This is a genomic window from Vibrio sp. dhg, assembly GCF_003443775.1.
GTDB lineage: Bacteria > Pseudomonadota > Gammaproteobacteria > Enterobacterales > Vibrionaceae > Vibrio > Vibrio natriegens.
The window spans coordinates 57672-115342 of the sequence record NZ_CP028943.1; the positions used below are offsets into that span (position 1 = coordinate 57672).

Consider the following 57671-nt stretch of genomic DNA (forward strand, 5'->3'; position numbering starts at 1 on the left):
GGCTATGTAATGAATGATGAAACTACTGAAGTGTTGGTTAAACAGGCGTTGTCTCACGCAGAAGCGGGTGCTGATATTGTTGCGCCATCAGACATGATGGATGGACGTATTGGTAAAATCCGTGAAGCGCTAGAAGAAGCAGGCCATATTCATACTCAAATCATGGCTTACTCTGCGAAATACGCTTCGAACTACTACGGGCCATTCCGTGATGCGGTCGGTTCTTCGTCTAACCTTAAAGGTGGCAACAAGAAAAACTACCAAATGGATCCGGCGAATATTGATGAGGCGATTCACGAAGTCGCGCTGGATATCAATGAAGGTGCTGATTCTGTAATGGTTAAGCCGGGAATGCCTTATCTGGATGTGGTACGCCGTGTAAAGACTGAGTTGCAGGTGCCGACATTTGCTTACCAAGTGTCGGGTGAGTACTCGATGCATAAAGCGGCGATTCTCAACGGTTGGTTAAAAGAGCGTGAAACGGTGATGGAATCATTGCTATGTTTCAAACGTGCGGGCGCTGATGGCATCCTGACTTACTTTGCCAAAGATGTGGCGGAGTGGTTAGCGGAAGAAAACGCTCAAGCGGCTCAATATCTAAATATGTCTCAGGAAGCGACAGAAGAGTAATTATCGCTTAGTGAGAAAAACCAGACCGACAATAGTTGTTCGTCTGTATATACCCAAGTAACCTCTGGCGGATCAAATATGGCTTATTTACATAGCAGCAGTCCAAGGTGCTTGGGTATTAAATTTCTGGGGAGAGAACAATGACAATGCTGATTCGTGAAGGCACGTTGGAAGAGGCACTTCAGGTGGTAACTCACGTAAAAGAGTTTGCCAATGGAGAAACAATGGAGTCTATGGCACAGCGTCTCGGCGATAAAAACAGCTTAATTCTAGTGGCTGAGAAGAACGGTTCGATTTTAGGCTTCAAAATTGGTTATGAATTGGATGATGATACTTTTTACAGCTGGTTTGGTGGCGTAGCTCCTCAGGCTCGTAATGAAGGGGTTGCACAAATGCTGTTAGAGGCCCAAGAAGAGTGGGTGGCTGAGCAAGGTTATAAAACCCTTAAAGTGAAGTCTCGTAACCAATTCCCAGCTATGCTTAGATTGTTATTGCGAAATGGTTATCTTATTGAAAAGTTTGATGAAAACGTTAATCTTCGCGAATCTAGAGTACACTTCATTAAAGCAATGTGAAATTAAATGAGATTTTTTCTCATTTAATTGTTGACAGTTAAATGAGAATCATTATTATTAATCCTGTCTTAGGGAATGAGGAATGGTTCACAAGGACGTTGATTTACTTATTAATAGTTGTTGATTAACAGAAGTTGATTAACTGGTGTTGAGAAGGTGATGAAACAGTTTCCAAGAACTTGCACGAACTCTTTTTGACACGACATTGCTCACATTGCTTCCAGTGTAATTTATAGCTTCTTGGTTAAGCAGCTTGATAAAAAATTGCTTTACCACTTCTGCTAGGCGACCCAATTGGGTCGCTTTTTTCTTTTCTACGATTTCATTTGACGCCACGATTCATAACTTTTCCACATTTGATGATCATTTTCAGATCGTTGATCTTTTCATCTTAAAATAAAATTATTTAATATTATTAGTAACTTAACTTGGTTATTTTCTTTGTTTTATAATCTTGTATAACCAGTGGATAAATAATATAAACAGAGTTATCCACAGGAGGGGTTGAGTTTTAGTGTATCAGCTCGAAATATTTACGCGATCTGGATCGAGCGAACAAGATAGATTCGGATCAGTAGTCATGGCATCCTAAGCAGATCTATTAAGTACTGACTTGGATACAGACAATTATGGCAAGTATTCCTGAAAATCCGCTGATTCTTATCGACGGTTCTTCTTATCTATATCGCGCTTTTCACGCCTACCCAGGCACAATGAGTAATGGTGAAATACCAACTAATGCCGTCTACGGTGTCGTAAACATGCTACGCAGTATGATGCGTCAGTTTGCGTCTGATCGTATTGCAGTGGTTTTTGACGCGAAGGGTAAAACCTTCCGTGACGATATGTATCCAGAATACAAAGCGAATCGTCCGCCAATGCCGGATGATCTTCGTTGCCAAATCGAGCCGTTACATAATGTGATTCGCGCGATGGGCTTGCCATTAATTTGTGTTCCTGGCGTAGAAGCGGATGACGTCATTGGTACTTTGGCTTATCAGGCATCACAAAAAGGCATGCCAGTATTGATCAGTACTGGTGATAAAGACATGGCGCAGTTGGTGGATGACAATATCACCCTGATCAACACCATGACCAATGTTGTGATGGATCGTGAAGGTGTGATTGAAAAGTTCGGTATTCCACCGGAGTTGATCATCGATTACCTGGCGTTAATGGGCGATAAAGTCGACAACATTCCGGGTGTACCGGGCGTGGGTGATAAAACTGCAACTGCGTTGTTGCAAGGTATCGGCGGCCTGACGAAGCTTTACGAAAACTTAGATGATATTGCTCCACTGGGTTTCCGTGGTTCAAAAACCATGGCGAAGAAGCTAGTCGACAACAAAGAAAATGCAATGTTGTCGTACGAACTCGCCACTATTAAGCTCGATGTTGAACTGGAAGAAACGCCGGAATCACTGCTCAAAGCAGAACCAAGCAAAGACGAGCTGATCAAGTTATATGGTCAACTGACGTTTAAGTCTTGGCTCAATGAGCTGTTAGAAGGCGGCTCAGGCGCTGTAGAAGCGGTCGAAATGGCTGGGTCTGCACGCGCATCATCAGCTTCTTCTCATGCTGAGATGGAAACGTCAGCAGTGACGATTGATCGCAGTCAGTACGAAACCATTTTAGACGAAGCGTCTTTTAATGCTTGGTTAGAAAAACTAAAAGCCTCTGAATTGTTTGCTTTCGATACGGAAACGGACAGCCTCGACTACATGGTAGCGAATCTGGTTGGTCTCTCGTTTGCGGTAGACGAAGGCATCGCAGCTTATGTCCCTGTTGCTCATGACTACCTTGATGCACCGCAGCAGCTAGACCGCGACTGGGTGTTAGAGCAGTTAAAACCTATCTTAGAAGATGAGTCGCAAGCGAAAGTCGGCCAGAACCTGAAATATGATGCATCTGTTTTAGCTCGCTACGGCATTGAGATGAAAGGTATTAAGCACGATACCATGCTGGCTTCTTACGTATACAACAGCGTAGGCGGCAAACATGATATGGACAGCTTAGCGCTACGTTTCCTTCAGCATAGCTGCATCTCCTTTGAGCAAGTTGCAGGTAAAGGTAAAAAGCAGCTTACTTTTAATCAAATTGAACTCGATCAAGCGTCCCCATACGCAGCAGAAGATGCAGATGTCACTCTTCGTCTGCACAATCGTCTGTTTGCCAATATTGAACAAGACGAAAAGCTGAAATCGGTGTACGAAGATATCGAAATGCCGCTTGTTCCTGTGCTTTCTCGTATCGAGCGCACTGGGGTATTGATTGATGACATGAAGCTGAGCGCTCAGTCGGTAGAAATCGCCGCTCGCCTTGAAGAGCTTGAGAAAAAAGCTTACGAAATTGCAGAGCAAGAGTTCAACATGAACTCACCAAAGCAGTTACAAGCTATCCTGTTTGAGAAAATGGGTTTACCGGTAGTGAAAAAGACACCATCTGGCACGCCTTCGACCAACGAAGAAGTCCTGCAAGAATTGGCTCTAGACTACCCATTACCAAAACTGATTCTTGAATACCGTGGTCTGGCAAAGCTTAAATCGACTTACACCGATAAGCTGCCGAAGATGATTAATCCAACCACAGGACGCGTACATACCTCTTACCATCAAGCGGTAACGGCGACTGGTCGTTTGTCATCAACCGATCCAAACCTGCAAAATATCCCAATTCGTAATGAAGAGGGACGCCGCATTCGCCAGGCATTTGTTGCACCTACGGGTTACAAAATCCTGGCGGTCGACTATTCACAAATCGAACTGCGCATTATGGCTCACCTTTCTGGCGACCAGGCTCTGCTTGATGCATTCCGCGATGGTAAAGACATTCACGCAGCCACTGCCGCTGAAATCATGGGCGTGGGTATTGATCAAGTCTCTAGTGAACAGCGTCGCCGAGCGAAAGCGGTTAACTTCGGTCTTATCTATGGTATGAGTGCCTTCGGCTTAGCGAAACAGTTAGGTATCCCACGTGGAGAAGCACAAACCTACATGGATAAGTACTTCGAGCGTTACCCTGGTGTGATGCAGTATATGGAAGACACGCGCAGTGCTGCAGCCGATCAAGGTTATGTTGAAACCATCTTTGGTCGTCGTTTACACCTACCAGAGATTAAATCTCGTAACGGGATGCGTCGTAAAGCAGCAGAACGTGCGGCGATCAATGCTCCAATGCAAGGTACAGCGGCAGACATCATCAAGAAAGCGATGTTACTTGTTGACCAATGGATTCAGGCTGAAGGTGACGGTCGAGTGAAACTTTTGATGCAAGTACACGATGAACTGGTATTTGAGGTTGAAGAGTCATCATTGTCCGAAATTGAAAGTAAAGTACAGAAATTGATGGAATCTGCAGCAGAGCTGAAAGTGCCTCTTGTTGCTGAAGCTGGTCATGGTGACAACTGGGATCAGGCTCACTAGTCATTTTTAAATCGATTTGTCTAATTTATTATGAGCCAGCGCACAAACGCTGGCTTTTTTTTACGATTAAAAAAGACATGGCAGTCTTAGGTTTGCTGTCATTTAATAAAACTTTAATGAAAAAAAACTACAAAAATTCTTTGCAATTCTGACCAATTGTTGTACATTAATACTCGTAGGGTACAGAGGTAAGATGTTCTATCTTTCAGACCTTTTGTTTCACGTTATTGGATTAGGCTGATTCAGCCGCCCCAGTCAGTTTTTGACTGGGGCGTTTTTTATTGGGCCAAAGAAAAATATTTTAAAGAACAATTGCTTATAGTTTTTGGGCTTTTCATCAACCTTCCCCTTTCTTTAACTCCTTACAAAACCTCACTTTTTTCTGCATTTAGCCGTTCTCTACTTCCTGTAAATTTACGCCAGTCACATTCTGATTTTTTCTCCACAGAAACTAAGTCGTTAATAATCACAGTTGTATTTATTTTAAGTTTTTGAATTTTATCATTTTTATCGTGATTGAATATGGCAGGGAGACTATAGTGGGGAAATTTGAAGGCTTTTTATGCTATTGAAATCATTTGATAGTTCAGTAATGCTTTACAGCATAATAACAACTACCAAGTTTTCTCTCCCGTTATCCCTGCCAGGAAGGTGGGGATTTTTATTTCTGTCATTTCCTTTCTTATTCGTTAGATAAACAAAAGCCCCACCAACGGGTTGGCAGGGCTATCGCAAAAATTTAACAAGAATTGTTAATTATTCTTCATTGCTCTCTGGCGTTTCTAATTCGTCTTCTTCAATCAGATGTGCCAGTGCAGGCGCAAACCAGGTGTCCAGTTTGGCACGCAGCTGATCAACACCTAAACCTTTCAGAGACGAAAATACGTCCACGTCTACATCACCACCGAAAGTTTCAACTTGCTTACGAATTTTCAGTAGCGTCTGTTTACGGGCACCGCTTTTCAGTTTGTCTGCTTTGGTCAGCAGCACTTGCACTGGAATACGGCTGTCGATAGCCCAGAAAATCATTTGCTGGTCGAGATCTTTCATTGGGTGACGGATGTCCATCAGAACCACTAAGCCTTTTAGACACTCGCGTTTCTGAAGGTATTCGCCCAAAGATTTCTGCCATTTGTTCTTCATCTCAACTGGGACTTGAGCAAAGCCGTATCCCGGTAGATCGACGATATGACAACCTTCTTCTACCTTGAAAAGGTTGATCAACTGGGTACGACCAGGTGTCTTTGATGTCTTGGCTAAGCTTTTTTGGTTAGTCAGACGGTTGAGTGCACTCGATTTACCAGCGTTTGAGCGTCCTGCAAACGCAATCTCTACACCTTCGTCCTCCGGCAAGTGGCGAATATCGGGTGCGCTGGTGATGAAATGCGTATTTTGGTAATGAATTTTTACGCTCACTGTTAACTCCATCTCGACTTTGTGTAGTCGATTGATTACTTTTTTGTGAAATTGTGTAAAATAACCGTGCTCGGCATGAGGTCGCCTATTGTACCATGAGTGTACACGGTATGTTCACATTCCGTGGTACTGGAAGCTTGATAATTATAATGGAATGTCATGAAGAAATTAGCGCTAATTTTGAGTGTTTTAGCCAGCTGCTCAGTATGGGCCCAAGGTAGTATTGAGGCTGGTAAAGCAAAATCACAAACCTGTGTCGCCTGTCATGGTGCAGATGGCAACAGTGCAATCGCAATGTACCCTAAACTCGCTGGTCAACACGCTAAGTATCTTGAAAAACAGTTGCAAGATCTTAAGTTAGGTATGACAAGCGGTGGTAAGCAAGGTCGTTACGATCCAGTCATGAGTGGTATGGCAATGCCGCTAAGTGATGAAGACATCGCAGATCTATCCGCATACTTTGCGTCTCTGCCAACGTCAGAGAACTCAACACCTGAAAACGTTGTTGAGAAAGGCAAAGTGCTCTACACCGCTGGTGATGCTGAGCGTGGTCTAACGGCATGTATTGCATGTCACGGTGCTCGTGGTAACGGTACTGAGCTTTCAGGTTTCCCTAAAATTTCTGGTCAGCATGCTGACTACATCAAAGCTCAGCTTACTAAATTCCGTGATGGTAGCCGTGGTAACGATATGAATGCCATGATGCGCGATATCGCGAAGAAGATGACAGATGAAGATATTGAAGTTCTGTCGCAATATGTTGGCGGTCTGCACTGATAACTGATAACCCTACATAGTTCGAGCAATGTTATTCAAAAATGCCCCGGCGAATTCGTCGGGGCATTTTTGTTGGTGACTTAGCTCACACCAGAGGTAAGCAGCTAAATAGATATCTAGCTCGGTAGCTTGTAAGACATTTGCCATACTTGTTGTTGCCTTTTTCTCTTTGGTTAACCCTAACGTTATGATTATTAATACATTTTGTCGGTAGCAGGAAAAATGCTGTAGTTTTTTTCTGTGCTCGGCTTGTCGCAAGGTTCGATCGGCGTAAAGTAGAAGCTGTTCACAGGGGGGTGAACAAAGGGAAGTTTAGACCAAGGTTTCGGTCTCAGGGATTCAAGCTAGGGATGCTTGGTTGTTGCAAAAGGACTTGGGTAGGCAGGGAGCCTGCCGGATAAGGATGGTCATCTCGTCTGACGGTTAAGACAGTGAAAAGGATCAGGCACAGGAAGTCGCCCAGAAGACAGGAAGTTAATGGATAGCCAAAATTCATCAGGAAGATGAAAAACAACACTTTTTGGCAAGGAAAGCTCGAAAAACAAAAGGATTATTGGTGCACTCAATGCGTGCAACACAGTTTCGCCACATAAGATGGCATTAGGAAGCGGCAGTTTAACTGCCGCTTTTTTTATTTCTTTCACAATAAATTCGACGTCGAAATTCTCTCAGGAGATGATGTCGCATCAGAATCAGAGTTTTTTAGTAAAAACTGCTGAAAAAATGCTCAGTAACACTCCAATCTGAGTTCAGTTTCTGGTATGTTTCGCATCCCTGTTTGAGGAAGTCAGCATGCATACCTGTCCTTTATGCCACAATCAGCACACTCACCATTATTTTGAAGATAAGCGTCGCGAGTATCTTCAATGTGAACAGTGCCGTTTGGTGTTTGTAAATCCAGACCAACGTTTGGATGCAGATACCGAAAAAGCTCACTATGATTTGCATGAGAACAATCCCGAAGATATGGGATACAGACGCTTTTTGTCGCGAATAGCTGATCCAATGACAGAGCGAATTTCTCCACAATCGAACGGAATCGACTTTGGTTGTGGTCCGGGCCCGACACTTTCTCTGATGTTAGAAGAAACGGGCCACAGCATGGCGTTATATGACCTTTATTACCACCCTGATACATCGGTGCTAGAAAAGCAGTATGACTTCATGACAGCAACAGAGGTGATTGAACACCTCTACCACCCAGATATGGTGTGGAAGCAATGGTTGAATTTAGTTAAGCCAGGGGGCTGGATTGGCCTGATGACAAAAATGGTCATCGACGCAGAGGCTTTCAAATCGTGGCATTATAAGAACGACCCAACGCATGTGGTGTTTTTTAGCCGTGAGACGTTCCAGTTCCTAGCTGAGCGGGATAAGCTCGAACTTGAATTTATTGGTAATGATGTAATTTTACTGAGGAAGACCCAGTAATGAGCCGTAGTAAAAAATCTAGAAAGCCGGGTGCCGCAGGCGCACCTGATATTATTGTCACTCGTAACCGTACTGAATCAGACGTGGAAGGCCGTTTACGTAAGCGTGCGAAAAAGCGCAAAGGTTTGAAAACGGGTAACCGTAATTCAGACGCGAATGAGCAGAAGCAACGCGCCGCTGCACAAAATCGTGACCCACGTTTAGGCAGCAAGAAGAAGATCCCTCTGATTGTTGAGCCAGCGAAGAAGATGACCAAGCAAGAACGTCGTATGTCTGCGGAACAAGAGCTGGAGATGCTGGAAAACGATGCACAATTGAATGTGTTGTTGGATCGTATCGAAGCAGGTGAGAATCTGGGTACTGGTCTACAAAAATACGTAGACGAGAAGCTGGATCGCATCGAGAAGTTGATGGACCAACTTGGTCTGTTAGAACCTGAAGAAGAAGAGGACTTTACTGCTCCTGCTGCGAAAGGTTCTCGTAATGACGATGATCTTCTTGCGGATTTTGATGATATCAACTTTGACGACTACAAAGGATAATTAAGCGATGAACGTAACCTTATTAGCAATTGCAGGGGCGGTGATCATTATCGCTCTGGCTTCTTATGCAGGTTACCTTCTGCTTAAATTGAAAAAGCAAAAGGAATTGCAGCTGAAGCATCAAAAACTGGCGATTGATAAACGTAACGCCAACATTTTTGAGAACGTGCATACCTTGTGTCAGGCAGGCATTCAAGGCCAGTGCGATTTGTCGGAAATTAGTATTCGTGTCTACTGCATCATGGATTATGTTCAGGGTGAAGACCGCATTGATTTCGACAAAACGTATCCTGCAATTTCTGAGCTTTACCATATTGTGAAAGATATGGCGCGCGGTGAAGATCGCCAGCAACTAGCCAAAAAAGAGCGTATGCAGCAGAATCTGACTCGTCAGAAAGCGGAAAGTCGCTTAACCGAGTCGATCGTTAAAGAGCTCGAATTGTTGAAGAAAAACGTCCAGCCACTGAATAATCAAATTAATATTCAGATGATCTAGTCACCAGAACGTTACTTGATTGCTTGAGTCAGTAATTTCACCCCAGTTATGCTCTTGTGGCAGCTGGGGTTATCGTGATCACGCTAGCACTTCTTTGGTTTTATAATTAAAAAGCCAAAAGGTATTACCGCGGTTATCTTTGTCGTGTGGCAAAATAAGCAGCTCTGAATATTGGGTGACGGCTTTCGTTGCCCTAACATTTAACGGAAAGTACCACCATGTCGAATCAACACACTGAATCGAAACAACAAATCGTTTGGGATCAAGCAGTATTGGATAAGTACAACTATTCCGGTCCTCGCTATACGTCGTACCCGACAGCATTGGAGTTTCATGAAGCATTTACTATCTCTGATTATGATATGGCATGTGCTCAGTACCCTGATCGGCCGTTATCGTTATACGTCCATATTCCGTTCTGTCACAAGCTTTGTTACTACTGTGGTTGTAATAAGGTGATTACTCGTCACTCGCATAAAGCCGATGAGTACCTCGATGTTCTAGAGCACGAAATTCGTCAACGTGCCTCTTTACTGGTGGGCAGAACCGTAACGCAACTGCATTTTGGTGGTGGTACACCAACGTTCCTATCTGAAAAACAGATCACACGTGTGATGAATCTGCTTCGCCAGGAATTTTTCTTCAGTGATGATGCCGAAATCAGCATTGAAGTTGACCCGCGAGAAATTGAGCTCACTATGCTGGATCACCTGCGCAGCGAAGGCTTTAACCGCTTAAGTATCGGCGTTCAGGACTTTAACAAAGAAGTTCAGAAACTGGTCAATCGTGAGCAAGATGAAACGTTCATTTTTGATATGGTGGCACGAGCGAAAGACTTGGGCTTCCGCTCGACAAACCTGGATTTAATCTACGGCTTACCGAAGCAGACCAAAGAGTCTTTTGCTAAGACACTGGAGCAAGTGCTTGAAATGTCGCCGGGTCGTCTCTCGGTATTTAACTACGCCCACATGCCGCAGCTGTTTGCCGCTCAGCGTAAGATTAAAGATGAAGACCTGCCACAAGCCGAAGAAAAGATGGCTATTTTGCAAGATACCATCGCAACGTTAACCGACGCGGGTTACCAGTTTATCGGTATGGATCACTTTGCTAAGCCCGATGATGAACTTGCGGTTGCCCAGCGAGAAGGTGTGCTGCATCGCAACTTCCAGGGTTATACCACACAAGGTGAGTGTGACTTAGTCGGCTTTGGCGTTTCGGCTATCTCGATGATCGGTGACGCTTATGCGCAGAACCAAAAAGAGTTGAAGAAATACTACGCTCAGGTGAATGACCTGCGTCATGCGCTTTGGAAAGGCGTCTCGCTGGATGCGGATGACTTACTACGCCGCGAAGTGATTAAGCAACTGATCTGTAACTTTAAACTGGATAAAAAAGCCATTGAGTCGGAGTTTAAGGTTAAGTTTAATCAGTACTTCAAAGAAGACTTGGAGCTGTTACAAACCTTCATTAATGATGAGCTGGTCGAAGTGGATGACAACGAAATTCGTGTCACTTTACGTGGTCGTCTGCTTATCCGTAACATCTGTATGAGTTTCGATAAGTACCTCCGTGCGAAGGCTCGTCAGCAGCAGTTCTCTCGAGTGATTTAGAATTCGAGAGATTCCGAATACAAAAAATGCCAGCAAATGCTGGCATTTTTTATGATTTTTCGCGGAATTAAACGCGATGTTTAACTTTTTCTTTCAGCTCTGCTTTTTCTGCGTCTGACAAGAATGCCAACTCAAGGCCATTGATTTGCGCTTGACGAATTTGCTCTTGAGATAAGCCTGCAGCTGGTGCTGCGACTTCGTATTCGTAAGGCAGTTCAATACCTTCAACCGCTGGGTCGTCGGTGTTTAGACACGCAAGAACACCATGTTCAAGGAACTGTTTTAGCGGGTGATTCGCAAGAGAAGCAACGGTGCTGGTCTGAATGTTCGATGTCAGGCAAGATTCAATACCAATGCGGTTTTCTGCTAGGTAATCCATCAATTTTGGATCTTCAATCGCTTTCACACCGTGACCGATACGCGTTGCACCTAATGTGTTGATTGCTTGCCACATACTTTCTGCACCAGCAGCCTCGCCAGCGTGAACAGTCACGTGAAGACCTGCGTCTCGCACTTGTTTAAAGTGAGAAACAAAACGATCACCCGGTTGACCTAGTTCGTCACCTGCAAGGTCAACTGCCACAATGTGGTCTTTCTGACTAAGGATACCGTCTAATTCCTGTTGGCAAGCATCGATACCGAATGTACGGCTCATGATGCCAATCAGATTAGCTTTGACACCGAAATCACGCATACCTGCCTGAACACCATCGACGACCGCTTCAACGACACCGGCTACTGGCAGGTTGTGCTTCATTGCCATGTAGTAAGGCGAGAAACGCAATTCCGCGTAATCAATTTGAGCGTTCAGCGCATCTTCCACGTTTTCGTACGCAACACGACGACATGCGTCTAGATCACCCAGTACCGCTACGCCCCAATCAAGCTTTGAGAGGAAAGCAACGAGAGAAGGTTCTGCTTCGACAATCTGAACGTGTGGCGTAAGAGATTCAACGTCGTACGCAGGCAGTGTCATCCCAAATTTTTGGCCAAGATCTAGGATGGTCTGGGTACGGATGTTGCCGTCAAGGTGGCGGTGCAAATCAGTAAGAGGAAGGTTCTTAGTTATCATTGTGTTGATCCGGATAGTTATGAACTGGAACAAGGCCCAAACATCATCTGTGACAATACATTGGGAAGATTTGCAATTAAGTATAATTAACAGTTTGGTTGATTGTCAGTAGAGCGTGACCAGGAATTCAACGATTCTCGCTCTTTTCTACTCCATGTTAACTAAATGTGTTGGCCATTCTTCCAGTGGCATAGGGCGGCTGTAATAAAATCCCTGAACCTGATGGCAGCCTATTGAACGAAGCAGTTGGGCTTGAGAGGCGTTTTCTACCCCTTCAGCTACAACGCTGGTTTTAAGTCCAGCCGTTATGTTAAGCACGGCTGCAACTACAGATCGCTCTAGATTCTCTTGGCTCAATTGGTTGACGAACGTGCGATCGATTTTCAGACATGTAAAGGGTAGGGTATGCAGATAGCCCAGAGACGAGTAGCCTGTACCGAAATCATCTATCGCGATGCCTATGCTCATATCGCGGAGTTTTGTCATGTTGTCTAGTGTTGTCGGCCCGCTATCAATGATGCGTGATTCAGTGATCTCCAGAGTCAGGTTACTGGCTGGGAGTTTAGTTATTGTCAGCACGCGCGTGACACTATCGACAAAGTCCGGACAGGAAATTTGGTTAACCGAGATATTTACATGCAGTTGGAAGTCTGATGGCCACTGCTTATTTTCAATGGCGTTGTAGGTATCGCGACAGGCTTGTAACAGAATCTGTTGACCAATCGCTTTGATCATCCCGCTCTCTTCTGCGATGGGAATAAAATCCAACGGTGAAATCATGCCTGACTCACTCTGCCAGCGCGCCAGAGCTTCGGCACCACAGGTATTGCCAGTTGCCAAGTCGATAATCGGCTGATAATGCGGAATGAACTCTCGGTTTTCCACTCCGGTTTGAATCTTAGTCAGCATCTGAGTGCGGAATTTAGAAGCGCTGGCGAGTTCAGGACTGTAATGGCAGACATTTGAGAGAGAATCTTGTTTGGCGTAACTCAGTGCAATGCTGGCATTACGCAACCATAAAGACATATCTTCGCCTTGCTTGCTTTGCACAATACCAAGCGAGATTTTCATAATGACGGCTTCTTCTTGCGTGATGAATGGAGTCGCAAAGAGCTGCTGTAAACGACGCTCTATGAGCCGAACGTCATTGCTGTTGTGTACATTGGATACAAAAATGGCGAACTCGTCTCCACCGATCCTGGCCAGCAAAGTATCATCTTGAAATTGTTGTTTCAGCCTTTCCGCTATGTCTATCAGTAGTTGATCGCCATTGTGGTGGCCGACACTGTCATTTATGTCCCTAAATCGGTTGATGCCGAGCAAAAATAGCGTTCCGTGGCACTGGCAGCGTTGCTGAGTACACATTTCTACTAACCCTTGGCGGCTGTATAAACGTGTAAGTGAGTCATAAACCAACTGCTCTCGTAAGGCGGTAAATGATGCTTTTAAATTTGCGGTCATTTCATTAAATGCCTGAACAAGCACCGTGGTCTCATACACATAGCCCGGCTTGGGCAGGCTGCTGTTCCAATCGCCTTTAGCCAACTGGAGTGCAGCAGCTGCAGTGGTATTAATTGGCTTTGTGATGCGATTGAAAATGACCCAGCAGATCGCAATGCCTATTAAGCTGACAATGATGCCCACAAGCCAGCTTTTTTCCTGACTGTCTGGCAACACTCCGAGCAATTCTGCCTCAGAGATAGAGGTACCGATAAACCATTTAATCCCGTTGGGGTCTTCATAGGGTGTGAGTCGGCTGAAGATACGTTGTCCGTTGTGGTCAAAGACAAAGGTAAAAGTTTGCGTGGTGTGGGAAAGATCGAATGAGCGGACCCGAGTGGCGCTGGATTGAATGATTGGATTGGTGCTCTCAGAGGCCAATAAACGCTGTCCTTTATCGGAGAAGCGTGTGCCCCATGATATGACACTGCCGGATTCGGAGTGTGCGACCAAGCGATGCTCCTGATCCAGGATAAATACAGAGGCTTTTGTCTTTTGTGCTACTTCGCGTAGAAACTTGTTAAAGGTATTCAGCCGGACATCGGCGACCAATACTCCCGCTAACTCTTGTTTAAGATACACCGGTGCCATCGCTGACAAAGTAATCTCTTGGCGTTCATCGGAGTTACTATAAATTTCTGACCACATTGGTCTTTGGTTTGTGGCTACGGGTTGGTACCAAGGGCGGTTGCGCGGGTCATAAGAAGTAATGACTGAACGAATATCGTCACTGACCAGACTGGTTTCGTAGATTACCAGATCACCACCGGTTTGTTGGCTTTGAAGCATTAAAGTGTAGTTGCCAGAAGGCTCCAGACGAAAACCGGTAAAGTCGCCACTTTCAGAGCCAAAGGCTATCACATCCAGCTGTGGGATAGATTCAGAAAGGGTCTCAAACGTGCTCAGTAAGTAGGTTTGGATCTCATGGGAATCGATAGGGTGGAAGAGGTTGTGATGATTCACACTATGGGCGAGTGTTGTCACGGCAGCTAGAGGCTCATTTAGAAAACAGTTAAGATGCTCGTGGACACTCTCGGTCAAAACCGACAGTTGCTTATCACTGATATCGGTCACCACCGTTTCGTAGTTCTGCTTCTGGACGTAGACCATTACACTGATAGCCAATAAGAAAATCATCACAAATGGGATGAGTACAGCGGTACGTAGTGTAATTTGAGTCGTAGCAGTAGACATTGTCTAATCACAAAAGGGTGGTGCGCCATATTGTACTGATACGTTTATTAATACTAGATGACAGCTATGCTGTATTATTAATCAAAGTGTCAGTACAACTCCTTTAATTTTCTGGTGAGCGTATTACGTCCCCAGCCTAGTACTTTAGCGGCATCTTGCTTGTGACCTTTAGTGTGTTCTAACGCGGCTTCCAATAAAATGCGTTCAAATTCTGGTAATGCGTAAGAAAGCAGTTCTTTATCGCCTGCTGCTAATGATTGACGTGCCCAGTCCGCCAATTGTTCTTGCCAGCTGCCTTGTGTAGAGTCTGAGATAGTTTTCTTTTCTTGCAGCAGTTCTGAAGGCAGGTCATTGGGTAATACTTCACTACCGCTAGCCATAACGGTCAACCAACGACAAATGTTCTCCAACTGACGCACGTTGCCCGGCCAGTCCAATCTGTTGAGAATTTCTACAGTAGAAGGATGCAGTGTTTTAGTTTCAACGCCAAGCTCGTCCGCAGCGCGCAGCAAGAAGTGCTGAGTTAGTTTCTCTATGTCTTGCTTACGTTCACGAAGTGCTGGAATTTGTACCCGAATAACGTTCAAGCGGTGGAACAAGTCCTCACGGAAGTCGCCCTCATGTACCAGTCTCTCCAGGTTTTGGTGAGTTGCGGCAACGATACGGACATCGACACTGATTGGCGAGTGACCACCGACACGATAGAACTGACCATCAGCAAGAACGCGTAGCAAGCGAGTCTGGATATCCAGCGGCATATCACCGATTTCATCCAAAAATAACGTACCGCCATTCGCTTGTTCGAATCGACCTTGGCGAACATTGTTCGCGCCGGTAAACGCGCCCTTTTCATGGCCAAACAATTCGGATTCGATCAGGTCTTTCGGGATTGCTGCCATGTTAAGTGCAATGAAAGGTTTGCTGGCTCGAGGGCTATGTCGATGCAGCGCGTGAGCCACAAGCTCCTTACCGGTACCAGACTCACCATTGATCAGCACTGAAATTGAAGAGCGGGAAAGGCGGCCAATCGCGCGAAACACTTCCTGCATCGCCGGTGCTTCACCGATGATTTCTGGTGTTTCGGCAGGGATGTCTTCTGGTGATATCTGCACTCGTTTATTTTCATGACTGTGAGCGATAGCGCGCTCGACTAAAGTCAGGGTTTCATCGATATCAAACGGTTTTGGCAGGTATTCAAATGCGCCTTTTTGATACGCATTAACTGCCGCGTCCAGATCGGAGTGAGCGGTCATAATGATGACGGGCAAGTCCGGGTAGTCGCGCTGAACTTGTTTGAGAAGCTCAAGGCCATCGATGCCCGGCATACGTATATCTGAAACCAGAACGTCAGGAACTTCGCGTTCTAGTGCCATTAATACGCTTTCCCCATCAGCGTAGGTTTCGCACTTAATATTGGCTGAAGAAAGGGTTTTTTCCATCACCCAGCGAATTGAACTGTCGTCATCAACGACCCAAACATATCCTTTACTCATCTACTAGTCCTTGCAGCAAAACCGTAAAACTGACCCAAAGCTAAACTTGGTCAGATCGGCAAATAAATTGTGAAATTGGTGTGGCCAGGCCAGCTCTCAACATCGATTTTTCCGTTGTGCTGGTCGATCAAATTCTGTGAAATAGACAGTCCGAGTCCGGTACCGCCTTCTCGGCCACTGACCATTGGATAAAACAGCGTATCTTGTAATTCAGGTTGAATGCCCGGTCCGTTATCGGTGATCTCAATACGCGCGGCTAATTTACAGCGCTTACCATGAATATTCGCTTGGTGCACTGTTCTGGTGCGAATGGTGATCTTACCGTGCTCTTGAGACGCCAGAATTTGTGCTGCGTTGCTGACGATGTTCAGCATTGCTTGCTCTATTTGGTCTGCATCCATCAAAATCTCAGGCAGGCTTGGGTCATAATCTCGCTCGATAGTGATAGAGTTTTGCGACTCCAGTTCGACCAATTGGCGGACTTTTTCCAGAACCTGATGGAGATTTTCTTGTGTCTTTTTACCTGGCTTTTGAGGGCCAAGCAGGCGATCGACTAAGGCCCTCAATCGATCGGCTTGTTCGATAATAATATGGGTGTATTCCGTTAAGGATGGATCTGGCAACATCTTTTCCAGTAGCTGTGCTGCCCCCCGCAACCCACCTAATGGATTTTTAATTTCATGCGCCAGACCACGCACAAGAAGCTTGGCTGCTTGTTGTTGCGCGTGTTGGTTGAGCTCCTGCGTGAGTCGGCGTTGCTGGTCAATCTTTCGCATTTCGACCAAAAGCATGAGCTGCTTTTCCCAGGTTATCGGGCTCACCGTCACTTCCAGCATCAAAGGCTTTCCGTCGACAATGAAAGTGACATCGCTGTCGGTGATACTTTGGCCACTCTGCAGAGGCTGAGTGAGCAGTGCCAAATCCATCGAGGCATGTTGGATAAGCTGAGACAACGACTGCTCGATGATGCGTTTAGCACTTTGTGAAAACAACAGCTCCGCTGCTGGGTTGGCATAACGGATCGCCAACCCATCATCGAGAATCAGCGTTGCTGTAACCATATTGTTGAGAATGGCACTTGGAAGATTGGTATCCACATTATGTCCTTGTTTGCGTTAAGATCGTGCGACGCACAATAATGGTGCAATAGAACATTGAGTATGGCCAATAAAACTAAGAAGAAAAAGTGAAAAGCTTCATTGTGATGCTAAATTTTCACCAAAAATTCTACTTTGCCCCGTTTACGGTCGGCTTGATACTCGCTCTGTGTAAATGCACCGTTATAGGGCTAGATGATGCAATAAGCTTGCCGCTTCGCTTAGCATGAACTGAAAGAGTGTGAGTCCCTCGGTCAATATCACTTAACTGCCAATTTAGGTGCGTTTGGGGTGCCCCATAAGGGTTACCGTCGAGCAGAAGTTGTAGCTGTTCACCAATACCGAGCTTACGGTTTGCTTCAAGTTGAATATCAATTAGCCCACGATTGCTGCGTAATGTTGCATCATGTGTCGGGCTAAGCATGGTGAGCTGTAAAGGTTGGGGTTTTTCAGGTTGAGCCTGAGGCGCGTCCTGTGATTCGTCTGGCGTTTTATTCACTTGTGGTGCAAGCGATTCGGTACTTTCGACTTCAGGAGCTGGAGGTGAGGCTTCCAAGTTAGGTAGAGCGATGGCCTTTGCACCCTGACGAGGCGTGTCACTGAAGTGAATCACGCCATCTTTATCAACCCAGGTATAAGCAACTTGTGCAATTACGGGGGTATTCCATGCACTGCTGAGAGCGCATAGGAGTGTAATAAGCTGAACTTTCATGGCTCACCTTCTTTTGACTGATATTTTCACGTTTAGGTTACGGAGTCCCTTGTTTCACATAATAAGAGTCTCTGCGTATTGTAATTATTTCCTCATGTTAAACGGCGATTCTTGACTGACGAATACAAAAAAGGCCCACCTGCGAGGCGAGCCTAATATTTTGCTACTGTGTTTACATGTTACACAGCCTGAACCTGAACCTTATACAGAGTAGTAAAGTTCGAATTCAAGTGGGTGAGTCGCCATGTTGATGCGCTCAACGTCTTTTGACTTAAGTGCGATGTAAGAATCGATAAAGTCATCAGAGAATACGCCGCCAGCTGTTAGGAACTCACGATCTTCGTTTAGTGCATTAAGCGCTACTTCTAGAGACTCAGCAACTTTTGGAATCTCAGCTGCTTCTTCTGCTGGAAGATCGTAAAGGTCTTTATCCATCGCTTCGCCTGGGTGGATCTTGTTCTTGATACCGTCAAGACCAGCCATTAGTAGAGAAGCAAACGCTAGGTATGGGTTCGCTGCTGGATCTGGGAAGCGAGCTTCGATACGACGTGCTTTCGGGCTTGGTACCACTGGGATACGGATAGAAGCAGAACGGTTACGTGCAGAGTAAGCAAGCATAACTGGTGCTTCGAAGCCTGGTACAAGACGCTTGTACGAGTTTGTTGATGGGTTAGCAAACGCGTTGATTGCGCGAGCGTGCTTGATGATACCGCCGATGTAGTAAAGTGCAGTTTCTGATAGGCCGCCGTACTTGTCACCAGCGAATAGGTTTACACCGTCTTTCGCTAGAGATTGGTGAACGTGCATACCAGAACCGTTGTCGCCAACTAGTGGTTTAGGCATGAATGTCGCTGTTTTGCCAAATGCGTGAGCAACGTTGTGAACAACGTACTTGTAGATTTGGATTTCGTCAGCTTTAGTTGTTAGCGTGTTGAAACGAGTCGCGATTTCGTTCTGACCAGCAGTTGCAACTTCGTGGTGGTGCGCTTCAACAACTAGACCCATTTCTTCCATGATTAGACACATTGCAGAACGGATGTCCTGAGATGAGTCAACTGGAGCTACTGGGAAGTAACCGCCTTTAACGCCAGGACGGTGACCTTTGTTACCGCCTTCGATTTCAGAACCTGTGTTCCACGCTGCTTCTACGTCGTCGATCTTGAAGAAAGAGCCTGACATGTCGTTAGAGTATTTAACGTCGTCAAATAGGAAGAACTCTGGCTCTGGACCAACAAGAACTGTGTCTGCGATACCAGTTGCACGCATGTAATCTTCAGCGCGTTTTGCGATAGAGCGTGGGTCACGGTCGTAACCTTGCATAGTTGCAGGCTCTAGGATGTCACAACGAATGTTTAGCGTTGCATCTTCAGTAAATGGGTCAAGAACTGCAGAGGCAGCGTCTGGCATCATTACCATGTCTGACTCGTTGATACCTTTCCAGCCAGCAACTGATGAACCATCGAACATTTTACCTTCTTCGAAGAAGTCTGCGTCGATTTGGTGAGCAGGAATCGAAATGTGCTGCTCTTTACCTTTTGTATCTGTGAAGCGTAGGTCAACAAACTTAACTTCGTTTTCTTGGATCAGCGATAGAACGTTTTCTACTGACATCTTGGATAACCTCCAGTGTTAAATAAGCGGTAAAAGCTCGATTTAGGAACTATTCTTTAAATGTGAAATTCGGCATTGATTAATCAAACTAAACTTTCATTAACCGATGCTGTTTTTTCTAAAGCTAGAACCGTGCCAAAAAAAATATTCCATTAATTTCAATGGATTGTGTTTTCGGATACTAGTTTGGTGCAAATCATTGCACCATAATGATCCTTATCTGCACCTTGGTGGTGCAATTTATTTTTATTGCACCACGATGTGACAGCCACATCGCTTATTCAGCCCATTTTTTAAGCAATAGTCAATTTGTATTGAACGTTGAAGTAAAGAAAGTTCACTTCACGGCATCGCTTAGAAGACGAAAGCGTGCATTAAGCGTATAAATCGCAGAAATGCTCGGGAGTAGATCACATATTTCTAGGCTTTTTGCTAAAATCTGGTACATTATGGCCGTTTTTTTAATCAGCAAATGTCGCCAGAGAGCACCCGTTCTTAGCGTGGTGGCATTTCATCTATCTAAGTGAATCAATATCCATGGCTACTCCACAGATTGATAAATTAAGAAATATCGCGATTATCGCGCACGTTGACCACGGTAAAACAACGCTGGTTGACAAGCTGCTACAACAATCAGGCACGCTTGAGTCTCGCGGTGAAGCTGAAGAGCGAGTCATGGACTCGAACGACATCGAGAAAGAGCGCGGTATTACCATTCTTGCTAAAAACACAGCAATTAACTGGAACGATTACCGTATCAACATCGTAGATACTCCGGGACACGCGGACTTCGGTGGTGAAGTAGAACGTATCATGTCGATGGTAGACTCTGTACTACTTATCGTTGACGCAGTTGACGGTCCAATGCCGCAAACTCGTTTCGTAACGCAAAAAGCGTTTGCTCATGGTCTTAAGCCAATCGTTGTAATCAACAAGATCGACCGTCCTGGTGCGCGTCCTGACTGGGTTATGGACCAAGTGTTCGACCTATTCGACAACCTAGGCGCAACTGATGACCAGCTAGACTTTAAAGTGGTTTACGCATCAGCACTTAACGGTTGGGCTTCTCTAGAAGAAGGCGAAACTGGCGAGAACATGGAACCACTATTCCAAACTATCGTTGATGTTGTAGACGCGCCAAATGTTGACCTAGACGGTCCACTACAGATGCAAGTTTCTCAGCTAGACTACAGCTCTTACGTTGGTGTTATCGGTGTTGCTCGTGTAACTCGTGGTAGCGTTAAGCCAAACCAACAAGTAACAGTTATCGGTGCAGACGGTAAAACTCGCAACGGTAAAGTTGGCACTGTAATGGGCTACCTTGGCCTAGAGCGTCACGACATTGAGCAAGCTAACGCGGGTGATATCATCGCAATCACTGGTCTTGGCGAGCTAAAAATCTCTGACACTATCTGTGCGCAAAACGCGGTAGAAGCGCTACCTGCACTTTCTGTTGATGAACCAACAGTAACGATGACGTTCCAGGTAAACACGTCTCCATTCGCGGGTAAAGAAGGTAAGTTCGTAACTTCACGTAACATCCTTGAGCGTCTAGAGAAGGAACTGGTACACAACGTTGCACTACGCGTAGAGCAAACTGACGATCCAGATAAATTCCGCGTATCAGGCCGTGGTGAACTTCACCTGTCTATCCTGATCGAAAACATGCGTCGTGAAGGCTTTGAGCTAGCGGTATCTCGTCCAGAAGTAATCATCAAAGAAGAAGATGGTCAGTTGATGGAACCGTTCGAAACGGTAACTATCGACGTAATGGAAGAGCACCAAGGCGGCATCATGGAGAACATCGGCCTACGTAAAGGTGAGCTGAAAGACATGTCTCCAGATGGTAAAGGCCGTGTACGTATGGACTTCGTTATGCCATCTCGTGGTCTGATCGGTTTCCAAACTGAGTTCATGACGCTGACTTCAGGTTCTGGTCTTCTTTACCATACGTTTGATCACTACGGCCCTCACAAAGGCGGTAACATCGGTCAACGTGTGAACGGTGTACTAATCGCGAACGCGATGGGTAAAGCGCTAACAAACGCACTGTTTAACCTTCAAGAGCGTGGTCGCCTATTCATCGGTCACGGTGTAGAAGTTTACGAAGGCATGGTTATCGGTATTCACAGCCGCGACAATGACCTTACAGTAAACGCACTGAAAGGTAAGCAGCTAACTAACGTTCGTGCTTCTGGTACTGATGACGCACAGGTTCTTACTCCGCCAATCAAGATGACTCTTGAGCAAGCACTAGAATTCATCGATGATGACGAACTAGTAGAAGTAACGCCTGAAAGCATCCGTATCCGTAAGAAGTTCCTAACGGAAAGCGATCGTAAGCGTGCTTCACGTTCAGCGAAATAATCTGCTGTAACGTTTTAAGTTAATAAGAAGCCCCGAGTTATGCTCGGGGCTTTTTGTATTCAGGGAAAGGAAAGACTTTGATGAAACCGATTGTGATTACGGGTGGTCCAGGCGCTGGCAAAACGACGTTATTGAACGCTTTGGGTGAGCAGGGCTTTGCGACTTTCGCCGAAAGCTCTCGCACCATAATAGAGCAACAAAGCCAGTTGGAAGGCGGTATCTTACCTTGGAACAACTTACCTGAGTTTGCCAGGTTGTGCCTTGAGCTCATGAGCGAGCAGAAACAGCAGGCACAGAGTCACGAAGTGGCATTTGTTGATCGCGCGATTCCAGACATCATTGCTTACCTGCGAGTTGGCGATTGTGATGTAGACTTAGACTTTGTGACAGAAAGTGCTGGGTACTATAGTCAGGTGCTGACTTGTAGACCTGAAGCCTCGATTTATGTGCAGGATGAAGTGCGTCCCCACAGTTTTGCAGAGGCACTGGCAATCCATCAAATCCTAGTTTCTACCTACGCTGAGCTTGGTTATCAGGTGATTGAAGTGCCATGGGGAACGGTAGAGGAGAGGGTAAGGTTTGTTCAAAGTGTGGCCGGTTTAGTCAGCCAGGAAGAAAGAGAACACCTCTCCACGTAGAGAGGTGTTACATTCGGGTAGGTTATTTTTGGTTTAGCTTGTGCAGGAACTTGTCTGATTCTGCTATCGCTGCATTCATCTGTTTGATGGCATATTGAATGTCTTGCTCTAGGTTCGAGAACTCACCTCGTAGAGAGCCAATTGCGCTCGCATTTAAGTTATGTTTTAAATACAAGGTGTTGTCGCGTAATGTATTAAGAACTGGCGTCATCTTTTGTTCAGCTCGCTTCATCGCGCTGAGCATGGTTTTGTAAGACGCTTTGGTATCACGCAATTTCTGTTCACTTGAACGACGCAGTTTTGCGCTGGTGTACAGGTCGAGTTCGTCCTGCCATTCATCAAAGAGTGCATCTGATACATCTTCGATAGCAGCGATACGATCGCGGACATCTTGCGCTGCTTTCTCACTGTCTTCATATTTGTCGTTTATGTTGTTGTAAACGTCTTCCAGCTCACCACCATCAAAGTTGGTCAAAGCGGATAGAGCCTCAAGCGCACTGGTGAACTCTTCTTGAGCGTCTTGTTGAGATTCTTTGGCGTCTTCAACACGATCGACCATGATGTCGCGTTTATGGTATCCCACTTGTTCCATTGCTGAATAATATGCAGACTGACACCCTGTTAAAGTAAAAATTGATAGTACAATTGCTAATAAATAAGGCATTTTTTATGTCCCAGATGCTAATTATGAGATGAACTATGAACCAGTTATCAGAGAGTTACAAGGCGAGATTGAGCAATCTATTGCCAAGTTGCATCGCTTTCTTTAAGTATCTTCTTAAGCGTTTGACGCACGACCGCATGAATGTGAACGCCGGCTACCTTGCCTATATCACCCTGTTGTCCATCGTGCCGATGCTCACAGTATTGCTATCAATCTTATCGAAATTTCCGGTGTTTGCGAATGTTGGTGAGGTGTTGCAAGGGTATCTCATCGAGAATTTTGTGCCCGCGTCTGGAGAGGCGGTAAATACGGCTCTGCAAGAGTTTGTGTCCAATACCGGAAAAATGAGTGCGGTTGGCGGTGGATTTTTATTTGTCGCGGCACTGATGCTGATCTCTAATATTGATAAGAATCTTAACTACATATGGCGAGTAAAAGATAAACGTCGCTTCGTCTTTTCCTTCTCAATGTATTGGATGGTATTAACGCTCGGGCCAATTATGGTCGGCGCTAGTATTGCCGCCACGTCTTATGTGACATCACTTCAGATCCTGGAGCACGAAACCTTATCGGGCGCGTTTAACCTGTTTTTGCGTTGGTTGCCTTTGTTATTGTCTTTCTTTGCTTTTTTAGGCCTTTACATTTTAGTGCCGAATAAAAAAGTATACCTGAGCCATGGGGCTGTGGGGGCCGCTCTGGCTGCGGTATTATTTGAATTGAGTAAAAAAGGCTTCGCTTTGTATATTACTCAGTTCCCGTCGTACCAGCTTATCTATGGCGCTCTGGCCGCGATTCCTATCTTGTTTGTTTGGGTGTACTTGTGCTGGATGATTGTGCTGTTAGGTGCGGAAGTGACGGCTGCGATGGGTGAGCGAGAGCACTGGAGTGAAGACCTAGACATGATACACTCGGTCGCAGAATCTCAGTTAGCAAATAAAGGAAACGAGCGTAGTGATAGCTCTAATTCAACGGGTCAGTGAAGCTGCCGTCCGTGTGGATGGTGAAGTAGTTGGTGAAATCGATCAGGGTCTTCTTGTTCTGCTTGGCGTAGAGAAGGACGACGATGAAGCTAAAGCCAAGCGTTTGATGGAGCGTGTGACCACTTACCGTGTGTTTGAAGATGAGGACGGTAAAATGAACCTCAACGTCAAACAGGTGGAAGGCAAGGTATTAGTCGTTTCTCAGTTCACTCTGCCAGCCGATACTAAAAAAGGGACTCGCGCCGGCTTTTCGCGCGGTGCTCACCCTGCCGATGCAGAACGTCTGTATGATTACTTTTCTGACTTATGCGAACAGGTGCTACCTACCCAGCGTGGCCGTTTCGCTGCCGATATGAAAGTGTCATTAATTAATGATGGCCCAGTGACTTTCTGGTTACAGGTCTAATCTGGTAACGCAATCTTCATAGGCTAAGCTTTAACTCCAAGTGCAGGGAAATAGCTTAGCCTTGTTTCTTTGACATTTATTTGTTTTGTACTTTCAAAGGATTGATATGTTCAAACTCATTACTCCAAAAACCGAAAACCAGCTTAACAAGTATTATCAGTTCCGCTGGCAGATGTTACGTGAGCCGTGGCGAATGCCGATCGGGTCGGAACGTGATGAATACGATGGTATGAGTCACCACCGGATGATTGTGGATGGTCGTGGCCGCCCGATGGCGATAGGACGTCTTTACATTACGCCAGACAATGACGGTCAGATTCGTTACATGGCGGTAAAAAGTAATCGTCGTGGCAAAGGCATGGGTTCATTAGTGTTGGTTGCACTGGAGTCACTTGCGCGCCAGGAAGGTGCGAAACGTTTGGTATGTAATGCCCGTGAAGACGCGATTGCGTTCTATGAGAAAAGTGGTTTTGAGCGCCGTGGTGAGCTGACTGATGAGCGTGGCCCGGTCCGTCACCAACAAATGGTTAAGCCCTTAGACCCGATGGCTAATGTTCTTCGCCGCCCTGAGTGGTGTACGGAGCTCCAGAAGCGATGGGAAGAGCAAATCCCGATCAGTGACAAAATGGGGATTAAGATTAATCAATACACGGGGTATCAATTTGAATGCTGCGCCCAGCTTAACCCTAACCTGAACCCTCACAATACCATGTTTGCTGGCTCTGCTTTTACCTTGGCGACATTGACTGGGTGGGGAATGACCTGGTTACTACTTAAAGAGCGTGGCCTGCACGGTGATATTGTTCTCGCGGACAGTTCCATTCGTTATCGCCAGCCCGTTGAGCAAAACCCTGTTGCCAGCACATCACTTGATGGCATCAGCGGTGACTTGGATCGGCTGAAATCGGGCCGTAAAGCGCGAATCGTGATTCATGTGGTGATTTATAGTGGTGACACGCCAGCTGTCGATTTTGTCGGGACTTACATGCTAATCCCTAATTATTCGCAATTACTCAGCTGTTAGCGCTTCGTTGGCAGCAGCATTTATTGTTGGTTCATCTTCTTCCACTATCTCTTCAATCAACTCTTCTTCCTGCAGCTCTATATTGATTTCCGCGATAGGAGCTGTAGGTTGCGCTTTTTCTTCTGTTAACTCTGGTTGCTGAGTCTCTTTTGTTGACTCCTGTCCTGCGCTTTCAGCGGGCTTGATACAGTCATTTTTCGTCGGCTCATGGCTGAAAATATCGCCGCTAATGACGCCACACTGCTCTTCTAGCTGATACTCAAGCCCACTTAATGGGTTGTTGGCCAGATCAAACGCACCAGTGATTTTGCCTTTAATCGCGCTTCCAGAAATGGTGATGGGTTGGATTGAAACCTCACCACGTCGCGCTTGCAGACGGACAGGAGAGAATGTGATCGACTTCAGTGACTGGTCTGCTTGAGATAGCAACATGGTGTCACGGAAGTTGGCTTCGATATCGCCGGTTAAGCTGTACGCCAGCATATTGCGATCGCCAGCCAGGCCTTGGAGATCAAGATTCAGATCGGACAAGCCTTCTACGGTTAATACTTTAGGTAAGTATGAGTGAAAGAGGCGCAGAGGAATGCCATCTGCATTGATGTTCAGCGTCCATGGTTGGCTGGTGGTGCTGACATCAATCTGCCCGTAACCTTCGATATAGCCTTGCTCTAATGGCGCAAATAGACGAGTCAATTGCCAAAGACCATTGTCACTTTGAGTTGAAAGTGCGGCGTGAGAGGCAATCACCTGATCATAGCTGGCGTTGACGACGCTAACATCCAGATTACCATTCCACACTGCCCAGTGATTTCCTAGGCGTTTGAGGGCAAGTTGACGACCCTCCAAATTCAGGCCTGAAACCTGCCAATAGGGCTGTTGTGATATTTGTATGATTTGGCTGTGCTCAATGTCGAGCTGATTTATCGTCACTTCGTTTAGTGCTTTTGTCGCCGCTTGCCACCAGTCTGAACTTTCGTCAGGCTTCATTGCCCATTTCAAGCCATAAATTGAGGCATTGTCTATTTGCCATTGGGTTGGTTGGAACTGTCCTGAAATTTGAACACGGCCTTGTTGCCAGTCCAGGTAGAGTTCTTTCAGTTCAATCTGACTAGGCGTCATTACCGCGCTTAAACGTGGTTCTATTGCAGTTTGTTCCTGAAAGCTAACGCTGTCTGCTTGCAAAGAGATCTGAGCTTGTGTCTGCCAAAGTGATAGCGGAAGTGAAGCATCCTCGAGCGAAAGTTCCAGGTTTTGCCAATGCCAGTCTCCCCATTCAATGTCAGCGTTTAACAGGTCGAGACTATTAATGTGGTTTATTTTGAAAGGTATAGCATTCCATGGCTTAGCGAGCAGCGATTGCAGCTGGGCATTGTTCATTTTCAGCTTATCGACGGTGACATTGACTAAAGACCAGCCTTGAGGGTATTGCTCGCCCTGACCCGAGATCAGACTGTCTCTCCATTTAAACGACGTACCATAGAGAGTGCTGTTTTCTGGTCGATAATCCATATCAAGCAACACATTATCGAAAGCTTCGCCATTCCAGTAGATTTGCGCAGCAGACAATAGAATCTCGCCATAAGGCAGCACGTACGAGTTGTTCTGCCAGATTGGTGATTGGATTTGAACATTCAGCCCATTGATCACTAACTGTTTGTTCGCGTAATCGAGATTTTTAATCGCAACTTGGTGGAACTGGACAGATTCTAGATTGGCGAAATCCGGCAGTCCTTGTTTTAAGCTCACACCGTTGATAAGTAAGCTATCGACAATCCACTTACCATCGCGGCGCACATCTGGGTTTAGCCATACATCGACTTGCTCAATGCTGGATATATCTTCGCTATTCGTTCGAATGCCTTGCGCGGTGAGGTGATAAGGAAAGTCGTAGTACACCTTTTCTGCCTGAATAGGCAAATTCAGGTGCTCTGAAATAAAGGCCCAGGTTTGGTTAGCGTAGGAAGTGGTAAGCAGCGCAATAACGGTTGCAGGGATAGCAATCAGTAATACAAGTAACAGAATTAGAATTCGAAGCGCTGTTTTCATCCTTGCCAGAACCTACGTAAAGTATGGAAGTCTGCTTTAGCTTGTATCAATCTTGGGTGGGATTCAATAAAAAGCCCCTCAAAAGAGGGGCTTGTAGAATATTTTGGTAACCAAGTCACTCTCGACCAGGTTTTCGCACAACATTAGTCAAGCTGCGGACCAGCAGCAACCAGAGATTTACCTTCTGCGTTGTCTGTGTATTTATCAAAGTTATTGATAAAGCGTTCTGCTAGATCTTTCGCTTTGCTTTCCCATTGCAGTGGATCAACGTAAGTATCACGTGGATCAAGAATGCTTGGATCAACACCTGGTAGTGAAGTAGGAACTTCAAGGTTGAAGATTGGGATATGCTTAGTTGGTGCATCTTCAATTGAGCCATCTAGGATCGCATCAATGATGCCGCGTGTATCCTGAATTGAGATACGTTTACCGCTACCATTCCAGCCAGTGTTAACCAGGTAAGCTTCTGCACCTGCTGCTTCCATACGTTTAACCAGTACTTCTGCGTACTTAGTTGGGTGAAGCGTTAGGAACGCAGCGCCAAAACACGCAGAGAAAGTTGGCGTCGGCTCAGTGATACCGCGCTCTGTGCCGGCTAGTTTTGCAGTAAAGCCAGACAGGAAGTGGTACTTGGTTTGCTCTGGTGTCAGCTTCGATACTGGAGGAAGCACACCAAACGCGTCAGCAGACAGGAAGATCACTTTATTTGCATGACCGCCTTTCGATACTGGCTTAACGATGTTTTCAATGTGGTAAAGCGGGTAAGAAACACGAGTGTTCTCAGTCTTAGAACCATCATCAAAGTCGATAGAACCATCGTTACGTACCGTTACGTTTTCTAGCAGTGCGTCGCGGCGGATAGCGTTGTAGATATCAGGCTCGGCTTCTTTCGATAGTTTGATGGTCTTCGCGTAACAACCACCTTCGAAGTTAAATACGCCGTCGTCATCCCAGCCGTGCTCATCATCACCAATTAGCGCACGTTTAGGGTCTGTTGAAAGTGTTGTTTTACCTGTACCAGATAGGCCGAAGAAGACTGCGACATCGCCATCTTCGCCCATGTTCGCACTACAGTGCATCGATGCGATGTCTTTCAGAGGAAGGAAGTAGTTCATCATTGCGAACATGCCTTTCTTCATCTCACCACCGTACCATGTACCGCCGATAAGCTGAGTACGTTCAGTCAAGTTGAATACAGTGAAGTTTTCAGAGTTCAGGCCTTGCTCTTCCCATTTCGGGTTAGTGCATTTCGCGCCGTTCATAACAACGAAGTCTGGTTCAAATGTTGCCAGTTCTTCTTCTGTTGGGCGGATGAACATGTTTTTCACGAAGTGTGCTTGCCATGCAACTTCGGTGATAACACGAATGCTCAAGCGTGTATCAGGGTTTGCACCACAGTAACCGTCAATCACAAACAGGCGTTTGCCAGAAAGTTGGTTTGTCACTAATTCTTTTAGCTCATTCCAAACTTCTTGGTTGATTGGCTTGTTGTCATTTTTGACTGCGTCAGAAGTCCACCACATGTTTTCTTCTGTCGTCGCATCTTTAACGATGTATTTATCTTTTGGTGAGCGACCAGTAAAGATGCCTGTGTCAACAGCAACCGCACCCAATTCAGTAACCACACCGCGTTCATAACCGGTCAGTTCTTCACGCGTTTCTTCTTCAAACAGCACTTCGTAGCTTGGGTTGCGCAGAACCTCTTTTACGTTGTGCAGTCCATGTCTGGTTAGATCAAGTGTTGCAGCCTTTGTATGTTCCATAACGGTCATAGGTGCTCCTTATAAGGATTTTGTAGGGATTTTGTAAGAATGTTTTAATTTTTATCTGCTCACCATGCTAGCAACGGGACTGGGAGAAAACAGGGATGTAGTTCAAAATTTATCCATGATTTTGCTGGGGTTTTAGGTGACCCGTCACATATTGGTTGGAATAGTTTATCGTGGGCGCAATCCTTTACGCTAGGGCAAAACGATTATTAATTACTTAAAATTAAGCGGTTATTTTATTACGGTAAAAGCTAGGGATTACGGGGCTTAGGTCACAAAAAGGCCAGCATTGAGCTGGCCTTTTGAAGGGGGAATTACGTGCTTGGTAAGCTATGAAAATTAATGCAGCGTTTTTTTGTCCGTTGAAGCTTGTTCGTAGAGCGCAGTAACCTCAGCTTCATCGAAGCTATAAGTTGTGCCACAGTAATCACAATGTAACGAAACTGATCCAACCTCGGCTAAAATGTCATAAATTTCCGCCTTCTCAACAGTGACGATCGCTGCACCACTGCGTTCACGAGAACAGCCGCACTGGAATGAAACTGGTTGAGGTTCGTAAAGACGCACTTTGTCCTGGTTGTAAAGACGGTAAAGTAGTTCATTGGCTTCTAAACCGAACAGCTCTTCCTCTTTTACTGTGTCAGTCAGTTGCTCCAGATGTTCAAAATCATCAGGAGAACCAGTACCATCCGGCATTACCTGAATCAGCATACCTGCTGCATGCGGTTGACCTTCGAATTCACCAGTACGGATCCAAAGACGCGTTTTTAGCTGCTCAGAGTTAGCGAAGTAGCCTTCCAGAACTTCTGCCAGATTGTCACCTTCTAAGCCAACAACACCTTGGTAGCGCTCGCCTACTTTAGGTTCGATGGTGATCACCATATGACCTTTACCCATCATATCGTGAAGGCTCGCGTCATCGGCAATATCGCCTTCCCAGCGCGCAACACCACGAATTCTTTGTTTGTGGTCACCATTGATCACAGCAAGAGAAACCGGGCCGTCGCCTTGAATCTGAATAGTGATTGAGCCTTCGAACTTAAGCGTCGCGGTTAAAAGTGTGGTTGATACGAGTAGCTCGCCTAACAGTTTTTGTACTGCCGCCGGATATTCCTTGCTGGAGATAATACGCTGGTACGCTTCGTCCAATTGTACCAACTCGCCACGAACTGAAAGGTCTTCAAATAGGTAGCGGTTTAAAACATTATTTGCCATGGAGTGATTTCCTCGTTGGTATTCCGGCTTTTTACTGGTGTTTGAACTTAATGATGTCTCGGCGCTGCTTCTTATCTGGGCGGCGTTCCGGACTTGGGTTGTGGGCATTAAGTTTACGTTGTGTCGCGTGTTCCTCACGTTTCGCTATACTTTCATTAGTTTCGCGATACAGAGTCTGTGCGATTGGTGCGCCCTTACGCTGATCGGAGATTATCTCAATGATCACCGTTTTCTCTTCATTGCCTTGACGAAGTTTAATTTCGGCGCCCACTTCAACGATTTTACTCGGTTTGCTTCGTTGGCCATTATAGTGGACTTTACCGCCATCGACCATGTTACGAGCGATGGAGCGGGTTTTATAAAATCTGGCGGCCCAAAGCCATTTATCTAGCCTAACGGCTTCATTAACGGAACTCATAGAACACTACGCTATCTAACCACTGCCATTAACCGCAGTGAGTGATGGATTATTCACCTACAGATGGAGCCAAGGTCTAATTTTTTCAAGGGAGTTGGCAAAAACTGAAGAAGAAAAAGGTATGCCATATCTGTTGTGATATAGTTCACTGCTATTTGTTTATTAGTAATTTTACTGTCATTTTAGAAAGATAGAGTCGATGTTTTTTTAATAGCCAGTTCGACCTACATCGAAAGAAAGGAATCAATTTAGTGAAGCGAATAGAGCTGAGTGCTGGATTATCTGGTAGCCCGCTACTGGCTCAGATGAAATCCAATAACTACGCGATTCAAACCAAGCTTAGTTTGCTGTTTACTTGTTTATTTATCGCGCTAGCCGGGTGGCTGCTCGGAAAGATAGTGTGGTTAGCGATCCCACAAACGGCTGATATCAGCCCATGGCGGCCTTCAGCAGGTAACGTTAATGCTGGCAATAACAAAGACGCGATTGATTTCAATGCCCTTCAAAATGCTCACTTATTCGGTCAATACTCTGAACAAAAACCTGTCATCATCGAACAACCAGTTGTCAAAGATGCACCTAAAACTCGTCTAAACTTAACTCTCGTGGGGGCAGTGGCCAGTAATCAGGTGCAAACCAGCTTAGCGGTGATTGCTAATAAAGGTAAACAGTCAACGTATGGTATCGGTGAAGAAATCGAAGGCACACGTGCGACACTGAAAGCCGTATTGGTGGATCGTGTGATCATCGAAAACCAAGGCCGTGACGAAACCCTGATGATGCAGGGGATTGAATACAACAAGTTATCTGAATCGCCTCAATTAAGACGTGCGCAGGCAGCACAACCAGAATCCGTAGCTGGTGACAAATTGGAGCAAATCCGAGAGGAAATTGCTCAAGATCCGAAAAGTGTTTTCAAATACATCAGCATTTCACCAGTTAAGAATGGTGATGACATTGTGGGTTACCGAGTTGCTCCGGGTCGGGACGCTGCATTATTTAATGATGTGGGCTTAGAGTCTGGTGATATTGCAGTACAACTTAATGGGATCGACTTGAGTGATCCTTCTTCTTCAGCTGAATTGATGCGAATCATGAACGATCCGCAAGAGCTGAATCTGACTGTTGAGCGTGAAGGCCAGCAGTACGAAATCTATATCCAATTGTAATACTTAGGCTATCAGCGTAAGTGCAGGGAGAAATACGTGAAACATTGGTTAAGCAAAAGTGCTTGGTTATTGGCAGGGAGCCTACTCTGTGCCCCTGGTGCGATAGCAAATGAATTTAGTGCCAGCTTTAAAGGCACTGATATTCAGGAATTCATTAACATCGTTGGTCGAAATTTAGAGAAGACCATCATTGTTGATCCATCGGTACGCGGAAAAATCGACGTCCGTAGTTATGACGTGCTGAATGAAGAGCAATACTACAGCTTTTTCCTCAACGTACTTGAAGTGTACGGCTACGCAGTTGTAGAAATGGACAATGGCGTACTGAAAGTTATTAAAGCGAAAGACTCGAAGACTTCTGCAATCCCCGTTTTAGGTGATAGTAGCGCGCAAGGCGACAGCGTTATCACCCGAGTCGTTGCTGTGCGTAATGTATCGGTACGTGAATTATCTCCATTGTTGCGTCAGCTTATCGACAATGCCGGTGCTGGTAACGTCGTTCACTATGATCCAGCCAACATCATTCTGATTACAGGTCGTGCGGCGGTGGTCAATCGTTTGGCAGAAATCATTAAACGTGTTGACCAGGCAGGTGACAAAGAAATTGAGCTGGTAGAACTGCGCAACGCGTCTGCAGCAGAGATGGTGCGTATTGTGGAAGCTTTAAACAAAAGCACCAACCAGAAAAGCACACCAGAATTCTTAGAGCCTAAAATCGTGGCTGATGATCGCACCAATGCGATCCTTATCTCCGGTGACCCTAAAGTACGTGCTCGTCTTAAACGCTTAATCCGTCAGCTTGATGTAGAGATGGCAACGAAAGGCAATAACCGAGTGGTTTACCTTAAAAATGCCAAAGCGGAAGATTTAGTCGAAGTACTGAAAGGTGTCTCTGACAATCTACAAGCAGAAAAACAAGCAGGTCAAGGCCAAAGAGCAAGCGCGCAGCGTGGCGAAGTAGTTATTGCAGCTCACCCGGCAACCAATGCACTCGTATTGACTGCGCCGCCAGATATCATGATGGCTTTGCAAGATGTTATCGCCCAGCTTGATATCCGCCGAGCACAGGTATTGATTGAAGCGCTGATTGTTGAAATGTCGGAAGGTGATGGTATTAACCTTGGCGTTCAATGGGGCTCGCTAGAGACTGGCGCAGTTATTCAGTACGGTTCTGGCGCGCAAATCGGCGAAGTCATGGTCGGTCTGGAAGAAGCGAAAAACACTACGCAGACAGAAAGCTACTGGGATAGCGATTCAAGTAGCTGGCAGACCCGTGAGTACACCGAAGAAGGTGATTACTCAACATTGGCATCTGCATTAAGTGGTGTAAACGGCGCGGCAATGAGCATCGTCATGGGCGACTGGACAGCACTGATTAACGCAGTGGCAACGGATTCAAACTCTAACATCCTGTCATCTCCAAGCATTACGGTGATGGATAACGGTGAAGCGTCATTTATTGTTGGTGAAGAAGTACCGGTTATTACTGGCTCGACTGCTGGCTCAAACAACGACAACCCATTCCAGACTGTTGACCGTAAAGAAGTGGGTATCAAACTGAAAGTGGTGCCACAAATTAACGAAGGTGATTCTGTTCAACTGAATATCGAACAAGAAGTATCGAACGTTTTAGGTGCTAATGGTGCGGTGGACGTTCGCTTTGCCAAGCGTCAGTTAAATACGTCTGTTATGGTTCAAGATGGTCAGATGCTAGTGCTGGGTGGCTTAGTGGATGAGCGGGCACTGGAAAGTGAAGCCAAAGTACCTCTATTGGGTGATATTCCCGTTTTAGGTTACTTGTTCAAATCAACCACTACAGAAACGCAAAAACGCAATCTGATGGTATTTATCAAACCAACGATTATCCGTGATGGAATGACGGCGGATGGCATCACTCAGCGTAAGTACAACTTTATTCGTGCTGAACAGCTTTACAAAGCAGAGCAAGGTTTGAAGCTGATGTCGGATGACAAGATCCCACTGATGCCTGAGTTTGGTAAGGACCGTGAGCATCCTGCTGAGATCCAAGCGTTTCTTGATCAGATGAGTATGAACTAATGGTAGATATGTTAGACACTGCGCCAAGCATGCGTCGTCTGCCATTCAGTTTTGCCAATCGCTTTAAACTGGTGCTGGAGACTGAACATCCTGAGCGCCCACCAATTTTGTTTTACGTCGAGCCGCTTAACCCAGCGGCTCTGGTTGAAGTCCGTCGCGTGATTAAGCAGAGCTTTGTGCCTCAGCCTATCGATCAGGAGACGTTCGATAAGAAGCTGACTGAAGCGTATCAGCGAGACTCCTCTGAAGCGCGTCAGCTGATGGAAGACATCGGTGCAGACAGTGACGACTTCTTCTCTCTTGCAGAAGAGTTGCCGCATGATGAAGACTTGTTAGAGTCCGAAGACGATGCGCCAATCATCAAGCTAATCAACGCGATGCTTGGTGAAGCTATCAAAGAAGGTGCCTCAGATATTCACATCGAAACGTTCGAGAAAAAACTCTCGATTCGTTTCCGCGTTGACGGTGTACTGCGTGAAGTTCTCACGCCAAGTCGCAAGCTGTCACCCCTGCTGGTTTCCCGTGTCAAAGTCATGGCCAAACTGGATATTGCAGAAAAACGTGTTCCTCAGGATGGACGTATTTCCTTGCGTATCGGTGGTCGTGCTGTTGATGTGCGTGTTTCGACCATGCCGTCATCACATGGTGAGCGTGTGGTGATGCGTCTGTTGGACAAAAACGCCACGCGTCTTGACCTGCACAGTTTGGGTATGACGACCTCGGTGCATGACAATTTTCGTCATCTCATCCAGCGCCCTCATGGCATTATCTTGGTTACCGGTCCGACGGGCTCCGGTAAATCGACCACTTTGTACGCTGGCTTGCAAGAAATCAACAGCAACGAACGTAACATTCTGACGGTAGAAGACCCGATCGAATTTGATATCGATGGCATTGGTCAGACACAGGTTAATACTAAAGTGGACATGACCTTTGCCCGCGGCCTACGCGCAATTTTGCGTCAGGACCCGGATGTGGTGATGGTCGGTGAGATCCGTGACTTAGAGACCGCACAAATTGCCGTGCAAGCGTCTTTAACCGGTCACTTGGTGATGTCGACGCTTCACACCAACACCGCGGTGGGTGCGATTACTCGTCTGCGTGATATGGGTATTGAACCGTTCCTGATTTCTTCTTCGCTGCTAGGCGTATTGGCTCAGCGCCTTGTGCGTACGCTATGCCCGGATTGTAAACAGCCTTATGAAGCAGACAGTGAGCAGAAAAAGCTGTTTGGGATGAGTGAATCTGAATCGTTAGTTCTTCATCGTGCTAAGGGTTGCGAGCTATGTAATCAGAAAGGCTACCGTGGCCGTACTGGTATTCATGAGTTGGTACTGGTCGATGAGGAAGTGCAAGAACTGATTCATAAAGAAGCCGGTGAACTGGAAATCGAGAAATCGGTTCGTGCGCATACACCTTGTATCCGCAGTGATGGGCTGAGCAAAGTACGTCGTGGTATTACGTCACTTGAAGAAGTGATGCGAGTGACGAAGGAAGCGTAATGGCGGCATTTGAGTACAAAGCGCTGGATGCCAAAGGGAAACAAAAGAAAGGCACCATCGAAGGGGATAATGGACGTCAGGTCCGCCAACGCCTGAAAGAGCAGGGCATGATCCCAATTGAAGTGATGGAAGCGAAAGCAAAAGCGGCCAAATCTTCAGGCTCAGTCAGTTTTAAGCGTGGCATTAAAACCGTAGAATTAGCGTTGATTACACGCCAGCTTTCCACCCTCGTTCAGTCAGGCATGCCTCTTGAAGAATGTTTGCGCGCGGTTTCTGAGCAAGCAGACAAACCTCGCATCCGAACCATGATGGCAGCGGTGCGTTCTAAAGTGACTGAAGGCTACGCTCTGGCAGATAGCCTGGCGGATTACCCTCATGTGTTTGATGAACTGTTTCGCTCGATGGTTGCGGCGGGAGAAAAATCGGGACATTTGGATGCGGTATTGGAGCGTTTGGCAGATTACGTAGAAAATCGTCAAAAAATGCGTTCTAAATTGCTGCAAGCCATGATTTATCCTGTGGTTTTGGTCGTCTTCGCGGTTGCTATCGTCTCTTTCTTGCTGGCGACAGTCGTGCCGAAAATCATCGATCCTATTATTCAGATGGGACAAGAACTGCCTCAATCAACCCAAGTTCTTCTGGCAGCCAGTGAGTTTGTTCAGGAGTGGGGGTTGATTATCTTTGTTGTCTTAGTGGTGTTTTTCTATGGTCTAAAGCTGGCATTGCAAAAGCCGGATTTCCGCCTTGCCTGGGATAAAAAAATTCTTAACTTGCCGCTGTTAGGTAAGATTTCTAAAGGTATCAACACAGCGAGATTCGCTCGTACACTTTCGATTTGTACTTCCAGCGCCATCCCTATTCTAGACGGGATGCGTGTCGCGGTGGACGTCATGTCGAACCGCTACGTGAAGCAACAGGTGCTGGTGGCTGCGGACAATGTGCGTGAAGGGTCAAGCTTGCGTCGTGCTCTTGATCAGACTCGCCTGTTCCCGCCAATGATGTTGCACATGATCGCCAGTGGTGAGCAGAGTGGCGAGCTGGAAAGCATGCTCACTCGTGCCGCAGACAACCAAGACCAGAACTTTGAATCAACCGTTAATATCGCATTGGGCATCTTCACCCCTGTATTGATTGCTTTAATGGCTGGCCTTGTACTGTTCATAGTGATGGCGACCTTGATGCCAATGCTAGAAATGAATAACTTAATGAGCGGATAATATTCGGGTTAAGGGATGTCTACTAAGGGTGTTCCTTTAATCTAACTTTCGGAGAAAAAAATGAACTTTAAGCGCAGTAAACAACGTGGCTTCACACTGTTAGAAGTAATGGTGGTGGTTGTAATTTTAGGTATTTTGGCAAGTTTTGTTGTACCAAACCTACTTGGTAACAAAGAAAAGGCAGACCAACAAAAAGCGATCACAGATATTGTGGCGTTAGAAAATGCTTTGGATATGTACAAATTAGATAACAACGTTTATCCAACGACCGATCAAGGTTTGGATGCATTGGTAAACAAACCGTCAAACCCTGAGCCACGTAACTACCGTGATGGTGGCTACATTAAGCGTCTTCCTAATGACCCTTGGGGTTATGAATACCAATACCTGAGCCCTGGTGACAATGGCACGATTGATATCTTTACCTTGGGTGCGGATGGTCAAGAAGGTGGTGAAGGTCCAGCTGCAGATATCGGCAACTGGAATATGCAAGATTTCCAATAACCGTGATCGTTAAACCAGCGCCAAGGAAGCAAATGCGAAAACATCAAGCGTTTACATTAATAGAAATTCTATTGGTGCTGGTTTTATTATCTCTGACCGCTTTAGCGGTAGTTACGACATTGCCTACCAGTCAGAAAGACCTTTCAAAACAATACGCCCAAAGCTTTTTTCAGCGCTTACTACTACTCAATGAAGAGGCCGTATTGAGCGGCAAAGATTTTGGTGTTCGAGTTGACGACGTAAAATCGACCTATGCATTACTGAGCCTTGGCGAAGAGGGCTGGCAACCATTAGACATGCGCCAGATACCAAGTGAAACCGCGCTGGATGAAGACATCACGTTGCAACTGGACTTAGGCGGTGGCGCCTGGGATGACGATGATCGCTTGTTTGAACCCGGTTCCCTGTTTGATGAAGATATGTTTGCCGAGCAGGAGAAAAAGGTAAAGAGCAAGCCGCCACAAGTGTTTGTGTTTTCCAGTGCTGAATTGACGCCGTTTACGTTGTCTTTCTTTCCTAAAAATGGCGACGCATTGAATGATGGCTGGCGTGTGGTAGGTAAAGAGTCCGGTCAGATTTTGTTATTAGCACCGGGTGAAGAAGCAGAAGAGGATGAGAATGCGCAATTTTAAGCGAACTCACCTGAGCTTAACGGGTCGCCGAACCAGAGGCATGACCTTGTTGGAAGTGCTGGTTGCTCTGGCGATTTTTGCGACAGCGGCCATTAGTGTGATTCGCTCAGTAAGCCAACACATTAATACGGTCAGCTACTTAGAAGAAAAAATGTTTGCAGCAATGGTTGTGGATAATCAAATGGCCAATGTGATGTTAGACACCGGTGAACTCAAAGCGAAAAATGGCACTGAGGAGCTCGCTGGACGCACGTGGTACTGGAAAGTTTCGCCAGTGGCTACCACGCAGCCATTGCTGAAAGCATTTGATGTAAGCGTCGCGACAGCAAAAGACGCAAGCCCAGTTGTGACGGTACGAAGCTATGTGGCGCAGTAGAGGGCACAACGTGGCTAAGCACCACAAGCAAAAAGGTTTTACACTTATCGAAGTGTTGGTGTCGATTGCAATCTTTGCCAGCTTAAGTGTTGCAGCCTATCAGGTAGTGTCGCAGATACAGCGCAGCAACCTGCTCTCTCAGGAACGCACGGCGCGTTTGAATGAGCTGCAGCGCACGATGGTAATGATGGACAATGACTTTCGTCAGATGGCCCTGCGTCGCACTCGTACCGATGGAGAGGAGGTGGCAAGCCAGCTCATCTTTTGGTCAGACTACTTATTGGACTCGGATGCCAAAGGCGTGATGTTTGCTCGCTTGGGTTGGCACAATCCGCAACAGCAGTTTCCTCGCGGTGAGGTAACGAAAGTGGGTTATCGAATTAAGGGCGAGACGCTGCAGCGCATCTGGTGGCGCTATCCGGATACACCTGTTGGACAGGAAGGGATTGTGACGCCTCTACTGACGCAAGTCGAAGCATTCGACATTCGCTTTTATGATGGTAATCAGTGGAAAAGTGATTGGGACAGCAGTGACTCATTGCCTAAAGCTGTATCGGTGGTTCTGACGCTGAAGGACTATGGCAAAATCACGCGCACTTATCTTACGCCAGATGGCAAACTGGGTGAGTCAGAGGGGAGTGACAATGGCTAAAAGTCAGCGTGGTGTCGCTCTACTCATTGTCCTGATGTTGCTGGCGATAATGACGACGGTAGCAGCAAGCATGTCTGAGCGTCTATTTGCTCAGTTTCAACGTGGTGGTAACCAAATCAATTTCCAACAGGCTTATTGGTATAGTTTAGGCGTCGAAGCTCTGGCAAAAGTGGGTATTGAACAAAGCTATGAGGATACTGACACCATTAACCTGAGCCAGCCGTGGGCGATAAAAGATCAGGTTTATCCACTTGATTACGGTCAGGCGACCGGACGGATTGTAGATAAACAAGCGTGCTTTAACCTCAACGTGTTGAGCCGTGTACAGTCAACCAGTCAGCAAACGGTCAGACCTTACTTGGTGCAGGTCCTGCAACGCTTACTGGAAGAGTCGGAAGTGGACCCTTATCAAGCTGAAGTGATTGCAGACTCGACTTGGGAGTATGTAGACAGCGACTCTGTGGTTCGTTCGACGACCGGGGTCGAAGACAGTACTTATGAAGCGATGAACCCGGCTTATTTGCCGCCGAACAGCTGGATGGCGGACAAAACGGAGTTACGTTCAGTCTATCAGGTGAGTGGCGACTTCTATCAAAAAATAGCGCCGTTAGTCTGCGCTTTACCAAGCGATGACTGGCGTCTGAACGTGAACACTATTGAAGTGGAACAAGCGCCAATTTTAGTCGCGATGTTCTCACCCGGTTTGAGCAACAGTGATGCGGTACAGCTGATAGAAAAGCGCCCATTCGATGGCTGGGACAATATTGAAGCGTTTTTAGCCGAGTCAGAATTAGCTGGCTTAAATGAAAATATCACGAAGGAAGCCAAAGCTTATTTAGGCGTCGATAGCGCTTTCTTCGAATTAGATGCACAAGTGCTGGTGGATGATTCACGCGTGCGTATCCGCAGCCTTTTGCAAAGTACAAACAGAGACACAGTGACGGTAGTACGCCGTCGTTTTGGAGGGATCAGTGAGCGAGTTTCTGACCGTTCGGCTGAGTAGCGAACAACAAAGTACCATTCCTTGGGTGGTGTGGTCGACAGAGCAGCAGGAAGTGATTGCCAGCGGCGAAATCGCCGGGTGGGAACATTTGGATGAGTTAGTGTCTTACGCTAACCAGCGTCCAGTGTTTGCTTTACTGGCAAGTAACGATGTCGTACTCACTCAAGTGGATATCCCCGCAGGCGCAGAACGTCAGTTCGACACCATGCTGCCGTATCTGGTGGAAGACGAAGTGGCACAAGATGTCGACAGTCTTCACTTCACGGTATTGAGCAAGCAATCTGGGAAAGCGCACGTGTGTGCGGTTGAGCGAGTGTGGCTCGAAACCGTATTGCAGCGCTTCTTGAGCCAGGGAATGACAATTAAACGTGTTTTGCCAGATGTTTTGGCATTACCAGTGAATGAGAATAGTAGCGCAGCACTTATGGGTGATCAGTGGCTGATTCGTCACTCACAAACCGAAGGCGCGGTTGTGGATGTTTCATGGTTAGACCTTTATCTCTCATCTTATCTACAAAACCATGAAGGTTGGAAACTAGACTGTTACAGCTCGGTTCCAGAGTCTGCCGTCAGTGAAGTATGGGTGCCTCAGCCAGAAGAAATGACAATGGCGTTGTTAGCCAAAGGTGTGGCTGAAAGCAAAACCAACTTACTCACCGGAGCATTTAAGCCGAAATCGTCTTGGGGTAAATACTGGAAAATATGGCAAAAAACCGCTATCGCTGCGGGTGTTTTGCTCGTGGTCTTGGTCGCTCAACAGTTGCTAATGGTACATAAGTATGAAGCTCAGGCTCAGACGTACCGCGAAGAAAGTGAACGCATTTTCCGCCAGATTTTCCCGGGTAAAAATCGCATTCCGACCGTGAGTTACCTTAAACGCCAAATGACGGATGAAGAGCGTCGCTTGTCTGGTAGTTCTGGTGACGAAGCGATGTTGGTTTGGCTGGCTGCGCTTCCTTCTGCGCTGAGTCAGGTTGAGGATTTGGAAATTACCAGCTTCAAATATGATGGCCAGCGTGGAGAAGTAAGAATTCACGCTCGCAGCTCTGACTTTCAGCCTTTCGAGCAAGCTCGAGTAAAACTTGCTGAAAAGTTTAATGTCGAGCAAGGCCAGCTTAATCGCAACGACAAAGTTGTGATGGGCAGTTTTGTATTGAAACGTTTGTGAGGTGATGATGAAGAATTTAATCTCTCAAGTTCAAACTTGGTGGAGCGGCATCTCACAACGTGAACAGCGTATGATGATGGGTTGTGGGGTTCTCGTAATTGTCGGTCTCGTTTACTGGGGCATATTACAACCGATGAGCCAGCGAGCAGATTTGGCACAGTCAAGAATACAGAGTGAAAGACAGCTTCTTGCCTGGGTGCAAGACAAAGCAGACGACATCACGGCACTGCGTAAGAGCGGTGGTGTAACCTACTCGAATCAGCCTCTTAATCAGTTGGTGTCTTCTTCAGCTCGCCGTTATAAGGTTGAGCTGATCCGCGTACAACCCCGAAACGAGAGTGTTCAGGTGTGGATCAAACCTTTAGCCTTTAACCAGTTGGTAGATTGGTTACGCTATTTGAAAGAGCAGCAAGGTATCGAGGTGGAGTTCTTAGATATTGATCGAACCGAACAGGCGGGCATGATCGAGGTGAATCGCCTGCAGTTTAAGCGAGGATAAATTGAAGCGAGTTGTACTTTATGCAGGCATCTTTATTGCCTGCTTTTCTGTGAGTTTATTAATGGGCCTGCCGGTTTCCTGGGTTGTTAAACAAAGTCCAAAGGTAAGTGGGCTCGATATTCAGGGCGTTCAGGGCACCATATGGCAAGGTCAGGCATCTAATGTTCGCTGGCAACGCCAAAATCTAGGTGAAGTAAACTGGGATTTCCAATGGTCTGCTTTGTTTACTGGTAAAGCAGAATTTGCCGTACGCTTTGGTCGTGGCAGCGATATGGATGTGCGAGGACGTGGCCTAGTGGGCTATGGTTTGTTTGGTGATGCCTACGCAAAAGACTTAGTCGCCTCTGTTCCGGCGATAAAAGTCGTTGAGCAGGCGCGCTTGCCAGTTCCGGTTGGTGTCGATGGACAGTTGGAGCTCAATATCCACCATGCAACGTATGCTTCTCCTTGGTGTAGTGAAGGGGATGGCACGCTGGTTTGGAGTGCGAGTGGCATACAAAGTCCATTAGGGCGCTTAGATCTCGGTCCGGTTGTAGCCAATTTGAACTGTAAAGACAGCGTGCTGACCGCATCCGGTGAACAAAATAGCCCGCAAGTCTCAGCGGCGTTTTCAGCGGAGTTAATGCCGAATCAGCGTTACTCGACGACAGCATGGTTTAAACCGGGTGCTGAGTTCCCTTCAGCGATGGGAGATCAGCTGCAATGGCTCGGCAAGCCAAACGCACAAGGTCAATATGAGTTTGATTACAAAGGGCGCTTTTAAATAAAAGCCTAAAAAGACAGAGAAAAGAGCTGCCAATGTGCAGCTCTTTTTGTTTTTGGATCATGGTAGGCCAAACCCTAAAATTGCTGTACGAGAAAATACCTCATCCAACCAAGATTTAATAACTAATTGATTTTAAAGTTATCTATGAGTTTGTGTGCAGCTTGTGTAGCTTTTGGATCATAGCAGGCCAAATGCCCTAATCGCTGTACAGCAATAAAAAGAAAAGCCACGAATTAGATTCGTGGCCTTATAGAAGTTCGCTCTGCAGGGGGAGAGAAAGTTAATCTTTTCGCTGAAGAATATCATTCCAAGGTAATGATTCATCACCTAATACGATGAAGTTAGGGTTTTCCAACGTTTCGCGCTCATTGTAAGACAGAGGTTCCAATTGAGTGCTCAGGATACGACCTCCAGCCTCTTCAACAATGCATTGAGTTGCGGCCGTGTCCCATTCGCCAGTTGGTCCTAAGCGCAGGTAACAGTCCACCGCACCTTCAGCAACTAAACACGCTTTTAACGCAGCAGAGCCAAGTGGGATCAGTTCATAATTCCAGGCGCTGCTCATGCGGTTGGTGATGCGGTTGATGTCCTGACGACGGCTGATGGCAATCGCAATATTTTGACCGGGATGCTCATGCTTATGAGTGTGGATTCTCACGCTCTCCGACATGTCGGGAATTTTCCATGCCCCTTTTCCGCTGTAGGCATAATAAGTGACACCGGATACCGGGCCATAAACAACACCGAGCGTCGGCTTGTTATTGTCGACTAAGGCGATAATCGTTGCGAAGTCGCCACTGCGTGCGATGAATTCCTGAGTACCATCGAGAGGGTCTACCAGCCAATAGCGTTGCCATTGAGCACGTTTTGACAGGCTGATGTCTGCGTCTTCTTCAGACAATACAGGAATATCCGGAGTCAGTTCGCTCAGGCGTTCAATGATGAACTTGTGTGCAGCGATATCAGCGCTGGTCACCGGTGTTTCATCACTTTTGGTGTATTCTTCGTATTGCTTTTTTTGATAGATATCGAGGATCAATTGCCCGGCGCTGCGGGCGATCTCAATAACTTGAGGGAGCAGGTGAGATAGATCTTTTGTCATTGGCATAGGTGATTGTCCTTACTCACAACGATGATTTGGCTCTGTTGTTGTTATTGGTTACTGTTGCGAGTGGTATTGCGTAAATGTTTCAGTGCTAACATCAATGCGGTGATGCTGCGTGCTTCACAGAAATCCATGTGCGTGATGAGCTCTTCAGCCTGTGCCAGTGGCCAGCGCACAATTTCTAATGGCTCAGGTTCGTCGCCTTCTTGTTTTTCCGGATACAACGCCTGACCTAAAAACAGGGTCATTTTGCTCGAAAAGTAAGAGGGTGCGAGGATAACTTGTTTTAAAGCGGTTAATTGATTACAGCCAAAACCGATTTCTTCTTTCAGCTCGCGGTCTGCCGCCTCATGTGGCGTTTCTCCCGCATCAATTAGACCTTTGGGAAAACCCAACTCATATCGTTCTGTACCAGCCGCGTACTCACGAACCAACAGGAGATCGCCCTGTTCGGTAACAGGAACAACCATAACGGCATCTCGGCCACTAGGTTTCATACGCTCGTAAGTGCGATGTTCGCCATTAGAAAAGCGAAGGTCGAGGGCTTCCACTGCAAACAGCTTAGACTTTGCGACCGTCTGGCAAGAGAGAATCTCTGGTGGGGTCCTTTTCGACATAGCGCTGGCTCCTTGGTGTCGTTGGGTTTTTACGAGGTGCGTAAGATTCTTAATATATGAAAAGTCTGCCTGAGTTGCTAGCTGGAATTTATCGCTCTGGCGAATGCTAGATACAAAAACGGGAGACCTGAGTCTCCCATTTTCAATGACAGTACTTACCTTAGTAGTAAGAGTGATCACCACGATCGTGTTCTGTAGCATCGCGAACCGCAGTGAGTTCACCAGAGAACTGGTTTAGTAGTTCTTTTTCGATGCCTTCTTTCAGTGTTACGTCGACCATTGAACAGCCGTTACAGCCGCCACCAAATGCAACGATAGCAACACCTTCATCAGTGATTTCAACCAGACTTACGTGACCGCCGTGGCCAGCAAGCTGTGGGTTCACCTGAGTTTGGATAGCGTATTCAACACGCTCAACAAGCGGTGCATCATCCGACACTTTACGCATTTTAGCGTTTGGCGCTTTTAGCGTTAGTTGAGAACCCATTTTGTCTGTAACGAAGTCGATTTCAGCGTCTTCAAGGAATGGCAGGCTCAACTCATCAACGTATGCTGAAAAGCCGCTGTATGGGAGCACTGTGTCAGTTCCTTCCACCGCTTCAGGTGGGCAGTAAGACACACCACATTCAGCGTTTTGTGTACCTGGGTTTACAACGAAAATACGAATGTTAGTCCCTTCTGGCTGTTGACCGAGAAGATTAGCGAAATGCGTTTGCGCAGTTTCTGTAATAGTAATATTTGACACGACAATACCCGAGTAAATTTGTAGGTTACTGCTGCTATTCTACTCTTGTTGACGTATGGGTCTAGCTTTTTTGCTGATAAGGCATAGTGAATCGGTCTAGAGCGAAGTAGGAGCAGGTGTTCTGCAGATGCAGTAAATATCGATGCTTTCTACACCAACTTCAAGTAGTAATTGGCATAATTGTCGTACCGTACTGCCCGTTGTGACGACATCATCGACAATCGCCACGTGTTTATACATCGGCTTTTTATTGAGGATAAACGCACCTTGCAAGTTTTGCTCTCGTTGGGTTTTAGTATGGCCTCTCTGAGAGTTTGCGTATTGGATACGACGAAATACTTTAGGGTCAAAATGGCGATGCAGATGGGCTGCCAAGTGTCTGGCAAGTACATCACTTTGATTGAATCCACGCGATAAATAGCGTCGCCAGTGCAGTGGAACGCTGGTAATCAGTGTCGCTGGAGAAGAAATACGCGCCGCGAGCAATTGCGTTAATGCTTCTACGTGCCAATTCTCGCCATGATCCTTAAAGCGCTGAACCTCGCGTGACAGAGGAAACGCATAGTCACCGAGAGTAATGAGTCGCTGCCAGGGCGGTGGTTCGGCCAAGCACTCGCCACACACCGTGTCGCTCCTTTCTGTTTTCTGCATAGCCAAACCGCAATGTTGGCACCTTCTAATCGGATTAAGATACTGAAAACAATGGCTACACCAACGAAGAGCGTTAGGCGGTTGTGTTGTTTTCAGTGGCAGCTTGCACAAACCACATTGACTACCGAGCACGCGATGCATGATGTTTTGCCAGTGATGAGATAACATACAACTTATTCAGGTAGAGGTTTTGCACAGACTAACGCCGGGATGTAAGCGTAAGGAATAAGTTAAGTGGGAGAGATTGAGAGCATGAGCACGAATTTACACTGGCAGTCGTTTGGTCAGGGACCAGATTTAGTGTTGCTGCATGGCTGGGGTATGAATGGCGCGGTTTGGCAACAAACCATCGAGTCCCTTCAGTCCAGTTTTCGGGTGCACGTGGTTGACCTTCCAGGATACGGCCACAGCGCTGAACATCATGGCGAAGATTTAGCTCAGATTGCTCAGATGGTGCTGAAAGGCGCGCCAGAAAAAGCGGTTTGGCTGGGCTGGTCATTAGGCGGTTTGGTGGCGACTCATATTGCGCTTAACGCACCAGAGCGAGTGAATAAACTCATCACTGTGGCGAGCTCTCCTAAATTTGCGGCAGAGAAAACATGGCGTGGCATTCAGCCTAAGGTTCTGAGTGCTTTTACCGAGCAGTTGCTGGAAGATTTTTCACTCACAATCGAGCGTTTTATGGCGCTGCAAGCCATGGGCAGCCCATCAGCGCGTAAAGACGTAAAACTGCTTAAGCAAGCGGTGCTCTCTCGCCCTCAGCCGAATCCAGACTCACTGCTGGTGGGTTTAAATATCTTAGCGGACGTTGATCTGCGCGATGCGCTTACGTCGCTGACTATGCCGATGTTACGTTTGTATGGACGACTAGACGGACTGGTACCGATTAAGGTCGCCAGCGATCTCAATGAGCAGCTGCCACACACTGAGCATGGCATCTTTAGCCAGTCTTCCCATGCGCCGTTTATGACTGAACATGACGCGTTTTGTGCGCAAGTTCGAGAATTTGCTGTTCGCTAACGGTTCGTGGGGCAAAAAACTCAAGTTGTTTAAAAAGTGGTCGATAAAGGTTTGAGCTAGGCTGTATTTGCTAGCGGCATAGACGAGTGGCGACTCCGAGGAGGGTTCGCAATGATTGTGTCACCGACCAACGTAAGTGTGCCATTGATCGCCCCGTCCGTGAATGTGCAAACGGAGCAAGCGGCTCGTGATAACAAAGTCCGGGAGCCTGTAACGCCAACGACCGCATTGGTTAAAACTAGTGCAGAGCGCAAAGTAAAAGGAGATGACAAGCGGCGACGCCAGTCTGCTTGGGATCCTTCTGAGCATCCCAGTTATGACGGGGAGCCTGAAGTTGACGCTCGTTACTCTGAAGAACCAGCCGATACGTTAGAACGGCTTTTCGGATTACTCGCACTCAAGTCGTACAGTGAAGAACAGGGGAAAGGCTATACGATACGCTTTCGCTTACCCAAGCGCATTCTGGATGCTGCGATCTATCAAGGATTGATGGAAAGGCGCAGGAAAGTGATCAAGTTTCATTATGGTCATTCGGTCGCGCCTCATACGCCGTCAGACGTGATAGCAGTATTGTAATAACTCAAAACTCTACTCAAATAAAAACGCTCCAGTCAGCGCTAACTGACTGGAGCGTTTTCTTTTTTAACGGGATTTACTTTTTCGCCTTGGCAAAAGCCGCGGCAAAAGCGCCACCCATTGCGTTATTTCCTAATGCATTATTTGATGAGGAATTATCACGACGTGGTTGACGACGTTGCTGATCATTATGACGCGGCGCATCAGAACGCTGGCTGCGATTGTCCTGGCCCGGTTCATCGTTAAGACGCATCGACAGAGCAATACGTTTACGCTGAATATCGACTTCCATCACTTTTACTTTGACGATGTCACCTGCTTTTACCACTTCACGCGGGTCAGAGACAAAGCGATCCGTCAGTGCTGAGATGTGTACTAATCCGTCTTGATGGACACCGATATCAACGAATGCACCAAAGTTTGCGACGTTCGATACCACACCTTCCAGAATCATGCCGGGTTCCAAGTCTGCCACGGTATTCACGCCATCAGCAAAGGTCGCGGTTTTAAACTCAGGGCGAGGGTCACGGCCCGGCTTATCCAGTTCTTTGATGATATCTGTCACCGTTGGAACACCAAAGTTGTCGTCAGTGTAATCCACAGCATGCAAGCTTTTCAGGAAAGTGGTATCGCCGATGAGTGCTTTAACGTCTTTGCTGTTTTTCGCTGCGATACTTTTGACCACTGGGTAGGCTTCTGGGTGAACCGAAGAGGCATCCAGCGGGTTTTTTCCATCCATGATCCGCAGGAAACCGGCACACTGTTCAAAGGCTTTTGGCCCTAAGCGAGGCACTTTTTTCAGTGTCGTACGCGCATCAAAGCGGCCGTTTTCATCACGGAAATCAACGATGTTTTGCGCGATGGTACTGGAAAGGCCAGCCACGCGAGTCAGCAGTGCGGCAGATGCAGTGTTAACGTCCACACCTACGGCGTTTACACAGTCTTCTACCACTGCATCAAGACGTTTTGCCAGCATCGATTGGCTGACATCATGCTGGTATTGACCCACACCGATCGATTTAGGATCGATTTTCACCAGCTCCGCCAGAGGATCTTGCAAGCGACGCGCAATAGAAACAGCGCCACGTAGCGATACGTCCATATTCGGGAACTCTTTCGCTGCCAGCTCAGAAGCCGAGTAAACCGAAGCTCCGGCTTCACTGACCATGATTTTTTGTACTTTCAGGTTGCCGCGCTTAATGACGTCAGCGACAAAACTGTCTGTCTCGCGAGAAGCCGTACCGTTACCAATGGCGATCAAGTCAACGTTAAACTTGCGTACCAGTTGGTCCACAATCTGAGCTGATTTATCGTATTGTTTTTGCGGTGGATGAGGGTAGATGGTCTCGGTCGTCAGTACTTTACCTGTGGAGTCGACTACTGCGATTTTTGAACCAGTACGCAGACCCGGATCGAGGCCCAGCGTGGCTCGAGGGCCAGCTGGAGCCGCCATCAACAGATCTTTCAGGTTGGTGGCGAACACATCAATCGCTTCGATTTCTGCGCGCTCTTTCATCGCTCCCATTAGCTCGGTTTCCATGTGCATTGACACTTTGATGCGCCATGCCCAGCTGATTACCTGTTTACGCCACGTATCTGCGGGTGCATTGCTAAGTGTCACGCCATAATGGTCTGCAATGATGGTTTCACAGTAAGACTGACGAACGCTCTCTTCCTGTTCTGGGTCGGCATTCATTGCCAACGTAAGGAAACCCTCGTTACGGCCACGAAGCATCGCAAGGGCACGGTGAGATGGCACTTTGCTGAGTGGCTCATTGTGGCTGAAGTAATCTTTAAATTTCTCACCTTCGTTCTCTTTGCCTTCGACAACACGGGCAACGAGCTCTGCATTACGGTTCAGATGCGTACGAATCTTTTCTAACAGGTTGGCGTCTTCGGCGATGCGCTCCATGATGATGGCACGCGCGCCATCCAGTGCCGCTTTGGTATCCGCGATACCTTTGTCTGCGTCAAGGTACTTGCTTGCTTCGATTTCTGGTTCAGTTTGCGGATGATTCCACAGGGCGTCAGCGAGTGGCTCTAAACCTGCTTCAATTGCGATTTGGCCTTTAGTACGACGCTTTGGTTTGTAAGGCAGGTAAAGATCTTCCAGACGAGTTTTGCTGTCTGCCTGAGTGATTTCTGTTTCCAGTTCAGGCGTTAGCTTACCTTGCTCCTGAATAGACTTCAGAATGGTTTGACGACGGTCGTCCAGTTCACGAAGGTAAGACAGGCGACTGTCCAGCGTACGCAGTTGGGTGTCATCAAGGCCACCCGTCACCTCTTTACGGTAACGTGCGATAAAAGGAACGGTGTTACCGTCATCAATCAGGGTGACAGCAGCGTTGACTTGCTCTGGGCGAACATTCAGCTCTTGAGCAATCATGCGACAGATAGCTTGGCTCATCCGTGTATTCTCTTTTTATTCAGTTGAGTTTCGTTAGGTATAAACATTGGGGTCATTCGATGAATTTGCAATGTTTTCCGCGAGCAGTGCAAAAATTTACCGGGCGCTGGTGGACATCAGTCAGGTTTGTGTCAAAACTTTAATTAAATTGAGAACTTATATCCTCGATTATCAACTAAAGTACATACCTTAGCTCATAGGGATAATCATGATGAAAAAAATGTCTTTGGCTTTGGCGCTTACCAGTGCCTTACTTGTTGCGCCATTTAGCTGGGCGCAATCTCTTTCCGCAACCACTCAAGATCCAATTTATCAACTCGATGACAAACTGGTGTTAGGCCGGGTTGAAAATGTCTATTACAGCGAGATTCCAGAGCTAAGTGACGTGCCGTTTATGGGTAAGATTGATACGGGTGCCGATACCACCTCGATGCATGCCGAGAATATTCACGTCACCAGCTCGAACCCAGAGTTCTCTAACCTGAAAGATAACGAGTTACTTTGGGCGATCATCGATGATCTGGGTGGAACCAAAGCCAAGTGGGATGATGGGACTTTCGAGCCGTATCAAGTCAAAGTGAGCTTTACCATTCAGCACCCTTACACGGGCAAACAGATCACAGTCACCGATGATCTGGAACGCATCAGTGCGATTCGCAGCCGTACCAGTACAAAACCGATATTGCGTCCAAACGTAAAAATGCCGATGACGATAGCGGGTCATACCGTTGATACCGTTGTGAACTTAACCGCACGTAAGCAGTTTTCTGCGCCAATTCTGATTGGAAAAACCTATCTGAAAGATAACGCGTGGGTGTTTGCCGGATATGACTACCTGCAGCAGCAGCCCAAGGCCAAAATGATTGGTAAGCAAGAGCTTGTCTCTGTTGAAGGTGTTCCTTACAAGGTGAGTATTTCGACTAGCAGTCGCTACACCAATGCGCATGCTCTGGATATCAAAGTAGATAAGAAGGCCAAGCAAGTGTCCTTCACCTTAGAGGGCGAAAACGGTAAGCGACACCCGATGACACTGCCGCTGATTCGTATGCTTAAAACGACGAAAGGTGAGCGACCACTGGTATATTTACCTGTGAAAGTGTCGGAAAGCGAAACTCAGCACTGGTTGGTCTATTTGCGTGATCGCAGCAATTTTAGCTCACAGCTGCGCTTAGGCAATGATGTGGTTAGCCAGCACTTTGTGGTCGATACCGATAAAGAAAACCTGCTTGGTGGTGTTGAAAAGACCTTTAAGAGTGCTCTGAAAACCAAACCTCTGGTGATTTCTCCTGAGGAGACTCTCAATATTGATGGCTACTCAGTACCAGCCTACCCAACGTTTACCGTCAAAACTCCGCTTCTTCGCGTGCATGGCTTTGAGCTCAGCGAAAAAGGCAAAGATGAAGTGGCGACCTATTACTTAACCAATGAACAGGGCAAAGAGGAAAAAATCACCAAACCCGTTGTGAAAAAGCTAAGAGTGGGCGATATGGTGCGCCCTGTGGTTGAAGGGGATTTTGTGTTTGGGAACACAGAGAAGACCATCGAATTTGCCATTGATGTGTTGGAGAACGAAGAAACTCAACCGTTTTTCGTGTTTGGCCATGATATGGCAAAAGGTGGTGTGCTGCTGAATACGCGTGCGGATCACCTCTTGGATGCCAAACCGTTATTCCGGGCTGGTCATATTGAAGTGGCTGAAGTGGAAGGCATGTTGTTCCCGGTGAAACTGGATACGGGGGCTGACGTCAGCTCAATCAGCGCTACTGATATTAAGCAATTTCAGAAAGACGGCAAAGACATGGTGAGCTTCACTTATGAAAACGATTATGGCGTGAAAAAACAGCTGACTCGTGAAGTGGTCAATGTGATGCACATTACCGCGAAGAAGGGCGAGAAAACCAACGTCAGGCCGGTGGTTAAAATGCACGTGAAACTGGGCGATCTGGAGAAGAAAATAGAGGTCAACCTTCAGGACAGAGAACGTTTTAAGTACAGCATGATTTTGGGTAAAAACTTTTTGAAGCATGGTGTGGTGGTGTCGAGTGACACCAATTACATCGTGACGAAAAAATCGGATGTCAAAAAGTAAAAACTCAGTCAATTTGTAGGCTGAACGCCAACTTCGCCCCGTGTTTTACGTACTGTGATTGGTATAATCTCAGAATTAGAGCCGGGGCATAAACCAAACGAAAATCACCCGTCTCCCAAGGAGAAAAATTGAAAACTAAGCTGATTACGCGTGAAGGCTATAACAAACTCAAACAAGAGCACGATTACCTCTGGAACGAAAAGCGACCTGAGATCACCAAGATAGTCACCTGGGCCGCCAGTCTGGGCGATCGCTCTGAAAATGCAGATTACACCTTCAATAAACGATTATTGCGCCAAATCGATCGTCGCGTTCGTTTTCTCAGAAAGTTTTTACCTGAGGTGACCATCGTGGATTACTCACCTCAGCAAGAAGGCAAGGTCTTCTTCGGAGCTTGGGTCGAGATCGAAAATGAAGCGGGTGATGTGAAGAAGTTTCGTATTGTCGGGCCGGAAGAGATTTATGGCGATGCTAAAGGCTATATCTCTATCGACTCACCCATGGCGCGCGCGATGCTAAAAAAACAAGTCGATGAAGAGTTTACGGTTAGGACGCCCGATGGCGATAAAGAGTGGTTCATTAACTCGATTGAGTACAACCTATCCAGCCCAGATGCGACAAACCCTAGCTAGGATGACTGGTCGGTGAGCGAATGTTCCGACCATGTTTAACCGACATCCTCATTCATCCTGAGAAGAAAAGGCATTGAGCGCTTTTATAGGAGCACATAAATGATGAGAGCAGTAATTAGTGGCACCGTATTAACCGTAGGATGTTCATTTTCTGCGTTTTCCCAAGAAGAACTAAAAGGGTGTGATGCAAAAGAGTTTGCTGTCGAGCAGCAGCTTGAATACGCCAAAGTGCAAGGTAAAGAGCAGCATATTGAAGGCCTCGAACGTGCGTTAGCTTCGGTACAAAGTGAGTGTATTCGAGAGGAGCAACGCCAGAAATTACATGCAGAAATTGAAAAAAGTACTCAAAAGGAAAAGTTGCAAGCCAGCAGCGAAACAGAGTGGGAACTGAGCCAGTAACCTCCGGTTGATAGGCGATATTTTTGCTAATCTGAGCAATCACTTCGCTCAATATTAGCGCTGTATCTTCGAAATAATGTGTCAAAAGAGCGGCTAAGATAAAAAGAGTAACAATTTGCACAAGCACGTTTGAAAAAACAGTGATACATTTTCGACAATACATGCTTCTGAAAGGATGTTTCAATGCAGGAAAATCATAAAATTTTAGTGGTTGATGACGATGCTCGTTTACGTGCTCTATTGGAGCGTTACCTTTCTGAGCAAGGTTTTCAGGTTCGTAGCGTTGCCAATGGAGAACAAATGGATCGCTTACTGACGCGTGAAAACTTTCACTTAATGGTGCTCGATTTGATGTTGCCAGGTGAAGACGGTTTATCTATCTGTCGCCGCTTACGTAACGCGAACAACATGTTACCTATCCTGATGCTGACCGCAAAAGGGGACGAAGTTGATCGTATTGTTGGCTTAGAAGTCGGGGCAGACGATTACCTGCCAAAACCATTTAACCCGCGTGAGTTGCTGGCTCGCATTAAAGCGGTATTACGCCGTCAAACCATCGAACTGCCGGGCGCACCAAGCACGGAAGAAAAAGTGGTGGAATTTGGCGAGTTCCGTTTAAACCTTGGAACGCGTGAAATGTTCCGTGGCGAAGAATCGATGCCGTTAACATCTGGTGAGTTTGCCGTATTAAAAGCCTTAGTCACCAACGCGCGGGAACCAATGTCGCGTGACAAACTGATGAATATGGCCCGTGGCCGTGAATATTCGGCAATGGAACGTTCTATTGACGTACAAATTTCTCGTCTTCGTCGCATGTTGGAAGATGACCCGAGCAAACCACGTTACATTCAGACGGTATGGGGCTTGGGCTACGTATTTGTCCCAGACGGCAAAGAAGTATAATTCGCGTAACTGCACTCCGATATTTGTCTGTACATTCCGTCCTCTTGCATCTCCTGTATGAGGGCGGGAAATCGCGATTAGGCACATTCTTTTAGCAACACTCTGTTAGGATCACCAGGAACTGTCCATGCGAATCCGAAGCTCTCTCACTCAATCTATTCTGCTGTTCATTTCTTTGCTTCTCGCTAGCCAAGTCTTCTCTTATTACGCCGTTTTCAACTATGCGTTGATGCCGAGCCTGCAGCAGTTCAATAAAATTCTCGCTCATGAGCTCAACCTGGTGCTTGATGCCGACGGAGAGCTTCAGTATGAGGCACCAATAAGGCGTCAGTTATTAGAAAGGCTGGGCGTAACGGTTCACAGTATTGATAGTGAAAGAGCGGACGAGTTTAATCACGCGATGTCGATTGAATTGATGTCGGAAGAAATGACTCAAGAGCTGGATTCTCCGACTGAAGTACGTTTGATGTTGGGCGAGGAGAGTTACATTTTGTGGATGCACATCGACAAGCTACCAAACTCGCTTATCCGTATCCCGCTCTCAGAGCTGCAAGAAGAGGATTTTGCGCCGCTATTTCGTAACAGCCTGATCATGGCATTGCTGATCATCGCTGGTGGCTGGCTCTTTATTCGTTTTCAAAACCGCCCGTTACTGGCGTTAGAAAAAGCCGCCAAGGGGGTTGGTCGTGGTGAGATACCGCCACCGATACCAGAGAAAGGCGCGTTAGAAATTCGCGCGGTGACCCGTGCTTTTAATCAGATGTCGAAGGGTATTCAGGAGCTGGAAGAAGACCGCGCCTTGTTGATGGCGGGGATCAGTCACGATTTACGAACACCGTTAACCCGAATTCGTCTCGCGACAGAAATGATGTCACCAGAGGAAAGCTATCTCGCTGAAGGTATTATCAGCGATACGGAAGAGTGTAATGAAATCATCAGCCAGTTTATGGATTACCTTAAGCCGGTGAATAACCAGACGTTTGAGGCGGTGTCTCTGAACGACATAGTATGCGATGTCGCGAGCTCAGAAGGTAGTGATGATCGGGAAATTGAGACCAAAATTGAAGCGTCCATCAAACCCGCTCTGGGTAATTCGATTGCGATTAAACGCGCAGTGACTAACTTAGTGGTCAATGCGGTTCGCTATGGCAATGGCTGGGTCAAAGTGTCGACGGGTATGACCGCAGATAACCAACTGGTTTGGGTCACTGTGGAAGATAACGGCCCTGGCATTGAACCTGATCAGGTCGGTAAGTTGTTTGAACCGTTTACGCGTGGAGATACGGCACGAGGCAGTGAAGGTACCGGACTTGGTCTGGCGATCGTCAAGCGAATTGTCAGCCAGCATTCAGGCTCGGTTGTGATGCGTAATCGTAGTGAAGGTGGCTTAATCGCCCAAATCAGCTTCCCGACTAAGTAACCTGAAAACTGAGCGTCACCAACGAGCAAAATAAAAGCCCAGCTTAGAACCTAAGTTGGGCTTTTTTATTATCCTATTGATCAGTTTAGGATTCTTTGACCTCTTGAACTTCTGGTTCTTCGTCTTCCAGTTTCTCTGGCAATAACAGGTTCAAGATGATTGCAGTAATACCGCCCGCAGCAACACCCGTCGAGAAGATGCTCTTAATAAACTCTGGCATGAATTGCAGAATTTCAGGTTTCTGAGCAATACCAAGGCCCATCGAGAACGACAGCGCCATGATCAGAATCGCACGACGGTCGAGATCAACACGAGAGATAATACGCACACCTGCCGCGGCAATCGTACCAAACATCACGATGGTTGCGCCGCCAAGTACAGGTTCAGGAATCAGCTGAACGAAGCTCGCGACGCCCGGGAATAGGCCAAGTACAACTAACATACCTGAAATGAAGTAACCTACGTAACGGCTTGCGACACCAGTCAGCATGATAATGCCGTTGTTTTGGCTGAAAGTAGAGTTCGGGAAGCTGTTAAAGACTGCAGCGATCGCTGAGTTCAAACCGTCAGCCAACACGCCACCTTTGATGCGCTTCATGTAAACCGGCCCTTTTACTGGCTCACCGGACACTTCAGAAGTTGCGGTAATATCGCCGATGGCTTCTAGCGCAGTAATAAAGAAAATCAGTACTAGCGGAATAAATAGCGACCAGTCAAACGCTAGGCCGTATTGCATCGGGATTGGCAGCGCAACCAGGTTGGTCTCGCTTAGCTGTGAAGTGTCAACCATACCCATAAAGTAGGCCATGATATAGCCAACCAGCATCGCAATGACAATCGAAGCAACGCGAATGTAAGGGTTGTTTGAGCGGTTCAAAATAACGATCAGACCCAGTACAGTGCCAGCCAGTGCTAACTTGTCTAGGCTACCGAACGTGCCGTCACCCATCGCAGCATAGCCACCGCCCATCGAAACTAATCCAACTTGAATCAATGTCAGACCTATCAGAGTCACCACAATACCTGAAACCAGCGGAGTGATGATGCGGCGAGCGTGCTCAAGCACTCGAGACAGTAGAATTTCCGCGAAGGAAGCGACCAGAATCGTGCCGAAAATGGCGGCCATCATTGTGCTAATGTCAGCACCGCCAGCTTTCAATGACAAGCCAGCACCAATGATTGGGCCTAAAAAGTTAAAGCTGGTGCCTTGCACGGATAACAGGCCTGAGCCTATCGGGCCAAAGGTACGAATCTGAATAAATGACGACACACCAGAAGCAAATAGAGACATGCTGATAATCGTGTTTGTTTGATCGGCTGGTACGCCTAAAGATTGGCAGATGATCAACGAAGGGGTAATAACTGCAACGAACATCGCCAACAGGTGCTGAATGGCGGCGAAAATCGTTTGTGGCAGTGGTGGGCGATCGTTTAATTGATAGACCAGTTCCGAAGATCGGTTTGAAGTTGTCATGGTTTGTCTCGCTTGTCGCAATATTTATTACCCAGCGCTCGCTGAATGGGAGTACTGGGAGGAGCTGACGTTTTGATCTGTGATTGCTGTTAATCAGTGTCAACTCAGATTGGTTTGGGTAAATACCCTAATTTTGTGCGCGATTATAGAGCGATTTATTTAAAAAGCAAACGATTGCCATGAGGCGTTGATAATCAGTTATTCGGATTATTTTAATCTTAAGCTTTGGAGTAAATATCCCGTTCGCCTAACCAACGATCGATAATCGCAGTGGCATTAGTAGGATAATTGTCGTGAATATGGCGTGCTATGCGTTGAACTTCGGGTATTAAGCGCTGATCACGAACCAAGTCCGCAATTTTAAAATCTGCCAGACCGGTTTGCTTGGTACCTAATAACTCACCAGGGCCACGGATTTCCAAATCTTTCTGCGCAATGACAAAGCCGTCATTGCTTTCACGCAGAACGCCGAGGCGCTTTTGTGCGGTTTTTGATAGCGGTGAATGATAGAGCAGAACACAATGACTGGCGACTGAGCCTCGTCCAACACGGCCTCTTAGCTGGTGCAGCTGAGCTAAACCGAGTCGCTCCGGGTTTTCGATGATCATCAGGCTTGAGTTTGGTACGTCCACACCAACTTCTATGACTGTTGTAGCAACAAGTAGGTGCAGTCTATTGTCTTTAAAATCCTGCATCACCGCTTGTTTTTCCGCTGGCTTCATCCGGCCATGAACCAAGCCAATTTTTACATCAGGCAACTTGCGTTGCAGTTCTTCAGCCGTATCAGCGGCAGCTTGTGCCTCCAATACCTCAGACTCATCAATCAGTGTACATACCCAATAGGCTTGCTTACCTTCGTTGAGACAGGCATGGCGAACTCGTTCCACGATGTCGTCGCGTTTTGTATCGGGAATCGCGACGGTTTGAATCGGAGTTCGGCCCGGCGGTAATTCGTCAATTACTGAGGTTTCCAAATCGGCGT

51 protein-coding genes (2 of these 51 cut by a window edge) are annotated in these 57671 nt (G+C 46.7%); 32 read left to right on the plus strand and 19 right to left on the minus strand.

Annotation, left to right across the window (positions count from 1 at the left end; translation table 11 throughout):
- The 3 genes from hemB to polA all read left to right on the plus strand — a co-directional run.
- Positions 1–630, plus strand: partial view of a porphobilinogen synthase gene (hemB, locus tag DBX26_RS00275; protein WP_031779279.1) — the 3' portion only. Its footprint begins 432 nt before the window's first position; the window shows 630 of its 1062 coding nt (coding positions 433–1062); its start codon lies beyond the left edge, outside the window; its stop codon occupies positions 628–630.
- Between the two features lie 140 nt (positions 631–770).
- Positions 771–1205 (plus strand): GNAT family N-acetyltransferase, encoded by a 435-nt coding sequence (locus DBX26_RS00280; RefSeq protein WP_065296111.1) that lies wholly within the window; start codon positions 771–773, stop codon positions 1203–1205.
- A 629-nt stretch (positions 1206–1834) separates the two neighbouring features.
- Entirely contained in the window at positions 1835–4627 is a 2793-nt protein-coding gene (polA, locus tag DBX26_RS00290; RefSeq protein ID WP_020336286.1) for a DNA polymerase I, read from the plus strand.
- 756 nt (positions 4628–5383) lie between these two features.
- Here the strand turns inward: polA and yihA are convergent.
- Positions 5384–6043 carry a ribosome biogenesis GTP-binding protein YihA/YsxC gene (gene yihA / locus DBX26_RS00295; RefSeq protein ID WP_014230510.1) on the minus strand — a complete coding sequence of 220 codons (660 nt, stop codon included), beginning with the start codon at positions 6041–6043 and terminating at the stop codon, positions 5384–5386.
- 159 nt (positions 6044–6202) lie between these two features.
- Here yihA and DBX26_RS00300 point away from each other — a divergent pair, with 159 nt between their 5' ends.
- From DBX26_RS00300 to hemN, 5 genes are all read left to right on the plus strand, one after another.
- Positions 6203–6820 (plus strand): cytochrome c, encoded by a 618-nt coding sequence (locus tag DBX26_RS00300; RefSeq protein WP_014230511.1) that lies wholly within the window; start codon positions 6203–6205, stop codon positions 6818–6820.
- 792 nt (positions 6821–7612) lie between these two features.
- Complete coding sequence (locus DBX26_RS00310; protein WP_014230512.1) at positions 7613–8251, plus strand: class I SAM-dependent methyltransferase; 639 nt, start codon at positions 7613–7615, stop codon at positions 8249–8251.
- On the plus strand, positions 8251–8793 hold the full coding sequence (gene yihI / locus DBX26_RS00315; protein WP_118117395.1) for a Der GTPase-activating protein YihI: 543 nt from the start codon (positions 8251–8253) through the stop codon (positions 8791–8793). Before DBX26_RS00310 ends, yihI begins: the two co-directional genes overlap by 1 nt.
- A gap of 7 nt (positions 8794–8800) precedes the next feature.
- Positions 8801–9289 carry a DUF2489 domain-containing protein gene (locus DBX26_RS00320; RefSeq protein WP_065299004.1) on the plus strand — a complete coding sequence of 163 codons (489 nt, stop codon included), beginning with the start codon at positions 8801–8803 and terminating at the stop codon, positions 9287–9289.
- A 218-nt stretch (positions 9290–9507) separates the two neighbouring features.
- On the plus strand, positions 9508–10899 hold the full coding sequence (gene hemN, locus DBX26_RS00325) for an oxygen-independent coproporphyrinogen III oxidase (RefSeq protein ID WP_065299005.1): 1392 nt from the start codon (positions 9508–9510) through the stop codon (positions 10897–10899).
- Between the two features lie 67 nt (positions 10900–10966).
- Here hemN and add read toward each other — a convergent pair whose 3' ends face one another.
- The 6 genes from add to glnA all read right to left on the minus strand — a co-directional run bounded on the left by add (position 10967) and on the right by glnA (position 19578).
- Entirely contained in the window at positions 10967–11971 is a 1005-nt protein-coding gene (gene add / locus DBX26_RS00330) for an adenosine deaminase (protein WP_014230516.1), read from the minus strand.
- A gap of 147 nt (positions 11972–12118) precedes the next feature.
- On the minus strand, positions 12119–14665 hold the full coding sequence (locus tag DBX26_RS00335) for an EAL domain-containing protein (RefSeq protein ID WP_118117397.1): 2547 nt from the start codon (positions 14663–14665) through the stop codon (positions 12119–12121).
- Positions 14666–14754: 89 nt separating this feature from the next.
- The gene (gene glnG, locus DBX26_RS00340; RefSeq protein ID WP_014230518.1) at positions 14755–16158 is read right to left on the minus strand and encodes a nitrogen regulation protein NR(I); all 1404 of its coding nucleotides are present in this window, start codon (positions 16156–16158) and stop codon (positions 14755–14757) included.
- Positions 16159–16208: 50 nt separating this feature from the next.
- Positions 16209–17255 carry a nitrogen regulation protein NR(II) gene (glnL, locus tag DBX26_RS00345; RefSeq protein ID WP_014230519.1) on the minus strand — a complete coding sequence of 349 codons (1047 nt, stop codon included), beginning with the start codon at positions 17253–17255 and terminating at the stop codon, positions 16209–16211.
- 130 nt (positions 17256–17385) lie between these two features.
- Positions 17386–17967 (minus strand): DUF4124 domain-containing protein, encoded by a 582-nt coding sequence (locus tag DBX26_RS00350; protein ID WP_118117399.1) that lies wholly within the window; start codon positions 17965–17967, stop codon positions 17386–17388.
- Positions 17968–18168: 201 nt separating this feature from the next.
- Positions 18169–19578 carry a glutamate--ammonia ligase gene (gene glnA / locus DBX26_RS00355; RefSeq protein WP_014230521.1) on the minus strand — a complete coding sequence of 470 codons (1410 nt, stop codon included), beginning with the start codon at positions 19576–19578 and terminating at the stop codon, positions 18169–18171.
- A 537-nt stretch (positions 19579–20115) separates the two neighbouring features.
- Between glnA and typA the strand changes: the two genes are divergently transcribed.
- Together typA and DBX26_RS00365 are read left to right on the plus strand one after the other, a co-directional pair.
- Positions 20116–21945 (plus strand): translational GTPase TypA, encoded by a 1830-nt coding sequence (gene typA, locus DBX26_RS00360; RefSeq protein WP_020336294.1) that lies wholly within the window; start codon positions 20116–20118, stop codon positions 21943–21945.
- Positions 21946–22025: 80 nt separating this feature from the next.
- The gene (locus DBX26_RS00365) at positions 22026–22583 is read left to right on the plus strand and encodes an AAA family ATPase (RefSeq protein WP_118117401.1); all 558 of its coding nucleotides are present in this window, start codon (positions 22026–22028) and stop codon (positions 22581–22583) included.
- Between the two features lie 22 nt (positions 22584–22605).
- Here the strand turns inward: DBX26_RS00365 and DBX26_RS00370 are convergent, their stop codons facing one another.
- Entirely contained in the window at positions 22606–23247 is a 642-nt protein-coding gene (locus DBX26_RS00370; RefSeq protein ID WP_118117402.1) for a DUF2959 domain-containing protein, read from the minus strand.
- A 35-nt stretch (positions 23248–23282) separates the two neighbouring features.
- Here DBX26_RS00370 and DBX26_RS00375 point away from each other — a divergent pair, with 35 nt between their 5' ends.
- The 3 genes from DBX26_RS00375 to DBX26_RS00385 all read left to right on the plus strand — a co-directional run bounded on the left by DBX26_RS00375 (position 23283) and on the right by DBX26_RS00385 (position 25657).
- Entirely contained in the window at positions 23283–24227 is a 945-nt protein-coding gene (locus DBX26_RS00375; protein WP_118117404.1) for a virulence factor BrkB family protein, read from the plus strand.
- A complete protein-coding gene (dtd, locus tag DBX26_RS00380) occupies positions 24199–24633 on the plus strand; it encodes a D-aminoacyl-tRNA deacylase (protein WP_014230526.1) in 435 nt (144 codons plus the stop codon). The genes DBX26_RS00375 and dtd overlap by 29 nt, the downstream gene beginning before the upstream one ends.
- Positions 24634–24739: 106 nt before the next feature.
- The gene (locus DBX26_RS00385) at positions 24740–25657 is read left to right on the plus strand and encodes a bifunctional GNAT family N-acetyltransferase/hotdog fold thioesterase (protein ID WP_014230527.1); all 918 of its coding nucleotides are present in this window, start codon (positions 24740–24742) and stop codon (positions 25655–25657) included.
- On the opposite strand, the gene DBX26_RS00390 is transcribed toward DBX26_RS00385, so the two are convergent.
- The 4 genes from DBX26_RS00390 to hslR form a co-directional block, all read right to left on the minus strand.
- Entirely contained in the window at positions 25643–27703 is a 2061-nt protein-coding gene (locus DBX26_RS00390; RefSeq protein WP_118117406.1) for an AsmA family protein, read from the minus strand. The genes DBX26_RS00385 and DBX26_RS00390 overlap by 15 nt on opposite strands.
- A 143-nt stretch (positions 27704–27846) precedes the next feature.
- Positions 27847–29475, minus strand: a complete 1629-nt coding sequence (gene pckA / locus DBX26_RS00395; RefSeq protein WP_014230529.1) for a phosphoenolpyruvate carboxykinase (ATP) — start codon at positions 29473–29475, stop codon at positions 27847–27849.
- A 336-nt stretch (positions 29476–29811) separates the two neighbouring features.
- Positions 29812–30687 (minus strand): Hsp33 family molecular chaperone HslO, encoded by an 876-nt coding sequence (hslO, locus tag DBX26_RS00400; protein WP_014230530.1) that lies wholly within the window; start codon positions 30685–30687, stop codon positions 29812–29814.
- A gap of 31 nt (positions 30688–30718) precedes the next feature.
- Positions 30719–31105: a ribosome-associated heat shock protein Hsp15 gene (hslR, locus tag DBX26_RS00405; protein ID WP_014230531.1), complete on the minus strand. Its 387-nt coding sequence runs from the start codon at positions 31103–31105 to the stop codon at positions 30719–30721.
- 251 nt (positions 31106–31356) lie between these two features.
- On the opposite strand from hslR, the gene gspC reads away from it, so the two are divergent.
- The 12 genes from gspC to DBX26_RS00465 are packed head-to-tail and all read left to right on the plus strand — an operon-like array spanning position 31357 to position 42648.
- Complete coding sequence (gene gspC / locus DBX26_RS00410) at positions 31357–32274, plus strand: type II secretion system protein GspC (RefSeq protein ID WP_118117408.1); 918 nt, start codon at positions 31357–31359, stop codon at positions 32272–32274.
- Positions 32275–32310: 36 nt separating this feature from the next.
- Positions 32311–34332: a type II secretion system secretin GspD gene (gspD, locus tag DBX26_RS00415; protein WP_014230533.1), complete on the plus strand. Its 2022-nt coding sequence runs from the start codon at positions 32311–32313 to the stop codon at positions 34330–34332.
- A complete protein-coding gene (gspE, locus tag DBX26_RS00420; protein WP_014230534.1) occupies positions 34332–35834 on the plus strand; it encodes a type II secretion system ATPase GspE in 1503 nt (500 codons plus the stop codon). The genes gspD and gspE overlap by 1 nt, the downstream gene beginning before the upstream one ends.
- Positions 35834–37051 (plus strand): type II secretion system inner membrane protein GspF, encoded by a 1218-nt coding sequence (gspF, locus tag DBX26_RS00425; RefSeq protein WP_118117410.1) that lies wholly within the window; start codon positions 35834–35836, stop codon positions 37049–37051. Before gspE ends, gspF begins: the two co-directional genes overlap by 1 nt.
- Before the next feature lie 60 nt (positions 37052–37111).
- Positions 37112–37555 carry a type II secretion system major pseudopilin GspG gene (gene gspG / locus DBX26_RS00430; protein WP_014230536.1) on the plus strand — a complete coding sequence of 148 codons (444 nt, stop codon included), beginning with the start codon at positions 37112–37114 and terminating at the stop codon, positions 37553–37555.
- 32 nt (positions 37556–37587) lie between these two features.
- The gene (locus DBX26_RS00435; RefSeq protein ID WP_118117412.1) at positions 37588–38187 is read left to right on the plus strand and encodes a GspH/FimT family pseudopilin; all 600 of its coding nucleotides are present in this window, start codon (positions 37588–37590) and stop codon (positions 38185–38187) included.
- Entirely contained in the window at positions 38174–38563 is a 390-nt protein-coding gene (gene gspI, locus DBX26_RS00440) for a type II secretion system minor pseudopilin GspI (RefSeq protein WP_174234185.1), read from the plus strand. The genes DBX26_RS00435 and gspI overlap by 14 nt, the downstream gene beginning before the upstream one ends.
- Positions 38550–39215, plus strand: coding sequence for a type II secretion system minor pseudopilin GspJ (gene gspJ, locus DBX26_RS00445; RefSeq protein WP_020335689.1), 666 nt, complete (start codon positions 38550–38552; stop codon positions 39213–39215). The genes gspI and gspJ overlap by 14 nt, the downstream gene beginning before the upstream one ends.
- Positions 39208–40218, plus strand: coding sequence for a type II secretion system minor pseudopilin GspK (gspK, locus tag DBX26_RS00450; protein WP_118117414.1), 1011 nt, complete (start codon positions 39208–39210; stop codon positions 40216–40218). The genes gspJ and gspK overlap by 8 nt, the downstream gene beginning before the upstream one ends.
- Positions 40187–41386, plus strand: coding sequence for a type II secretion system protein GspL (gene gspL / locus DBX26_RS00455; RefSeq protein WP_162889646.1), 1200 nt, complete (start codon positions 40187–40189; stop codon positions 41384–41386). Before gspK ends, gspL begins: the two co-directional genes overlap by 32 nt.
- Before the next feature lie 7 nt (positions 41387–41393).
- Positions 41394–41885 carry a type II secretion system protein M gene (locus DBX26_RS00460; RefSeq protein ID WP_041170184.1) on the plus strand — a complete coding sequence of 164 codons (492 nt, stop codon included), beginning with the start codon at positions 41394–41396 and terminating at the stop codon, positions 41883–41885.
- Position 41886: 1 nt separating this feature from the next.
- Positions 41887–42648, plus strand: a complete 762-nt coding sequence (locus DBX26_RS00465; RefSeq protein ID WP_118117418.1) for a type II secretion system protein N — start codon at positions 41887–41889, stop codon at positions 42646–42648.
- A gap of 283 nt (positions 42649–42931) precedes the next feature.
- Here the strand turns inward: DBX26_RS00465 and cysQ are convergent, their stop codons facing one another.
- From cysQ to DBX26_RS00485, 4 genes are all read right to left on the minus strand, one after another.
- Positions 42932–43759, minus strand: a complete 828-nt coding sequence (gene cysQ / locus DBX26_RS00470; RefSeq protein ID WP_020335696.1) for a 3'(2'),5'-bisphosphate nucleotidase CysQ — start codon at positions 43757–43759, stop codon at positions 42932–42934.
- 44 nt (positions 43760–43803) lie between these two features.
- Positions 43804–44373, minus strand: coding sequence for an ADP compounds hydrolase NudE (gene nudE, locus DBX26_RS00475; protein WP_020335697.1), 570 nt, complete (start codon positions 44371–44373; stop codon positions 43804–43806).
- A gap of 160 nt (positions 44374–44533) precedes the next feature.
- Positions 44534–45118, minus strand: coding sequence for a Fe-S biogenesis protein NfuA (gene nfuA / locus DBX26_RS00480; protein WP_014230546.1), 585 nt, complete (start codon positions 45116–45118; stop codon positions 44534–44536).
- A gap of 96 nt (positions 45119–45214) precedes the next feature.
- A complete protein-coding gene (locus tag DBX26_RS00485; RefSeq protein WP_118117420.1) occupies positions 45215–45937 on the minus strand; it encodes a ComF family protein in 723 nt (240 codons plus the stop codon).
- 84 nt (positions 45938–46021) lie between these two features.
- Here DBX26_RS00485 and bioH point away from each other — a divergent pair, with 84 nt between their 5' ends.
- Positions 46022–46789 (plus strand): pimeloyl-ACP methyl ester esterase BioH, encoded by a 768-nt coding sequence (gene bioH, locus DBX26_RS00490; protein WP_162889647.1) that lies wholly within the window; start codon positions 46022–46024, stop codon positions 46787–46789.
- A 111-nt stretch (positions 46790–46900) separates the two neighbouring features.
- Positions 46901–47365, plus strand: coding sequence for an ATP-dependent Lon protease (locus DBX26_RS00495; RefSeq protein ID WP_118117424.1), 465 nt, complete (start codon positions 46901–46903; stop codon positions 47363–47365).
- A 76-nt stretch (positions 47366–47441) separates the two neighbouring features.
- On the opposite strand, the gene DBX26_RS00500 is transcribed toward DBX26_RS00495, so the two are convergent.
- Positions 47442–49772: a Tex family protein gene (locus DBX26_RS00500; protein ID WP_118117426.1), complete on the minus strand. Its 2331-nt coding sequence runs from the start codon at positions 49770–49772 to the stop codon at positions 47442–47444.
- A gap of 208 nt (positions 49773–49980) precedes the next feature.
- Here DBX26_RS00500 and DBX26_RS00505 point away from each other — a divergent pair, with 208 nt between their 5' ends.
- The 5 genes from DBX26_RS00505 (at position 49981) to envZ (ending at position 55215) form a co-directional block, all read left to right on the plus strand.
- On the plus strand, positions 49981–51861 hold the full coding sequence (locus DBX26_RS00505; protein ID WP_118117428.1) for a RimK/LysX family protein: 1881 nt from the start codon (positions 49981–49983) through the stop codon (positions 51859–51861).
- 128 nt (positions 51862–51989) lie between these two features.
- On the plus strand, positions 51990–52493 hold the full coding sequence (gene greB / locus DBX26_RS00510) for a transcription elongation factor GreB (protein ID WP_014230552.1): 504 nt from the start codon (positions 51990–51992) through the stop codon (positions 52491–52493).
- Positions 52494–52592: 99 nt separating this feature from the next.
- Positions 52593–52892: a DUF1090 family protein gene (locus DBX26_RS00515; protein WP_014230553.1), complete on the plus strand. Its 300-nt coding sequence runs from the start codon at positions 52593–52595 to the stop codon at positions 52890–52892.
- A 183-nt stretch (positions 52893–53075) separates the two neighbouring features.
- Positions 53076–53795: a two-component system response regulator OmpR gene (ompR, locus tag DBX26_RS00520; RefSeq protein WP_014230554.1), complete on the plus strand. Its 720-nt coding sequence runs from the start codon at positions 53076–53078 to the stop codon at positions 53793–53795.
- 127 nt (positions 53796–53922) lie between these two features.
- Entirely contained in the window at positions 53923–55215 is a 1293-nt protein-coding gene (gene envZ / locus DBX26_RS00525; protein WP_118117430.1) for a two-component system sensor histidine kinase EnvZ, read from the plus strand.
- An 85-nt stretch (positions 55216–55300) separates the two neighbouring features.
- Here envZ and DBX26_RS00530 read toward each other — a convergent pair whose 3' ends face one another.
- Together DBX26_RS00530 and recG are read right to left on the minus strand one after the other, a co-directional pair.
- Positions 55301–56689: a uracil-xanthine permease family protein gene (locus tag DBX26_RS00530; protein ID WP_162889648.1), complete on the minus strand. Its 1389-nt coding sequence runs from the start codon at positions 56687–56689 to the stop codon at positions 55301–55303.
- A gap of 218 nt (positions 56690–56907) precedes the next feature.
- Positions 56908–57671, minus strand: partial view of an ATP-dependent DNA helicase RecG gene (gene recG, locus DBX26_RS00540; RefSeq protein WP_118117435.1) — the 3' portion only. It continues 1318 nt past the right edge of the window; 764 of the gene's 2082 nt are visible here — the last part of the coding sequence; its start codon lies off the right edge, out of view — the gene reads right to left on this strand; it ends in the stop codon at positions 56908–56910.

Coding starts and splice junctions, on each gene's coding strand:
- DBX26_RS00280 (WP_065296111.1), top strand. CDS start 771: ATGACAATGCTGATTCGTGAAGGCACGTTGGAAGAGGCACTTCAGGTG.
- polA (WP_020336286.1), top strand. CDS start 1,835: ATGGCAAGTATTCCTGAAAATCCGCTGATTCTTATCGACGGTTCTTCT.
- DBX26_RS00300 (WP_014230511.1), top strand. CDS start 6,203: ATGAAGAAATTAGCGCTAATTTTGAGTGTTTTAGCCAGCTGCTCAGTA.
- DBX26_RS00310 (WP_014230512.1), top strand. CDS start 7,613: ATGCATACCTGTCCTTTATGCCACAATCAGCACACTCACCATTATTTT.
- yihI (WP_118117395.1), top strand. CDS start 8,251: ATGAGCCGTAGTAAAAAATCTAGAAAGCCGGGTGCCGCAGGCGCACCT.
- DBX26_RS00320 (WP_065299004.1), top strand. CDS start 8,801: ATGAACGTAACCTTATTAGCAATTGCAGGGGCGGTGATCATTATCGCT.
- hemN (WP_065299005.1), top strand. CDS start 9,508: ATGTCGAATCAACACACTGAATCGAAACAACAAATCGTTTGGGATCAA.
- add (WP_014230516.1), bottom strand. CDS start 11,971: ATGATAACTAAGAACCTTCCTCTTACTGATTTGCACCGCCACCTTGAC.
- DBX26_RS00335 (WP_118117397.1), bottom strand. CDS start 14,665: ATGTCTACTGCTACGACTCAAATTACACTACGTACCGCTGTACTCATC.
- glnG (WP_014230518.1), bottom strand. CDS start 16,158: ATGAGTAAAGGATATGTTTGGGTCGTTGATGACGACAGTTCAATTCGC.
- DBX26_RS00350 (WP_118117399.1), bottom strand. CDS start 17,967: ATGAAAGTTCAGCTTATTACACTCCTATGCGCTCTCAGCAGTGCATGG.
- glnA (WP_014230521.1), bottom strand. CDS start 19,578: ATGTCAGTAGAAAACGTTCTATCGCTGATCCAAGAAAACGAAGTTAAG.
- typA (WP_020336294.1), top strand. CDS start 20,116: ATGGCTACTCCACAGATTGATAAATTAAGAAATATCGCGATTATCGCG.
- DBX26_RS00365 (WP_118117401.1), top strand. CDS start 22,026: ATGAAACCGATTGTGATTACGGGTGGTCCAGGCGCTGGCAAAACGACG.
- DBX26_RS00370 (WP_118117402.1), bottom strand. CDS start 23,247: ATGCCTTATTTATTAGCAATTGTACTATCAATTTTTACTTTAACAGGG.
- DBX26_RS00375 (WP_118117404.1), top strand. CDS start 23,283: ATGAACCAGTTATCAGAGAGTTACAAGGCGAGATTGAGCAATCTATTG.
- DBX26_RS00385 (WP_014230527.1), top strand. CDS start 24,740: ATGTTCAAACTCATTACTCCAAAAACCGAAAACCAGCTTAACAAGTAT.
- DBX26_RS00390 (WP_118117406.1), bottom strand. CDS start 27,703: ATGAAAACAGCGCTTCGAATTCTAATTCTGTTACTTGTATTACTGATT.
- pckA (WP_014230529.1), bottom strand. CDS start 29,475: ATGACCGTTATGGAACATACAAAGGCTGCAACACTTGATCTAACCAGA.
- hslO (WP_014230530.1), bottom strand. CDS start 30,687: ATGGCAAATAATGTTTTAAACCGCTACCTATTTGAAGACCTTTCAGTT.
- hslR (WP_014230531.1), bottom strand. CDS start 31,105: ATGAGTTCCGTTAATGAAGCCGTTAGGCTAGATAAATGGCTTTGGGCC.
- gspE (WP_014230534.1), top strand. CDS start 34,332: ATGGTAGATATGTTAGACACTGCGCCAAGCATGCGTCGTCTGCCATTC.
- gspF (WP_118117410.1), top strand. CDS start 35,834: ATGGCGGCATTTGAGTACAAAGCGCTGGATGCCAAAGGGAAACAAAAG.
- gspG (WP_014230536.1), top strand. CDS start 37,112: ATGAACTTTAAGCGCAGTAAACAACGTGGCTTCACACTGTTAGAAGTA.
- DBX26_RS00435 (WP_118117412.1), top strand. CDS start 37,588: ATGCGAAAACATCAAGCGTTTACATTAATAGAAATTCTATTGGTGCTG.
- gspI (WP_174234185.1), top strand. CDS start 38,174: ATGCGCAATTTTAAGCGAACTCACCTGAGCTTAACGGGTCGCCGAACC.
- gspJ (WP_020335689.1), top strand. CDS start 38,550: ATGTGGCGCAGTAGAGGGCACAACGTGGCTAAGCACCACAAGCAAAAA.
- gspK (WP_118117414.1), top strand. CDS start 39,208: ATGGCTAAAAGTCAGCGTGGTGTCGCTCTACTCATTGTCCTGATGTTG.
- DBX26_RS00460 (WP_041170184.1), top strand. CDS start 41,394: ATGAAGAATTTAATCTCTCAAGTTCAAACTTGGTGGAGCGGCATCTCA.
- cysQ (WP_020335696.1), bottom strand. CDS start 43,759: ATGCCAATGACAAAAGATCTATCTCACCTGCTCCCTCAAGTTATTGAG.
- nudE (WP_020335697.1), bottom strand. CDS start 44,373: ATGTCGAAAAGGACCCCACCAGAGATTCTCTCTTGCCAGACGGTCGCA.
- DBX26_RS00485 (WP_118117420.1), bottom strand. CDS start 45,937: ATGTTATCTCATCACTGGCAAAACATCATGCATCGCGTGCTCGGTAGT.
- bioH (WP_162889647.1), top strand. CDS start 46,022: ATGAGCACGAATTTACACTGGCAGTCGTTTGGTCAGGGACCAGATTTA.
- DBX26_RS00495 (WP_118117424.1), top strand. CDS start 46,901: ATGATTGTGTCACCGACCAACGTAAGTGTGCCATTGATCGCCCCGTCC.
- DBX26_RS00500 (WP_118117426.1), bottom strand. CDS start 49,772: ATGAGCCAAGCTATCTGTCGCATGATTGCTCAAGAGCTGAATGTTCGC.
- DBX26_RS00505 (WP_118117428.1), top strand. CDS start 49,981: ATGATGAAAAAAATGTCTTTGGCTTTGGCGCTTACCAGTGCCTTACTT.
- DBX26_RS00515 (WP_014230553.1), top strand. CDS start 52,593: ATGATGAGAGCAGTAATTAGTGGCACCGTATTAACCGTAGGATGTTCA.
- ompR (WP_014230554.1), top strand. CDS start 53,076: ATGCAGGAAAATCATAAAATTTTAGTGGTTGATGACGATGCTCGTTTA.
- envZ (WP_118117430.1), top strand. CDS start 53,923: ATGCGAATCCGAAGCTCTCTCACTCAATCTATTCTGCTGTTCATTTCT.
- DBX26_RS00530 (WP_162889648.1), bottom strand. CDS start 56,689: ATGACAACTTCAAACCGATCTTCGGAACTGGTCTATCAATTAAACGAT.